The 48628-nt window shown below is 42.4% G+C and carries 42 protein-coding genes and 3 pseudogenes (1 of these 45 cut by a window edge); 14 read left to right on the top strand and 31 right to left on the bottom strand.

Features of this window, described 5'->3' with window-relative positions; genetic code table 11:
- Positions 1-89: 89 nt before the first annotated feature.
- From M1F74_RS08360 to M1F74_RS08350, 3 genes are all read right to left on the bottom strand, one after another.
- On the bottom strand, positions 90-653 hold the full coding sequence (locus M1F74_RS08360) for a sugar O-acetyltransferase (RefSeq protein ID WP_247946825.1): 564 nt from the start codon (positions 651-653) through the stop codon (positions 90-92).
- Positions 654-908: 255 nt separating this feature from the next.
- Complete coding sequence (locus M1F74_RS08355) at positions 909-3809, bottom strand: type III restriction-modification system endonuclease (RefSeq protein ID WP_247946824.1); 2901 nt, start codon at positions 3807-3809, stop codon at positions 909-911.
- A 9-nt stretch (positions 3810-3818) separates the two neighbouring features.
- On the bottom strand, positions 3819-5852 hold the full coding sequence (locus tag M1F74_RS08350) for a site-specific DNA-methyltransferase (protein WP_247946823.1): 2034 nt from the start codon (positions 5850-5852) through the stop codon (positions 3819-3821).
- A gap of 349 nt (positions 5853-6201) precedes the next feature.
- Here M1F74_RS08350 and M1F74_RS08345 point away from each other — a divergent pair, with 349 nt between their 5' ends.
- From M1F74_RS08345 to M1F74_RS08335, 3 genes are read left to right on the top strand one after another with little or no spacing between them, the layout of a single operon-like run.
- Positions 6202-6510 carry a rhodanese-like domain-containing protein gene (locus M1F74_RS08345; protein WP_247946822.1) on the top strand — a complete coding sequence of 103 codons (309 nt, stop codon included), beginning with the start codon at positions 6202-6204 and terminating at the stop codon, positions 6508-6510.
- Positions 6511-6530: 20 nt separating this feature from the next.
- Positions 6531-8186 carry an FAD-dependent oxidoreductase gene (locus tag M1F74_RS08340; RefSeq protein ID WP_247946821.1) on the top strand — a complete coding sequence of 552 codons (1656 nt, stop codon included), beginning with the start codon at positions 6531-6533 and terminating at the stop codon, positions 8184-8186.
- On the top strand, positions 8176-8472 hold the full coding sequence (locus M1F74_RS08335; RefSeq protein ID WP_247946820.1) for a rhodanese-like domain-containing protein: 297 nt from the start codon (positions 8176-8178) through the stop codon (positions 8470-8472). Before M1F74_RS08340 ends, M1F74_RS08335 begins: the two co-directional genes overlap by 11 nt.
- 313 nt (positions 8473-8785) lie before the next feature.
- Here M1F74_RS08335 and M1F74_RS08330 read toward each other — a convergent pair whose 3' ends face one another.
- Entirely contained in the window at positions 8786-9043 is a 258-nt protein-coding gene (locus M1F74_RS08330) for a metal-sensitive transcriptional regulator (protein WP_000185161.1), read from the bottom strand.
- Between the two features lie 148 nt (positions 9044-9191).
- On the opposite strand from M1F74_RS08330, the gene M1F74_RS08325 reads away from it, so the two are divergent.
- From M1F74_RS08325 to M1F74_RS08315, 3 genes are read left to right on the top strand one after another with little or no spacing between them, the layout of a single operon-like run.
- The gene (locus M1F74_RS08325) at positions 9192-9812 is read left to right on the top strand and encodes a GTP pyrophosphokinase (protein ID WP_009729517.1); all 621 of its coding nucleotides are present in this window, start codon (positions 9192-9194) and stop codon (positions 9810-9812) included.
- Between the two features lie 9 nt (positions 9813-9821).
- A complete protein-coding gene (locus M1F74_RS08320; protein ID WP_247946819.1) occupies positions 9822-10496 on the top strand; it encodes a response regulator transcription factor in 675 nt (224 codons plus the stop codon).
- Positions 10497-11729 (top strand): sensor histidine kinase, encoded by a 1233-nt coding sequence (locus M1F74_RS08315; RefSeq protein ID WP_247946818.1) that lies wholly within the window; start codon positions 10497-10499, stop codon positions 11727-11729.
- Between the two features lie 116 nt (positions 11730-11845).
- On the opposite strand, the pseudogene M1F74_RS08310 reads toward M1F74_RS08315, so the two are convergent.
- Together M1F74_RS08310 and M1F74_RS08305 are read right to left on the bottom strand one after the other, a co-directional pair.
- A pseudogene (locus M1F74_RS08310) lies at positions 11846-12695 on the bottom strand (VOC family protein).
- Between the two features lie 210 nt (positions 12696-12905).
- Positions 12906-13130: pseudogene (locus tag M1F74_RS08305) on the bottom strand (transposase); the annotation flags it as partial.
- Positions 13131-13309: 179 nt separating this feature from the next.
- On the opposite strand from M1F74_RS08305, the gene M1F74_RS08300 reads away from it, so the two are divergent.
- From M1F74_RS08300 to M1F74_RS08285, 4 genes are read left to right on the top strand one after another with little or no spacing between them, the layout of a single operon-like run.
- On the top strand, positions 13310-13495 hold the full coding sequence (locus M1F74_RS08300) for a hypothetical protein (RefSeq protein WP_000477157.1): 186 nt from the start codon (positions 13310-13312) through the stop codon (positions 13493-13495).
- Between the two features lies 1 nt (position 13496).
- The gene (locus M1F74_RS08295) at positions 13497-14066 is read left to right on the top strand and encodes a hypothetical protein (RefSeq protein ID WP_084852972.1); all 570 of its coding nucleotides are present in this window, start codon (positions 13497-13499) and stop codon (positions 14064-14066) included.
- 2 nt (positions 14067-14068) lie between these two features.
- Positions 14069-14278 carry a helix-turn-helix transcriptional regulator gene (locus M1F74_RS08290; RefSeq protein WP_000516405.1) on the top strand — a complete coding sequence of 70 codons (210 nt, stop codon included), beginning with the start codon at positions 14069-14071 and terminating at the stop codon, positions 14276-14278.
- 2 nt (positions 14279-14280) lie between these two features.
- Entirely contained in the window at positions 14281-14469 is a 189-nt protein-coding gene (locus tag M1F74_RS08285; RefSeq protein ID WP_012000320.1) for a hypothetical protein, read from the top strand.
- 60 nt (positions 14470-14529) lie between these two features.
- On the opposite strand, the pseudogene M1F74_RS08280 reads toward M1F74_RS08285, so the two are convergent.
- The 9 genes and pseudogenes from M1F74_RS08280 to M1F74_RS08240 all read right to left on the bottom strand — a co-directional run bounded on the left by M1F74_RS08280 (position 14530) and on the right by M1F74_RS08240 (position 23833).
- Positions 14530-15550 (bottom strand): annotated as a pseudogene (locus tag M1F74_RS08280) (IS30 family transposase).
- A 137-nt stretch (positions 15551-15687) separates the two neighbouring features.
- Positions 15688-16725, bottom strand: coding sequence for an aldose epimerase family protein (locus M1F74_RS08275; protein ID WP_247946817.1), 1038 nt, complete (start codon positions 16723-16725; stop codon positions 15688-15690).
- A 146-nt stretch (positions 16726-16871) separates the two neighbouring features.
- On the bottom strand, positions 16872-17867 hold the full coding sequence (gene lacD, locus M1F74_RS08270; RefSeq protein WP_247946816.1) for a tagatose-bisphosphate aldolase: 996 nt from the start codon (positions 17865-17867) through the stop codon (positions 16872-16874).
- A 10-nt stretch (positions 17868-17877) separates the two neighbouring features.
- Positions 17878-19044, bottom strand: a complete 1167-nt coding sequence (locus M1F74_RS08265) for an SIS domain-containing protein (protein WP_247946815.1) — start codon at positions 19042-19044, stop codon at positions 17878-17880.
- A 380-nt stretch (positions 19045-19424) separates the two neighbouring features.
- The gene (locus tag M1F74_RS08260; RefSeq protein WP_002875700.1) at positions 19425-19829 is read right to left on the bottom strand and encodes a PTS sugar transporter subunit IIA; all 405 of its coding nucleotides are present in this window, start codon (positions 19827-19829) and stop codon (positions 19425-19427) included.
- A gap of 3 nt (positions 19830-19832) precedes the next feature.
- The gene (locus tag M1F74_RS08255) at positions 19833-20654 is read right to left on the bottom strand and encodes a PTS system mannose/fructose/sorbose family transporter subunit IID (RefSeq protein WP_000185284.1); all 822 of its coding nucleotides are present in this window, start codon (positions 20652-20654) and stop codon (positions 19833-19835) included.
- On the bottom strand, positions 20641-21546 hold the full coding sequence (locus M1F74_RS08250) for a PTS mannose/fructose/sorbose/N-acetylgalactosamine transporter subunit IIC (RefSeq protein ID WP_000616992.1): 906 nt from the start codon (positions 21544-21546) through the stop codon (positions 20641-20643). Before M1F74_RS08250 ends, M1F74_RS08255 begins: the two co-directional genes overlap by 14 nt.
- A gap of 26 nt (positions 21547-21572) precedes the next feature.
- Entirely contained in the window at positions 21573-22049 is a 477-nt protein-coding gene (locus M1F74_RS08245; protein WP_000156967.1) for a PTS sugar transporter subunit IIB, read from the bottom strand.
- Positions 22046-23833 carry a glycoside hydrolase family 35 protein gene (locus M1F74_RS08240; RefSeq protein ID WP_084852969.1) on the bottom strand — a complete coding sequence of 596 codons (1788 nt, stop codon included), beginning with the start codon at positions 23831-23833 and terminating at the stop codon, positions 22046-22048. The genes M1F74_RS08245 and M1F74_RS08240 overlap by 4 nt, the downstream gene beginning before the upstream one ends.
- 279 nt (positions 23834-24112) lie before the next feature.
- Here M1F74_RS08240 and M1F74_RS08235 point away from each other — a divergent pair, with 279 nt between their 5' ends.
- Complete coding sequence (locus M1F74_RS08235) at positions 24113-24871, top strand: GntR family transcriptional regulator (RefSeq protein ID WP_162281877.1); 759 nt, start codon at positions 24113-24115, stop codon at positions 24869-24871.
- Between the two features lie 294 nt (positions 24872-25165).
- Positions 25166-29197 (top strand): LPXTG-anchored beta-N-acetylhexosaminidase StrH, encoded by a 4032-nt coding sequence (gene strH / locus M1F74_RS08230; protein ID WP_084852968.1) that lies wholly within the window; start codon positions 25166-25168, stop codon positions 29195-29197.
- Between the two features lie 57 nt (positions 29198-29254).
- Here the strand turns inward: strH and purB are convergent, their stop codons facing one another.
- The 6 genes from purB to M1F74_RS08200 all read right to left on the bottom strand — a co-directional run bounded on the left by purB (position 29255) and on the right by M1F74_RS08200 (position 34791).
- On the bottom strand, positions 29255-30553 hold the full coding sequence (gene purB / locus M1F74_RS08225; protein WP_247946814.1) for an adenylosuccinate lyase: 1299 nt from the start codon (positions 30551-30553) through the stop codon (positions 29255-29257).
- A 50-nt stretch (positions 30554-30603) separates the two neighbouring features.
- A complete protein-coding gene (locus M1F74_RS08220) occupies positions 30604-31347 on the bottom strand; it encodes a DNA/RNA non-specific endonuclease (RefSeq protein WP_247946813.1) in 744 nt (247 codons plus the stop codon).
- 161 nt (positions 31348-31508) lie between these two features.
- Entirely contained in the window at positions 31509-32600 is a 1092-nt protein-coding gene (purK, locus tag M1F74_RS08215; RefSeq protein WP_247946812.1) for a 5-(carboxyamino)imidazole ribonucleotide synthase, read from the bottom strand.
- Positions 32587-33075: a 5-(carboxyamino)imidazole ribonucleotide mutase gene (purE, locus tag M1F74_RS08210; RefSeq protein WP_247946811.1), complete on the bottom strand. Its 489-nt coding sequence runs from the start codon at positions 33073-33075 to the stop codon at positions 32587-32589. Before purE ends, purK begins: the two co-directional genes overlap by 14 nt.
- 191 nt (positions 33076-33266) lie before the next feature.
- On the bottom strand, positions 33267-34532 hold the full coding sequence (gene purD, locus M1F74_RS08205) for a phosphoribosylamine--glycine ligase (protein WP_247946810.1): 1266 nt from the start codon (positions 34530-34532) through the stop codon (positions 33267-33269).
- A 121-nt stretch (positions 34533-34653) separates the two neighbouring features.
- Complete coding sequence (locus tag M1F74_RS08200) at positions 34654-34791, bottom strand: hypothetical protein (RefSeq protein ID WP_247946809.1); 138 nt, start codon at positions 34789-34791, stop codon at positions 34654-34656.
- A 188-nt stretch (positions 34792-34979) separates the two neighbouring features.
- Between M1F74_RS08200 and M1F74_RS08195 the strand changes: the two genes are divergently transcribed.
- Positions 34980-35513, top strand: coding sequence for a hypothetical protein (locus M1F74_RS08195; RefSeq protein ID WP_247946808.1), 534 nt, complete (start codon positions 34980-34982; stop codon positions 35511-35513).
- Positions 35514-35528: 15 nt separating this feature from the next.
- Entirely contained in the window at positions 35529-36083 is a 555-nt protein-coding gene (locus tag M1F74_RS08190) for a hypothetical protein (RefSeq protein ID WP_247946807.1), read from the top strand.
- Here the strand turns inward: M1F74_RS08190 and M1F74_RS08185 are convergent.
- The 10 genes from M1F74_RS08185 to comA all read right to left on the bottom strand — a co-directional run.
- On the bottom strand, positions 36064-36294 hold the full coding sequence (locus M1F74_RS08185) for a hypothetical protein (protein ID WP_247946806.1): 231 nt from the start codon (positions 36292-36294) through the stop codon (positions 36064-36066). The two genes, M1F74_RS08190 and M1F74_RS08185, sit on opposite strands and share 20 nt — an antisense overlap.
- A 209-nt stretch (positions 36295-36503) precedes the next feature.
- Positions 36504-38051 carry a bifunctional phosphoribosylaminoimidazolecarboxamide formyltransferase/IMP cyclohydrolase gene (gene purH, locus M1F74_RS08180; RefSeq protein ID WP_247946805.1) on the bottom strand — a complete coding sequence of 516 codons (1548 nt, stop codon included), beginning with the start codon at positions 38049-38051 and terminating at the stop codon, positions 36504-36506.
- Positions 38052-38069: 18 nt separating this feature from the next.
- Complete coding sequence (locus M1F74_RS08175) at positions 38070-38693, bottom strand: hypothetical protein (RefSeq protein WP_247946804.1); 624 nt, start codon at positions 38691-38693, stop codon at positions 38070-38072.
- A 37-nt stretch (positions 38694-38730) separates the two neighbouring features.
- On the bottom strand, positions 38731-39285 hold the full coding sequence (gene purN, locus M1F74_RS08170) for a phosphoribosylglycinamide formyltransferase (protein ID WP_247946803.1): 555 nt from the start codon (positions 39283-39285) through the stop codon (positions 38731-38733).
- Positions 39282-40304, bottom strand: a complete 1023-nt coding sequence (purM, locus tag M1F74_RS08165; RefSeq protein WP_247946802.1) for a phosphoribosylformylglycinamidine cyclo-ligase — start codon at positions 40302-40304, stop codon at positions 39282-39284. Before purM ends, purN begins: the two co-directional genes overlap by 4 nt.
- A 44-nt stretch (positions 40305-40348) precedes the next feature.
- Positions 40349-41791, bottom strand: a complete 1443-nt coding sequence (gene purF / locus M1F74_RS08160) for an amidophosphoribosyltransferase (protein ID WP_247946801.1) — start codon at positions 41789-41791, stop codon at positions 40349-40351.
- A gap of 12 nt (positions 41792-41803) precedes the next feature.
- Positions 41804-45529, bottom strand: coding sequence for a phosphoribosylformylglycinamidine synthase (locus M1F74_RS08155; RefSeq protein ID WP_247946800.1), 3726 nt, complete (start codon positions 45527-45529; stop codon positions 41804-41806).
- Between the two features lie 67 nt (positions 45530-45596).
- Positions 45597-46304 carry a phosphoribosylaminoimidazolesuccinocarboxamide synthase gene (purC, locus tag M1F74_RS08150; RefSeq protein ID WP_162281842.1) on the bottom strand — a complete coding sequence of 236 codons (708 nt, stop codon included), beginning with the start codon at positions 46302-46304 and terminating at the stop codon, positions 45597-45599.
- A gap of 167 nt (positions 46305-46471) precedes the next feature.
- Positions 46472-47821 (bottom strand): HlyD family secretion protein, encoded by a 1350-nt coding sequence (comB, locus tag M1F74_RS08145; RefSeq protein ID WP_247946799.1) that lies wholly within the window; start codon positions 47819-47821, stop codon positions 46472-46474.
- Between the two features lie 12 nt (positions 47822-47833).
- A protein-coding gene (comA, locus tag M1F74_RS08140; RefSeq protein WP_247946798.1) for a peptide cleavage/export ABC transporter crosses the window boundary here: on the bottom strand, positions 47834-48628 show its 3' portion. Its footprint extends 1359 nt past the window's final position; only the last 795 of its 2154 coding nucleotides appear in the window; the start codon falls outside the window, past its right edge; it ends in the stop codon at positions 47834-47836.

Below are 48628 nucleotides of genomic sequence, written 5' to 3'. Positions count from 1 at the left end.
ATCTTCATAACTCAATTTCATAATAAAACACCCCAAAAGTTAGATTCTTTCTGTCTAACTTTTGGGGTGCAGTTCACTAGCTGTTCTTTTTAGTTTTCTTTCACAGGGATTTCCTTGATAACACGCGCAGGATTGCCACCTAGGACGACATTGTCTCCAAAGGACTTGGTGATCACGGCCCCTGCTCCAGCGACGACATTATTGCCCAGTGTCACTCCAGGAAGGACAATGACGCCACCTCCAGCCCAGAAATTATCTCCGATAGTGATGGGCTTGCCATATTCGACTCCTGAATTGCGTTCATGTGGATCCAGTGGGTGGAGTGGGGTTAAAAACTGACAGTTGGGGCCAAGCATAGCGTTGTTCCCGATGCGAATCGGACAAACATCCAGCATGGTCAAGTTCCAATTAGAATAAAAATTTTCCCCTAGATGGATATTAACACCATAATCGACCACCAGATGTGGATTGACATAGAGATTTTGCCCAGTTGAGCCAAACCAAGTCTTAATAATCTCTGCCCCTTTCAAGGGATCTTCTTCCCGGTTAAAGGCAGCCTGTTTTTGGCGAGAAGCCTGAGCCAAGGCCCGTAATTCTGGGTCCGACGGACGGTAAGGCTCCCCTGCTATCATTTTCTGGTATTCGCTAGCCATCTTATCACCTCATACTTACTTTGGACCCATCATATCAAAAAGCCTTTGAAAGGTCAAGAATACTATAATATCAAATTTTCGGACACTATCAACGCTCACTTATTCTTGCAATTTATCGATTAGAAATCGTTCACTTTGTCTATATCAATCACAATGTATTGTTTACATGATGTTGTAAAAAAGTGATTCCCAAAATGGAAATCACTTTTTATTCAGCAAGGAAATTGTTCCTGAACATCGAAACCATAATAAAAATCATTGTTTCGTACCAAGTTCTCGCAATTTCTGATAAACTTGCTCTTCATCCGTCGCCACCTGATAAACAATATTTTGATTTCCCAAGGAATTAAAAAAATACTCTTGAATAGCAATAGCTAATTTATCAGTGTCTCGCATATTATCTGCCTTAGTTTCTACAAAAAGATAAATAATCTTATTTTGAGCACCTTCAATTACAAAAACAAAATCAGGACTAGTTGTTCCACCCATATATTTTGGAATACGAATAGCCGATTTAGGTAATTTCCCAAATACTGTTACTGCCTTATCATAGTGGTGCTGAAGAAGTTTTTTCTCTGGGTTCTCACTATCATAGTAAACTGGTGGACGGTCGTAAAGATATCGTTCTTCCCTCCCAACCTCAGTCAACTCTTTTGTACCTAAATTTCCAATAATAATCTCATTTACAAAACTATCCGTTGTAGCATCATAAAGTGTTGTAGTAGCTTGAAAATCCAAACTTTCATAGCGATAAGCTGTGCTATAACTCTTCTCAAAAGCACATTTAAAGGCTTTAACCAAATTTTTCAAGGTCTCATTATTTAGAATATTATCATTTCTAATTTTTTTCAATACTTTTAAGAGCCGCCTATGTAATGCTTTAATAGGTAAATTCGTTTCCTGTACCAGCTTTTTGAGGAAGTCTCCATACGCCATACCAGCTCTCGTATGGCTATAACGAGCTGTCTCCGTTGAACTAGCAACTTCACTACCCCCTGCTACTAGACTTTCCCTTATCATACCAAAATATTCAACAACATAGTGCGTCTCATCTAAAAATATCTGATCCATAAGTTGTGATAGGTCAACAGCTCCATCATCAAAAACTATCATACGTCGCTTCGAAAAATCTCTCCAAAGTTCTTTTACCTGTTTCCAGTTGTCTTGATTTAATTTAACATGCGTAACAGGCCTTGTTTCATTACTATTACGAACCTTATCGCCTCTCAGTTGCTGTTCTGTCAGGATAGGATACAACTGGCATAATTTCTCCCATCCTCCCTCTTGATAAGTCATAGAAAAATCAATAATTCCCTTCTGTCCCAACTGATTTTTGAGGGTATCCTCCGTCAAATCCGAATAATGGCTAAGAATCAACCGAATCGTTTGCTCATCTAATCTTTCTCTATTAAATTCAATTGGAGCGTCGTTGTTGATTTCTCCAATTAATTTTTGAGCAAAATCTCTCTCATCATATCCAATGAGGAAATCCAACCGAGAGACAAATTCGTCTTGTGTGACACGGCGTCCCTTCTCATCAACTGGAAGACGAAGTCCTCGACCTACTTCTTGAATCTTCGAATTTTCAGATCCGGAAGTGCGAAGTTTGCAAATAACAAAAACATTGGGGTTATCCCATCCTTCACGAAGTGTCCACTTTGAAAAGAGGAAGCGTCTAGTTAGCCAATTCCCTTCACCATCTTTAAAAGACAATAGCTTGGTTTTATTATGAAGAATATCATCAACTTCTGCTTGGATATCATCGGCACTTGACCCACGATCTTCTCCGAAATAGCCTGCATGAATGGACTGAGTATCAGCCTGCAAGTCACATAGGCTTGCTTTAAGGTAGCCTAAATAATCTTTACTGATAGCATCTGACATTTTTTCCATGTCTGCTATCCTGCTTTGCAATTTCGCCAAAAGCAGACGCTCAAAAGTCAAACGCAACCAGCCATCCTTCTTTCGATAAGAGGCAATAGAGTCAATGAAAAAAAGGGTTAGAGCCTTAATCTTAGGTTGATTATTCGGACGACTAAAAAGTTCCCATTCCTTTATAAAGTGCTTATCAATAGCATCTTCTATCATAAGTTCCTGATAAGAGTTAGCAAAGGTGTGAGGCATGAGCATCATCCCAACAGCCAATTCTAATCCATTACTGAGCACTTTGGAACCTGCATAAAAAACATCCCCCTCAAAAGCAGAATCAACATCAGCAAGATTATCTCCGACCGCTAGCGTCCTTGTCAAATTGCCTTTTTTCAGCGTCAACTCCTTCGCTTTTACGCCTACTACCTTCCATATATTTTGGCTTTCCTCTTTAGTCAATTTAGGATAAGCAATATCAATCCCCTTTACAAGCCCTTGATTAAAGGACTTGACAGCAGTCAAGTTATAGACTGGTTGGTCTTGATAATAGTGTTTCTTTAAATGTCCTACCCGACCATTTTTTACCATCACCTCAGGAAATGTAGCCCCAAAGCGAACAATCATTTGAGGCTTGAGACTGGTTACCGCTTGATAATTTTTGCCGTCAATGGGAAAACGATGCGGTTCATCTATAATAACAACTGGACGCGTCCTTTCAAGGGCTGCAATGGGCTGTGTGATGTTAGACAAAAGAGTCTGATCGTATTTGTCACTCGTCATAGAAGACGATCGTAGCATATCTGCATTGACTAGAAGAACTTGAATCGTATTGCTATTGAGCCTTGAGCCTTCGATAAAACTTGTCAGTTGAGCTGGAAAGTTTTTGCGACCACTTTTCACTTTAAAGTCTCCTGCATTGATGACATTGAGATCAATACGAACGCTACCATAATGTTGAGAAAAGTGCTGTTTAGCATAATCCGACTGTATAAAGTGCCTAGTTCCTTCTTTGATAGCGGGACTCGGAACGACAATAATAAATTTAAAAAGTCCTCTCTCCTTGTGAAGCTCATAGAGAAGTCTGGTGTATACATATGTCTTACCAGTTCCTGTCTCCATCTTGACATCTAAAAATTTCATCTCATTATAACGTCCTTGGAGAAGAGGATTGGCGTAGGCATAGTTGATATCTAGATCCATACTACAATCATCAACCTTTGGGAAAGCATCCATAATGGCTTTTAAAGCTTCTTCTTGATGAGGTAGTTCTTCTAAAAATAGTTTCATGATGACCTCCTAATAACTCTTTATCAGCTTGACTACCTTGTCCAGACTGGACAAGGCCAACTCAAGCTCACGCAGGGCTGTCATCTCAAAGCTATAGCCGTATAGAATAATGGTCTGTACTTCTAGTTCACGCCTACCAAGAAGATTGACTAATATTTTTGTTTGTTCTTCTGTCCAGCCCTGTTCAATCAAATATAGTCGATTATCCAGTTGGATAGCAGGGTAACCAGCAAGATCAAGATACTTTTCCTTCTTATCAACTGCATAACCATCAGACAACTTCCAAGTTGTCAGAATGGTTTCGTGCGCTAAAGCTCCCCCCTCAACTCCCAGATAATCTGCTGAAAAAGGTGTCAACATGTCGTCAAAATAATCTTCGCCAATCAAGTTAATCTGTCCAGATCCATCCATAAAAGTTCCTGTCTCAATATCATACGTATCCAAGTCTTCCAACAATTTTTGATCAGGCTTGACTACTTGATAATGCTTAAATCCACCATCAAAGTTAGGAAAACTAGGATTTCTCTCAAGAATTTTAGCCCTCGCGCGCTTAATCCGCTCACGAGAAATTTGATCAATATAGCGATAGCCGTCCTTATAGGCAGCTTCTGCTCCTTTTGCAGGGCTTTCTGTGCCATCAGAGTTTGTCGTAAAAGTCGGCTGATCTAACTGTACCATGATATAGCAACGATTTCCTCCATCCTCTGCATTTAACTGCATGACTGCATCAGCTGTTGTCGCAGATCCAGCGAAAAAGTCTAGAACAGTAGCGGAGTTGTTCCCAAACATCTTTAATAACATTTTAATAAAAGCTGGATTTTTTGGCATTGAAAACAGTTTCTTTGAATCAAATTCTCCGTAAACAAAACCAGCAGTCTCTGTTTTAAAATCCCACTCATCAGATGATTTGATTAAACTTTTCTGTTGTTTGTAAACATTTCTATCCTTTTCATAAATACTCTTTTCTTTAAATAACAACGATTTTGTATTAAATAATTCTAGAAACTTACTCTTAGAGTATGTATTTTCAAGAAGTTCCCCATCTTTTATTGATTTATAAACTTTATATCCTTTATCTAACAAATCACTTCTAACTTCATCGATCTTCTCAGTTACTAGCTCAATCGTTTCTCCATTATAATAAACTGAGTAATTCTTATTATCATCAGCAGCTAGTTTATTTGTGCTTTCACCAACTAAAACACGCTTCCCATGGGAATAATACCCATATTCATCTTTTAATAATTTGTTTTTTCTTACAACATTTTCAAACGGAAGGGCTTTGTCAAAATCTCTTGCATAAACTAACAGTGTCTCATGACTGACAGCTACAAATTTCCCATTTTTTCTTCCCTTAGGATTATTTTCAATAGCTAGATTAGCCACAAACTGTCCTTCTCCAAATATCTCGTCCATAAGTAACTTTAGATTAGCTTGTTCATTATCGTCGATAGAGACAAAAATAACACCCGTATCCTTGAGAAGACGTTTTGCCAGCCAGAGTCTAGGATACATAAAGGTTAACCAAGCTGAGTGTGTAGCACGGCCCTGAATAGACTTAAGCCGAGAAAGCCCCTCCTCATCCAGACCAAACATAGCTTTGAGTTTCTCATCGCTGTGAGAAAAGCTATCAGGATAGACAAAACCGTCCGATCCTGTATTATAGGGCGGGTCAATATAGATGACATCGATGCTATTTTCATAACCAGCTTGCAGGTGACGTAGAACTTCCAAATTATCTCCCGTAAAAAAGAGATTGCGGCTGTTCTGATGAATCATCTCTTCATTATGCTTGATATTAGGAACAACCACCGTTTCTGAAAGCTCTCCTGTTTGTTTTTTTGCATAGTTCTTTCCAACAAAATCTAGTTGGTACCCAGAAGATAACTCCGTTTGAACACTCTCCTTAGCTAGACCTCTCTTAAATTTGTCCATATCAAAGCTTTCGCCTACAAAGAAATCTGGAAGTTTACTCTTCAACTCCTTGAGAAAGGCTGATTTAGATGTGATAGCTTGATTTTCCATCCGAATATCCTTAAGCATGAGCCACCTCTTTCATACTTATGGTACGCAAAAAGCCTGTCACAAAAGTAACAGGTATACGTATAAATAAAACATTAAAAAACTTAGCTATTCGCGAAATTATATATATATATATATATATATATGTGTGTGTGTGTGTGGTTTTTTATGCATATTTCTCCTCGCATCTTCGGTTCATAGAGTTTTCTTAAGTATCAACCAAAGTTCTTTTGATGTTTTTTTTATTATATCATAATTTAAGCGATTAAATCCTAAAAACATCGAATATACCCAAGTCAAAACAACTTGCTTGACAAAAGCTTGACTTCATGGTTTAATATACCCCATAAGGGTATATTTGGAGGTGCCTATGTTTCACTTATTATTTACAAAAATTGACAGTATTTCTACCAGCGAGTTAGAAGTTAAACTCAAGGAACCGATTCAACTACTGGATGTTCGGACGCCTACGGAATTCCGTAGAGGTCATATCAAAAACGCCAAGAATGTTCCTTTAACAGAAATCGGTTCTTACACACCTGCAACAAAAGAAACACTTTATGTCATTTGTCATTCTGGTGTACGAAGCAAACTAGCCGCTAAAAAGCTAAAGAAAAAAGGTTACGATGTCGTTAATGTTCGAGGCGGTATGAGCGCTTGGACAGGTAAGGTCATCTAGAAGCATAAAGGAGAAAATCAATGAAAATTATCATTGTCGGGGGAGTTGCAGGCGGTATGTCAGCAGCAACCCGCCTCAGACGTCTCATGGAAGACGCTGAAATCACTATTTTTGAGAAAGGTCCCTTTGTTTCCTTTGCAAACTGCGGACTTCCTTACTATGTTTCAGGAGAGATTGCAAACCGTGATAGTTTATTAGTCCAAACTCCTGAAAGTCTCAAAGCACGCTTTAATCTCGATGTGCGACCATTTCACGAGGTTATCCAGATTTCGCCAGAAGAACACACTGTGACCGTACGCCATGATGGACAGGAATTCACAGAAAGCTACGACAAGTTGATCCTCTCCCCAGGAGCTAAACCATTTGTTCCTACCATTGAAGGTTTGGCAGAAGCTAAGAATGCCTACACGCTCCGCAATGTTCCCGATCTTGATGAAATTATGGCGGCCTTGGACAATCATCCAAAAGAAGCTGTCGTCATCGGTGCAGGCTTTATCGGGCTTGAAATGGCTGAAAACCTGGCGAAACGTGGATTACAAGTTACCATCGTTGAGAAAGCACCCCATGTCTTGCCACCATTAGATCAGGAAATGGCGGCCTTTGTCCAAGCAGAATTGCTGGCAAATGGTGTCCGCGTTATCACTTCCCAGTCTGCAACTCGATTTGAAGACCAAGGAAAAGTCATCGCTCTCGAAAACGGTCAAAAGATCACTTCTGACCTCACCATCCTTTCTGTCGGTGTTGAACCTGAAAATGGACTAGCTAAGGCTGCAGGGATTGAACTGGGACTTCGTAGTGGGATCCTGGTCGATGAACATTATGAAACCAGTCAAAAAGATATTTTTGCAGTTGGGGATGCCATCGTCGTCAAGCAAGAGATTACGGGCCAAGACGCTCTCATCTCTCTTGCTTCTCCTGCCAATCGTCAGGGACGCCAAGTGGCGGACGTCATCGCAGGACTCGGTCGTACAAACAAGGGCAGCATCGGCACTGCTATCGTTCGTGCCTTTGATATGACAGCCGCTTCGACTGGTCTCAGCGAACGTACCCTTCGCATGAATCAACTCCCTTACAAGGTACTTCATGTCAGTGGAAAAGATCACGCTGGTTATTATCCAGGCGCTACTGATATGACCTTAAAACTCCTCTTTGACCCAACCACTGGAAAAATCTACGGTGCCCAAGGTGTTGGGAAGAAAGGTGTTGACAAGCGAATCGATATCCTGGCAACTGCTATCAAGGGAAATCTCACCGTCTTTGACTTACCAGAATTGGAGTTCACCTATGCGCCACCATTTGGCTCTGCTAAGGATCCCGTCAACATGCTGGGCTACGCGGCCTTGAACCTTATCGAAGGTCTCAGCGACAATATTCAATGGTACCAGCTCGAAGACGAACTGGCTGCTGGTAAGAAATTCTTAGATGTACGGACAAGTGGCGAATTCCAGAGTGGTCGACTCAAAGTCGATACCATTCATATCCCCCTAAACGAACTACGGGAACGCTTGGATGAACTGGATAAGAACCAAGCCTACATCGTTAGCTGCCACAGTGGTTTGCGCAGCTATATCGCAGAGCGTATCCTCAAACAAGCAGGATTTACCGTCCAAAACCTTGACGGCGCTTATTCACTATACAAAATGGCGAAACCAGAAGGAGTCGAATATGGAAACTAGTATCAGCATGGCTGACTTTTATGAAAAATATCAACATGAAAATCTAGATCTTATCGATGTACGTGAAATACATGAATTCCAAGCAGGACATGCGCCAGGTGCAAAAAATCTTCCGTTAAGTAGCTTGGAGCAAGGCTACAAAGAACTCAATCCTGACCATGCATACCATGTTATCTGTCAAGGTGGAGTACGTTCTGCATCTGCCTGTCAATTTCTTAGAGCTCAAGGCCTCACCGTTACCAATGTAGAAGGTGGTATGAATGCTTGGCCTGGGCAAGTAGAATAAGCAAATGAAACTGGGAAGCAACTCAATTTCTGGAGAAAATGAAGTAATACTCAATGAAAATCAAAGTGCAAACTAGGAAGCTAGCCGCAGGCTGTACTTGAGTACGGCAAGGTGAAGCTGACGTGGTTTGAATTTGATTTTCGAAGAGTATAAATCTCCCCACAATAAAACGCATACTATCAAGGCTTTTCAACACCTGATAGTATGCGTTTTTTAATTTTAAAGACTTTTTACCCAGCCTCTTTTGATTCAAATTAAACTATTCTATTAATAGTTAGATATGCCTTTGCAACTATCGTCTCAAAAAATTAGTTCATTTCCGTTTAATCAGGTATCGGATGGCCTTTTCTAGGCGTTCCTTTTGAGCCTCGGGATCATCTAGTGGTTGGTTAATGCAGGCGGTGAGATTTTCCGTAATCATCATCTCAATCACGCGCTCAACACTCGATTTCACTGCTGTCAACTGCGTCACAATATCAGCGCAGTCACGATCTTCTTCAATCATCTTTTGAATCCCACGCAACTGGCCCTCTGAACGTTTCAAGCGTGTTATATACTTTGAGTTTGTCATTTCTTTTTCCTTGCTCGATTTTTCTTCATTATATCTCGAATAAGGGGCTTTGTCAAAATTCTCATCCCGTCTGTCTTTGTAGGAACTTATCTCATATCTGCGTTTTCATGATATAATAGTAACAAAACTGTTCAGAATGGACGTTCTTATGAATTCTATCTATGATAGCTGTGAAGCCTATTTACCCATCATCTTGCAAACCTTTATTCAAGACATAGAAGAGGCCGCAGCCAATTACAAAAAAGAAACCAACCTCAAACTATATGAGCATTTGCATGCGCGCATCAAAACAGAAAAAAGCATGCGTGAAAAATGCCAACGCAAGGGCCTTCCTCAGACAAGTCAATCTGCTCTTAAAGAAATACGAGATGCTATTGGCGTTCGAATTATCACAGGCTTTACAGATGATATCTACCGCATCGTAGAGTATATTCGCCAGATGCCAAGCATCCATATTTTCAAAGAGAAAGACTATATCCGTCAGGTCAAACCCAACGGCTACCGTTCCTATCATCTGATTCTAGAGGTGACCACTCCCTACCCAGACTGTCTGGGAAATGACCAGGGTACCTATTTTATCGAGATTCAACTGCGCACAATTGCCATGGACTCCTGGGCTAGCCTCGAACACCAGATGAAATACAAGAAAAACATCCAAAATCCTGAGCGAATCACGCGCGAGCTCAAACGTTGTGCCGATGAGCTTGCTTCTTGTGACTTGACCATGCAGACCATCCGTGATTTGATTCAGCGCTCTGATCAAGACTAAGGAGAACCTATGAAAATCCTACTTGCCGAAGATGAAACCCAACTAAACCGTGTTATCACTGTTGCTTTAGAACGCGAAGGCTACAGCGTTGATTCTGTTTTTAACGGACAAGACGCTGTCGAAAAGGCTGAATCTAACCACTATCACCTCATGATTTTTGACATCATGATGCCAATTAAAACTGGAATCGAAGCCCTCAAAGAAATTCGCCAGGCAGGCAATACGACCCACGTTATCATGCTGACAGCCATGGCTGAAGTAGATGACCGTGTAACCGGACTCGATGCAGGTGCTGACGACTACTTGACTAAACCTTTCTCGCTCAAGGAGCTCTTGGCTAGACTCCGTTCTACTGCACGCCGCCTGGAAGACTATACCCCGGATACAGTCCAATTAGGAAATACCCGCTTGGATATTGATGAACAAGAATTGGCTGCTACAAACAGCATTCGTTTGGGGAAAAAGGAGACCCAACTCTTGACTCTCCTCATCCAGCACGCTAACCAACCCCTCAGTTGTCAACAACTACTAGAGCAGGTCTGGCCAGACGAGCTGGAAGAACAGGATCACGAGCTCGTCTTTCTCTATATCTCCTACCTACGCCAAAAACTCCAAAGTGTCCAGTCTAGCTTACAAATACTTGGGGCTGCAGAAGGGCCCTTCCAATTGACAGGAGGTGACTAGATGTTTCGAAAACTTCGTATCAAATTTATCGCAACGGCTACTCTTGCCATTGCTCTGATTCTAACCTTCTTTCTAGTCTTGATGAATAGTATCGTCTACACTCAGACGGAGGGTAACATCCACACCGTCCTCTCTATCTTAACCAAGAATGAGGGCGAACTTCCTATTACAGACGAAATCAAAGAAAGTCTGACTGAGAAAAATATCCAAGAAGGGATTGTCTATAATTTTCAATACTTCTCCGTCAGAGAAAAGGAAAATGACTACGCCATCTCCCTTACAAATGTCCAGTCCTTAACTGAGACTGAAGTCAAAAGTTTTCTCCCAAACATCCTCAAAAGGCAAGAAACTTATGGTTCTATTACTCATAAGGGACGCTATTTTACCTACCAAGTGAGCCAATCTACGACTGGGAAACTACTGGTCTTCTTTGAGACGACTAACTATATCCGAGAACGAGATACCTTACTTCAGGTCTCTATCTGGCTGGCCTTGGCTAGCTTACTCCTCCTCATACTGCTCTTCACCTTGATTTCAGGGATTGTCATTCGTCCTTTTATCAAAAACTATGAAAAACAACGGATGTTTATCACCAATGCAGGACACGAACTCAAAACGCCTCTAGCCATCATTTCGGCCAATACCGAGCTACAGGAGTTAATGGAGGGAGAGACTGAGTGGAGTATCAGCACTAAAGAACAGACGGAACGACTCAACCACCTGATTGGAAGACTCATCCGACTTGCTCGGCTCGAGGAGCAAGAGGATATCAAATTAGCTCCTCAAAATATCTCGCTTATTGCTGAGAAAGTTGCGACAGATTTTGCTCCCCTCTTTAAAAAGGAATATAAAAACTTTGAAAGCCTGATTGAAGCAGATATCATAGAAAAAGTTTCTCAGGAGGAATTTTACGAATTACTCAGTATTTTGCTCGATAATGCCCGCAAATACTGTGATCCAGCAGGAACGATTCGCTTGACACTCCAACGCAAAAATTACCTACTACGCAAACGAACTTGCATCACTATTTCTAATGATTACAAGGATGGACAAGCAGCTAATATTAAGCGTTTCTTTGATCGCTTTTATCGTGCGGAGACCTCTCACAACAACCAAACCACCTCTGGGTATGGCATTGGTCTCTCCATGGCCCAACACCTTGTCAGCCTGTTTAGAGGGAAAATCTTTGTCACCTATAAAAAGCAGGTGATTACTTTTACAGTCTGGTTATAGCTATAGCTCTTTTACCCTTTATCATTTCATAAAAAGCGAACAAGTTCGCATTCTAAAAACAGAATACGAGCTTGTCCGCCTTTTTCTATGTCTCTAAAATAAATGACGTCTCTTTCTCATCGTGCCAAGCGAATACGGGTCACAATACCATCTGGATCTACCAAATCCAACTCACTCGAATTTAACCACTTGATCGGTGCTTCTAGCTCTTGTGCTTGCTTAACGATGTTCAAAAGTTCCTCCTTGCTTTCGACCTCAAGGACATAGTAGGCCAAGCCCGGCAAGCCTTGCTCACGCGGAGCCAGACCTTTTCCAGCCCATTCATTGACAGCCAGGTGGTGATGGTACTGACCAGCCGCTATCCAACTAGCACTAGGAATAGTAAATTTATCCTCTAGCCCCAACACCTTTTGATAAAACTGACTCGCCGCGTGACTATCCTTCACTGATAGGTGGATATGCCCCATTCTCGTCCCTTCAGCTAGGACAAAGGGATCCACCTTTTCCCCTAACTCATAGATATCCTGTGCCGCAAGGGCTTCGGTCACACCGATAATGCGGCCGTCTTCTCGAATATCCCATGAAGACACTGGCTTATCACGGTAGAGTTCAATGCCATTTCCTTCTAAATCCTCTAGATAAATGGCCTCGCTGTATCCATGATCCGCACCCCCGACCAGAGGAATCTGCAAGTCACTTAGGTGTTTCAAGACATCTGCCAAGGCTTTTCGTGTTGGCAACAAAATCGCCAGATGGTAGAGCCCATAATGTTCCCTTACTTCGCCAACCTTTTCTGCCTGAATCAAATGAACCAAGGCTTTTCGACCAAGTCCCAGCTTCTGTCTCTGTTTGGGATAAAATCTCCAAGCCAATAATCTGGTGATAAAAAGCCGTTTGACTCGTCAAATCCTTGACATTTAAAACCACCTCGGCTAGATAAATGTGGCTCTGGTATGCATAAGTCATAGGGTGTCTCCTTTTTGTTGTAACTTTATATATTACATCAATTATACACTATTAAGATAAAATGTCAACGAAGACAACTCAAAGAGTCTGGGACAAAAGTCTAACCTTAAATATAAAAAGCGAACAAAACAAGTTATCTGACACTCAGAATTCTGTCTTGTTCGCTTTTTTGTCTAATCTATCGATTTTAAAAATTGCTAGATTGTCAAATTAAGTTAGACTTTTCAAGTAACTCAGAAAAACTTGGTAGGGTGATTGATAATTCAATGATTTCTTAGGAATTTTATTTCTTTTATCAGCTATAGCTGATAAATAATTTTGAGAAATATTCGTAAAATCCATTTGTTTCGGTAATCCATTTCGTCTTAATAAGCCATTAGAATGTTCATTGAGACCTCGTTGACCAGGACATCCTGGATCCGCAAAGAACATATCTTTTGATTTAATACTTGTATTCTCTTTTTTAATGTGATATAATTATAACGTAGAGGTGAGATATTTATAACAAATGCTACGGTCACCAATCCTTTCTTACAAGAAAATCTGCCATTAGGCACAAGCCTAAAAATTTTACTGTTCAATGTGAACTATTTCTAACAAAGGAGGAACACATCATGTTTAAATCACAAAAAATAGGGCTCATCATTTCGACACTGATGACTAATCTTTTCATTATTAGCTACGTTTTTCTAGCTACAAACCTCAGTCTTTTGGCTAAAATATTGATTAGCCTTACACCAATTATCGGTAGTGCCATTGGATTTTCTGCCTTCTACTTTAAAGACAGGAAAGAAGAATAAGATGAAACACATCAAAAAATGGTTAATTTGGACTTGGTTGCCTGTTATGCTACTACTGTGGCTATTAACTCCGCCAAGTAATTCCCCCTGGATAAAACACACTATTTTTCTAGTCACGATTACCATGCAAGGACTTATTTTCTGGCTTGTTTCCAAGGCACAATCTCAAGAAGACGAGGAAAAGTATTTTGGACTGACAGAGAAGTTATATGGTATGACCTTATTTACCGCTATGGCCATTTACACTAAAGGTATCTGGATAATCACACCAGCTACTAGTCCTATCTGGCTGAAACACCTTTTTCTGGGTTCTGGCTTGTTTGTCCTCATTCTTTGCTTTCTCTATTTTGCATTAAAAAAAGTTGATGAACAAGCAGACGAGCGTTTCTATATGAACTTGGCAAAGGCAGCCTGCACAACCCTGGTACTGATAGTTCTATCTCTGATAGTGTTGAGCATAGTAACATTTTTCCTTCCCTTCACCCTAAGAACAGGCATGGTTTTGATTTTTACTGCATCCATGATTGTGTTTTTTGACCTGTTTTTCCTCATATTTGAAAAGAGGGGGTAGATATGGGAAAAATTCTAACAAACTTAAAAGCCATCCGAGAAGACGCCCGCATGACCCAGCAAGAATTGGCGGATAAGATTGGTGTACGACGGGAAACTATTCTCCACTTGGAGAATAATCGATATAACCCTTCACTTGAAATGGCGCTTAAAATCGCACGTGTCTTTGGCATGTCCGTTGAAGATATTTTCCGCTTAAATGAAGAGGTCTAGTCATGAAAAATCAAATTTGTACCCACTGCGGTGCTGACCAATTTGTCGTAAAAAAACAACTGAAAGGTTATGCAGGATTAGTCAGTGAAGAGGCTAAATTCGTTTCAGGAGGTATTGCCCTCTATCATGAAATTTGTCAAAATTGTGGTACTGTTCATAGAAGTTTTGTGAAGGATGTTGAGAAATTATAAGCGACCCTAATTGTCAAGTCAAGTGCAACAAAGTTGTTCCTCTGATTAAATGAGGATCTTTCAAGCTGTTTGAGCTAACTCAAACAGCTTTTTTGCGGACTGATAGCCATGGATTCGTCTAGGTCTTTCATTGATAGCCTTTGTATAGTCCTCTAAAAGTGTCGGCTTTAGTTCTTTTAGTGAGGATCCCTTTGGAATGAACTCTCTTAATAATCCATTGAAATTCTCATTTGTACCTCGTTCATAAGATGAATAGGCATGTGCAAAATAAACATCTAATCCCTCTGTCTTACTCAATGATGAAAATTCGTTTCCATTATCTGCAGTTATGGACTTAATGGGATAAAATTTCATACACTCTAAGACTGCTTGATTGACATACTCTGCTTTCTTTTCCACAAGTTTCTTGGTGACGGCATAGCGTGTTTGTCGTTCTACCAAGGTCAGAATAGAAGGTTCTCCTATTGTCTTTTCACCCAGAACAGAATCGATTTCCCAATCTCCAAAACGGGAACGATTATTGATTTCTTCTGGTCTTTCTTCAATTGACTTTCCTAGATGTTTCTTGGTAGAGGGGCGCTTGGTAAATTTCTTACGGATCCGCACTGCTCTTGGCAAATCAATGACCTTAATCTCTAACAATCCTTGATGGATATAGTTATAGAGCGTCTTGGTTGAAGGAACAACTGCATCTACATGTTGGAGTCTATAGGTATGAACAAAGGTATCCACGCTATGCACCCCTTGGTTTCTCTCTCATTGCTTCTGTAAATTCTCTCAGAAAGTCATCCGATACACAATCCAGTTTTAGATAATAGCTGGCTTCTCTAGCATGACGATAACGGTTATGAGCAGCATCTGCATAATAGTGTTGGTAATAGACCTTCTGCCCATTTACTTTTTTCACTTGTGTTATGGAACCACGATTAATTTCACGAGTAATAGTAGAGCGATTTCTCCCTAGTCTACGAGCAATCTCAGCAGGTTTGAGTCCTACGCTTAAATAAGCTTCAATTTCCCCTCGCTCAGCTTCAGATAAGTGCTTGTATGATTGATTTGTGGTAGAATAATTAGTGGACATGTTCATCTTCCTTTATACTGTTTTTCGCAACTCTAGTATATCAGATGAACATGTCTTTTTTGTTGCACTTCATTTTACAACAGGGCTTCATAATAAAGAATTCCTAAAATTAAAATCTTTTTTCCCAGACTCTCTTTTTATTTAACAACAAGCTCGTAACGAGTTTTGCTGGTGAAGGTTTCCCCTGCTTTGAGAATGACTTGGTCTTTGAGGTCGCTATGAATAGCATCTGGTAAAGCCTGCGCTTCAAGGGCAATCCCATTGTGCTGTACCATTGGCTGACCAGCTATGAGCACACTCTCATCCACAAAGTTTGCTGTGTAGACCACAAGGCAAGGGGCCTCTGTCTTGAAAAGCAGGAAACGACCTGAGTTTTGATCATAAAGGAAACCAGCATTGTCATGACCTGCAGGAAGGGCAAATGGGTGATCCAAACCAGATACCAGCTGGATTTGCTCATCGTCCTCTGCAAAGATATCCTTGAGCAAAGCACCATTGTAGATGTGTTTCACTACATCACGATCAGCATCTGGAGTCTTAGCTGGAACACCGTCTGGAGCGATTGGGTAAATGCCCTCCGTATTTAGCTGAAAGACATGGCGGTCAACTGTCTGCGTGAAATCACCAGATAAGTTGAAATAGCTATGATTAGTTGGATTGACAAGCGTGTCCTGATCAGTCGTCACCTTATAGCTGACTTCGTAGGCACCAGTTTCTTCCAAGTGATAGCTAATCCAAATCTTAAGATTACCAGGAAATCCTCCTGTCCCGTCTGTACGCTCTGTGTAGAGAGTCAAGCCATGGTCGCTCACCTCAACCAATTCAAACAAGCTCGAATCCCAACCTGTTGAACCACTGTGGTTACAGTTGCTAGCGTTGTTGACTTCAAGGTCATAGGTCTGACCATTGAGCTCAAATGTTGCACCTGCAATACGGCCCGCTACAGGACCTACACTTGCTCCATGCTTGGGACTATTGCCTACATAGCTAGCAAAATCATCAAAACCCAAGATCACATTGGCAAAATTCCCAGCCTTGTCAGGTGTGACATAGCGCAAAATGGTAGCACCATAAGTCATAACTTCAAGCTGGTAACCACCATCAGTCTCAAAGCGATAGGCCAAAACATCCTTGCCCTCATGATTTCCAAATACACGCTCTGTGTATGCTCTCATTCTTCTCTCCTTTGATCTATTTCTCTTAAGTAAACAAACCATAGAGAGTGTATTCACCATCTATGGTTGTAGTTTCTATTTTCAGAATCCTTTGTCAGAAAACCTTAAGCAGCTTCTTAACAAAAGGGGATTCTTCTATACTTGTTTTATGCTTCTACACGTTCAGTCCATGAAGTCGCTGTTGTTTGAAGAACCTTGTTGAGTTCGTCAATGTTCTCAAAACCTGTTGTGCGAAGCCATTCACGAGCTGCTGCCTCACCGTCTTTGATGTAGGCTTCAACTGATCCAGCCCAAGTTGCACGGCCGCAAAGAACGCCATTGAAGTTTGCACCTGATTCGTGGGCAAAGACAAGGGTTTCTTGGAAGAGTTTGGCTGAAACTCCCGCACTCAAGTAGATGTAAGGAAGGTTAGTCGCTTCGTCTTGCGCTTTGAAGAAGGCTGCCGCTTCTTCGCGTGTATGCACGATTTCACCATCGCCAAAGCCTTCAACATATTTGACGTTGACTGGAACTTCCACTTTCAAGACATCGATGTTGAAGCGTGGGTCTGAGAAGACCTTCATAGCACCGATAACCTTGTGTGGTTTTACTTTGGCGTATTCTGCAGAACCTGCGTCAGCGATTTTTTCATCGTAAGCGAGGATTTCAAGGAAGAATGGAATGTCTTCCGCCACACACTCAGAACCGATGCGTTCGATGTAGGCTTGTTTTTGTTGATTGAGTTCGTCAGAGCTGTCTACATCGTAGTAAAGCAAGAATTTGACTGCATCCGCACCTTGTTCTTTGATGCGTTTTGCAGACCAAACATCCAAGCAGTCAGGCAAGCGTTTAGTGCTAGTTGTGTCATAACCTGTTTTCTCATAAGCAAGGAGAAGACCAGCATTGGCATCAAGCGCTTTTGTAGCTGGAAGTCCATACTCAGGGTCGAGAAGCATAGAGGATGCATATTTTGTCAATTCATCTGCTACCAAGACTTTGAGTTCTTCCATTTGAGCAACTGTTGGCTCTTCTGTTTGGTATTGAGCCATGAGGCGTTTCAAAGCACCACGTTGGTCAAAGGCAAGAGCTGAGATAATGCCATTTTCATCTGAAAGTTTTTGCAAGCGGGCTACTTTATTGGAACTTAATTGTAATTTACTCATAGATACTTCCTTATTTTTGATAGTCATGAATGATCACACCTTGTACCACACGGTTTACGGTGCCTGTAGGAGACGGTGTATCTGGTTTGTTTTCCACTTTAAGCGAAGTCAAAAGGGCAAAGAGTTGGGCATAAACGATGTAAGGGAAGACACGGTAAATATCGTTCAAGACACCGCCACAACCAAGGGCTACTTCTTTGACATTTTCAAGACCAAAGGCTTGATCACTTAAGAGCACAACACGACGAGCAATCTGGTCACCAGCCACTTCACGAACCAAGTCCAAGTCATACTTGCGAGTGTAGTCTGTCGTTGTGCCAAAGATCAAAACAACGGTGTCTTCGTTAATCAATGATTTTGGACCGTGACGGAAGCCAACTGGGCTTTCATACATGGTCGCCACTTGACCAGCAGTCAATTCCAAAATCTTGAGCTGAGCTTCATGAGCAAGTCCAAAGAAAGGACCAGCACCTAGGTAGATGACACGATTAAAGTCGAGATCTACAAGCTCTTTGACATCTGCTGCATTGTCTAGAATCTTACGAGCAAGGCTAGTCACAACTTCAAAACGTTCAGCTTTCACAGCAAATTCTGTAGGATCAAAAACCAAGAGAGCTGTTAGCATCATGGACGTAAAACTAGAAGTCATGGCAAATCCAGCGTCATTGGAAGCAGCTGGTTGCAAGAGCAAAAGATTGCGCTCATCGCCATGAGCTTGAAGAGCCAATTTACCATCTGCTGCACAAGTAATGGTCACTTGGTAAAGGTCGTCCACTAAGGCTTTAGCCAAATCAACCGTCGCCACACTTTCAGGCGAATTCCCACTACGAGCAAAGGATACAAGGACAGTCGCCACATCTTTTTTCAGATAAGTTTCTGGATTGGCTACGATATCTGTTGTCGCAATGGCATTGAAATTCCATTTGCGTTCGTCATAGACTTCCTTAAAGTATGGCACCAAGGTATCTCCCACATAAGCAGAAGTACCAGCACCCGTCAAGATAACCTTGATATAGTCATGTTTATCAGCAATTCCTTTCAGAAAGGCTGCAATTTCTTCCCGTTTCGCTTGATAGGTTTCAAAAGCCTCTTTCCATACATCAGGCTGTTGGTAGATCTCACGAGTCGTGACTTCTGCACCCAGTTCAAGTAATTCTTCTTTTGTGTAATTTAGCATAGAGTTCCTCTAATCTATTGTTGTTTCATTCCTATTGAAAATATGGGAATGGATTGACTCCCATTCCCATGTATATTCTATACAAGCTGTTCTAACGATTTAGCCGTTGTCACATCGTATTGAATTGAGTTCCAACTAAAATCTTGGGGAAAAAGACCGATTATCGTCGGAGCATCGCTCCATCCTCCAATCGCCTATTTTCCCTGTGATTTTCACGTTGTCACATCGTATACTCAATGAAAATCAAAGAGCAAACTAGGAAGCTAGCCGCAGGTTGCTCAAAGCACTGCTTTGAGGTTGCCGGATAAGATTGACGAAGTCAGTAACATATATACGGCAAGGCGACGCTGACGCGGTTTGAATTTGATTTTCGAAGAGTATTATTCATCTTCGTCATCATCGAAGCCCGCTAACAGGTCATTGACTTTTACGATGCTTTCTGCAGCACGGCTCTTGTAGTCCGCATCTGCACCTGTAAGGCTGGCATTGATAAATTCAATCACCATCGGAAGATTCATCCCTGCGTAGAGTTCAATGTCGCGACCTTCCATGATCAAACGGCTTACCACGTTACATGGTGTACCACCGAGAAGGTCCGCAAAGACTAGGAAATCATCCAATCCTTCGATAGCAGCTTCAAATTTTGCAGTAAATTCTTCTGGGCCATCTTCTGGAAGAAGAGCCACTGCATGAATGTTGTCTTGTGGACCCATGATCATTTCCGTGCTACCTTTCAGTTCTTCACAGAAACGACCATGACTCACCAAAATTAACGATTTCACCATAAATTATGCGCCCATTCCAAGCAAGAATTTACCGATGAATGAAAGACCTACTGCAAGAACGATAATGATACCGATCGCTTTAGTAGAGTTCATACCTTTCTTACCAAGCAACCAGAAGATAAAGGCAGTAAAGATTGCTGGAAGCAAGCGTGGGAAGATTGAGTTCAAGATGTCTTGGAAGTCAATCATCTTTTCACCGATTGGCAATTTGTAAGAAATGTCAAAGTTGATCATTGTTGCTACAAGAGCACCCATCATGAAGACACCAAGTACAGATGCAGCGTCAATCAAAGCTGTCAAGGTACTTTGCATGTTGTTGATAAGGTTAACCCCTTCCTTGTAGGCAAATTCCAATTGTTTCCAACGGAAGATGTCATAAGCAACTGCAACTGCGATCCAAAGGAAGATACCCCATGGTTGGCCGGCGATAGCCATAGTTGCTGCGATAGATCCCATGATGGCAGGTACAAGTGAACCAAAGATTGTGTCTCCAAGAGGAGCGAATGGTCCCATCAAACCTGTCTTGATACCGTTAACGGCATCTTTTGAACCTACACCATCTTTTTCTTCCATGGCAAGGTCAAAACCAGCGATAATTGTGTGGAAGAATGGTGAAGTATTGAAGAATTGAGTATGAACTTTCATCATTTCTTTCAATTCAGGAGTTCCATCCCCATACATTTTACGCAATTGAGGCAAGATCATGTAAAGGTAACCAGAAGCTTGCATACGTTCGTAGTTCCAACCTAATTGGAAAGTAAACAAGCTACGTTTGTTGATTTGATTAAAATCTTCTTTTGTAAGTTTGTAATTAGAATTCGTCATCTTCGATTTCCCCACTTTCTGATGGTGTAGAAGGTGCTGCTACAGCTACTTTTTGGCTGTTCTTAAAGTGAACAACTGCAAGGAAGATACCTACGATAGAAACACCGATCATAGACAAACCTTTGAAGTTGTTAGCAAAGCCAATCTTTTCAGCAACATCAGCAGGAAGAGTACCAAGGATACCCGCAACAGCTCCACCAAGACCTGTTACATATGAGTAAAGAACAGTCAACATAGCTGTCAAACCAAATCCCATTGCAAGGTAGTGAAGGTTACGTTTAACTGGAAGGTAACGAAGCAAGATTGCAAATCCAAGACCTGGAAGCATACGTCCTGCAAGTGTCAAACCATCTGCAATCCATTGATATTCTTTAACAAGGTCTACTACTGATTGTACAAAAGCACCACCAAAAGCAAGAGCGAAGAATACTGGAAGGGCACGAGAAAGAGCCCAAGGCACTGCACCAAGTAGGTAGTTGCGTTCGATACCTTTGTAGTCAAAGCGTTCGATCGCAGCATCAATACGGTGTGCAAAGAAAGTAGTTGTCATACGTCCAAGAACGTCGAAGTATGTCAAAAGTGCTGCTACTGGTACAGCGATTGTTGTGATTGCAAGATCTGTATCAATACCTTGAGAGATAGAGAATGCTGTTGCAAGAACCGCACCAGAAGTTGCGTCGATACGAGAAGCACCACCGAAGGTACCAACCCCGAGAACGAACAACTGCAAGCTACCACCGATAAACAAACCAGTTGTCACATCTCCCATGATCAAACCAGTAATAAAACCAGCGAATACAGGAGAACCTGCAGATGAAACGATTGTCAACTCATCACAGATTTGATAAGCTGAGTACAAAGTGAGAAGTAAAATTTGCCACCATTGTATCATAACAATGACCTCCTAAAAATTTTTTCCTATTTTAACAAGCTCAAAAAGTCTGAAATTGGATCATTTGGAACCATTTGAGCAGTGAGTTTCACACCTTTTTCTGCTAGTTTGTGGAAATCTTCCACATCCTTGTCTACCACGTTGATAGAACGTGTGATAGAGCGAGTTTCTGGTGTTTGAGACATATTGCCGACGTTGAGTGTTTCAAGCGGAACACCTGCTTCAACCAAACCAAGGAAACGGTCTGGTTTACGTGCAACGATAAAGAGACGTTGGCTATCGTATTTACCAGCAAGGATATTTGCTGCTGCTTTCTCAACTGGCAAGATACTGAGTTTCACACCTGGTGGTGTCGCAAGTTTCAAACCACTCTTTTCAATATCGTTGTTAACAACTTCGTCGTCTACAACCATAATGCGTGAAACATTTAGTTTTCCAGCCCAAAGATTGGCTACTTGACCGTGGATCAAACGTCCATCGATACGGCATCCTACAATTGTCATAAGTTTTCCCCCTTTATGTGTTTTAGTGTAGGTTTACGAGTTAAATGAATCTCTTCTTTATATTCTCCCTCAGTTTCAAAGATGATAATGCGGTTAGCACCTTCCTTAAGATAGCTATGAGGGATATAAAGTGAGAGGGTCGGGCCGACGTTCCAGAAACGCCCTAGGTGACGCCCATTGACAAAGGCAACTCCCTTACCAAACTCAGACAAGTCTAAGTAGGTATCTTTTGGCTCTTCGACCGTAAAGTCGAAAGCGTAAAAGGCTGGTTGTCCTTCTGTCCATCCTTTTGAAAAATCAATTTTCTCAGGATTATCCAGTGGCAGTGGATATTGTTTCCAATTCAGTAAGAAATGTAGATCCTTGCAGACACCTGTACGAATTCCTTTATGTTGCGTATCTGCTAAGAACTTGTGTCCATAGTTAACACGCCCCATATTTTCGATCAGGATATCAATCTCTGAACAGCCTTCTCGGTTGCCCTGACAGTAGATGTCTTCACCAATCTCTGTCTGGTATTGAGTAGCAATCCATTGACCATCTACAAAGAGTTGAGCTCGGTCACGTCCATCGATGATACGGAGACGTTCCTCTTCTGCATCCCAACTTGCCTCAGTGTGGTAGAGAAGGTAGCCATAACTTTGACCAAGTTCTTCCATCGCTTTTGGATAGAGGCTTTCAGTTGGACTAGAGAGACTATCCAGGGTTTCAAACAGGGAAACTTTTTCGGTCAATGGAACGGCCCCTATCTCCATGCTTTCCTTATAGAGTGGTTCCAACTGTGAATACTCTGGGAAGTGTGTTGCCATCATCTTCTTGACTGCTAAGTATTTAGCAGTTGGATTTCCTTCTTCATCGAGAAGGGCATCATAGTCATAAGATGTGACTTGTGGCAAATCCAGAGTTCCTCGAGCCGAGCAACCATTCATGAAACCAAAGTTTGTACCACCATGGAACATGTAAAGGTTGATAGAGCCTTGTTCCAATACCTCTCGAACAGCTTCTGCCAATTCTTTAGGATCCCGTGTGATGATGGGTTCTTTCCAACGATTAAACCAACCATCCCAGAATTCCATACACATGAGAGGCCATTTCTTGCCATGCTCATCAAAGAATTCTTGCATTTGTGAAAAGTTGTACGGAGCTTTAGAACCGAAGTTTCCTGTCACAAAGAGGTCATCTTCGATCAAGGTTCCGGCTTTCAGAGTAGCCCTCCATGGACCATCTGAAGTAAAGAGTGGGCAATCAATCCCTCGTTCTTCCATCAATTTTCGAATTGCTCGTAGATAAGACTTATCTTCTCCATAGGAGCCATATTCATTTTCGACTTGCATCATGAGAATATTCCCGCCATTATCCAACAAACGAGGCACAAGCCTTGGCAATAATTGGTCATAATAGCGAGCAACCGCCTCGATGTAGGCCGGGTCGGACGAGCGGATTCGCATGTCCTTTGTCAAGAGCCAAGCCGGCAAGCCACCAAATTCCCATTCCGCACAGATAAATGGAGACGGGCGTACAATGGCATAGAGACCCAAATCTTGTGCTATTTGAAGAAACCTCTCCAAATTTCTGGCACCTTCAAAATCAAATTCCCCTTCAACGGGTTCATGTAAATTCCAAGCCACATAGGTCTCGACCGTATTAAAGCCAAGCGCCTTTAAGTTATAGAGAGAATGATACCAATCCTCTGCTGGAATCCTAAAATAATGAATGGCGCCAGACAAAATCTTGAACGGCTTCCCATCTAAATAGAAATCGTCCTCAATTTTAAATCTTGTCATGTTACCACCTCTGACGAATTAAGTTTGCGCTTTCATTTATTATAATATTAAATATAATCAAATCTTTTGCATTTGTCAATAGGTTTTAGAAAATTCTTTAAAATTTTTCTATTTTTTTACTTACCATTTACCAAAATTATCTAAAAATAGCATGAAAGCGATATTTTAATGTATGATAATTCACAAGGTTATAAAATGGAATTTTTTACATGTAACATAACATTTTTAGTCTATTATTTTAATTTTTTTTACCTAAATACTACTATTTTGTCTGTATTTATGGTAGAATCAAAATTGGAGAAAGAGAATCGAGGTGAAATTATGGCTATTCCAAAATACCAATATATTAAAGATGAATTAAAAAACAAAATCATCTCTGGTCAATTTGCAAGTGGAGATAAATTTTATACAGAAGCAGAATTGATCGCGATGTATGATGTTAGTTCAATCACTGTTGTGCGTGCTTTGAATGACCTTGCAAAAGACGGCTATATTGTCCGCCAACAAGGGAAAGGGACTTTTGTTTCTCGTGCCCGCAAGCACAAACTCGTTGAATTTTCAGATGTCGAAATCTTTGAAACAAAAGATGATAAAGTTACTGTCCTTTCTATCGAGCGCGGAAACAAGCTTGAATACCTAGAGAAGCTTGGATTACGTGGAGATCAGTTCTACTACAAAATTGAACGTACCCGTCAAACAAATGGCGTAACTTACATCTACCACACATCTTATATTCCTGAACAATACATCAATGCCAACTATCCAAATCTTGACTATTATAGTTCTATCTATAAACGCTTCAAATTGGATTACCGCATTCACATGAACGATGAACATTTTGAGGAAATCAATGAAATCGCATTTCCAACACCAGAGCATGTTGCTTCTGTACTTGGAATCGATACGCAATTTCCAACTGTCTTCCAAACGAAGACTACTAAACTTGAGGCTACTGGCCAAGTCCTTGCCTATAGTGAAACGTATAAGCGAGCAGACTACTACAAAATTAAATTCCTCTCATGTAATCGAGGTCATTAAGAGAAAGCTTGAGCCCAGCTCAGGCTTTTTCTATATTCATTATAGCACGAGAAAGAGGTTGTGAAAACGCTGTGGAGGACTCTTATTTAATTAGTAGCGTTTTTACTAAAAACAAGTTAAATATTCGCTTTCTCTTTCTTATTTCTGGAAATAATTTTCTTCTAAATCTTATGATTTCCTCTATTTATTATAGTTCTTATATAAACCCACTTGACATTTTACTCCTTAGATAATAAAATAAAATCGGTTTTATGTAAACGCTATCATACATAATAATAACAAGGAGGTTTTGTCATGAAACTAGAAAAGAAACAGCGCTTCTCCATCCGTAAATACGCGGCTGGGGCAGCTTCTGTACTGATAGGATTTGCTTTTAGCGCACAAGTCGTATCTGCCGACGGGATTACTCCAGCTCCAACAGCTGAGGAAACTGTTCAAACTATTCAGGAGAGTCCTCAAGCAGTCAAGGAAGCTGTAGACTCCAAGGTTCCAGAAAAACTGGAAGAAAAGGCTGACAAGCCTGTAAAAGAGGAGGTCAAAGAAGACAAGGAGGCTCCTCGAACAGTTGCTCCAAAAACAGAAGAGTCAAGCGCACCAGTTGTGACAGAAAATGCTACTCCAACTCCTACTGCCGAGAAAGAGAGTCCTGCCCCAACTGAAACTCCTGCCGAAAGTACTCCTTCAGAAAAGAAAAATGAAGCCGTCACACCTGCAGTGGCCACTCCTAGCACTGAACGTGTATCTCAAGTAAATGAAAAACTGGCAAAAAGAAAAATGATCTCAATCGACGCTGGACGCAAGTATTTCTCTCCAGACCAACTCAAAGAAATCATCGACAAAGCCAAACACTACGGTTATACTGATCTTCATCTACTAGTTGGAAATGACGGCATGCGTTTTATGTTGGACGACATGACGATCAAAGCCAATGGCAAAACCTATGCAAGCGACGATGTCAAACGTGCACTCGAAAACGGAACCGATGCCTACTACAAGGATCCAAACGGCAACCATTTGACAGAAAGTCAGATGACGGACTTGATCAACTATGCTAAAAACAAAGGCATTGGTCTCATCCCAACTGTAAACAGCCCTGGTCACATGGATGCGATTTTGCATGCCATGAAAGAACTAGGCATCCAAAAGCCGAACTTCAACTACTTTGGTAAGGAATCTGCTCGTACCGTTGACCTTGATAACAAAGAAGCTGTTGCATTTACCAAAGCCCTGATCGACAAGTATGCTGCTTACTTCGCTGGAAAAACTGATATTTTCAATATCGGGCTAGACGAATATGCCAACGACGCTACAGATGCCAAAGGATGGAGCGTTCTCCAGGCTGATAAATACTATCCAAATGAAGGCTACCCTGTAGGAGGATATGAGAAATTTATCGCCTACGCCAATGACCTTGCTCGCATCGTCAAATCTCACGGTCTCAAACCAATGGCCTTTAACGATGGTATCTACTATAATAGCGACACTAGCTTTGGAACTTTTGACAAAGACATCATCGTTTCTATGTGGACTGGTGGATGGGGCGGATACGACGTCGCTTCTTCTAAATTTCTAGTTGAAAAAGGCCACCAAATCCTTAATACCAACGATGCTTGGTACTACGTTCTCGGACGAAATGCCGATGGCCAAGGCTGGTACAACCTCGACCAAGGACTCAATGGTATCAAGAACACTCCAATCACTTCTGTACCAAAATCTGATGGGGCTACTATCCCATTCATCGGTGGTATGGTAGCTGCTTGGGCGGATACCCCATCTGCACGCTATTCACCATCACGCCTCTTCAAACTCATGCGCAGCTTCGCAAATGCCAATGCTGAATACTTCGCAGCTGACTATGAGTCTGCTGAACAAGCTCTGAAAGAAGTACCAACAGACCTTAACCGCTATACTGCAGAAAGTGTCGCAGCTGTAAAAGAAGCTGAAAAAGCTATTCGCTCACTCGATAGCAACCTCAGCCGTGCTCAACAAGACACCATTGATCAAGCAATCGCAAAACTCCAAGAAGCTGTAAGCAATTTGACCTTCACACCAGAAGCTCAAAAAGAAGAAGACGCGAAACGCGAAGTTGAAAAACTTGCCAAGAACAAGGTAATTTCCATCGATGCCGGACGTAAGTATTTCACGCTCGACCAACTCAAACGCATCGTAGACAAGGCGAGCGAACTCGGCTACTCTGATGTCCATCTCCTTCTTGGAAATGACGGACTTCGCTTCCTCCTTGATGACATGACCATCACAGCTAACGGCAAAACTTATGCAAGTGACGATGTCAAGAAGGCCATTATCGAAGGAACAAAAGCTTACTACGATGATCCAAACGGAACCACTCTTAGTCAAGCTGAAATCACTGAATTGATCGAGTACGCAAAATCAAAAGGCCTCGGACTCGTCCCAGCAATCAACAGCCCAGGTCACATGGATGCCATGCTCGTCGCTATGGAAAAACTTGGAATCAAGAATCCTCAAGCCAACTTTGACAAGGTCTCCAAAACAACTATGGACCTCGAAAACGAAGAGGCCATGAACTTTGTCAAAGCCCTCATTGGCAAGTACATGGACTTCTTTGCAGGCAAGACTAAGATTTTCAACTACGGTACAGACGAATATGCCAATGATGCTACCAACGCCCAAGGCTGGTACTACCTCAAATGGTATGGACTCTATGGCAAGTTTGCTGAGTACTCTAACACCCTTGCTGCCATGGCCAAAGAAAGAGGCCTTCAACCAATGGCCTTCAACGATGGTTTCTACTATGAAGACAAGGATGATGTTGAGTTTGACAAGGATGTCATCATCTCTTACTGGTCTAAAGGATGGTGGGGCTACAACCTTGCATCTCCTCAGTATCTTGCAAGCAAAGGCTATAAATTCCTTAATACTAACGGAGACTGGTACTACATTCTCGGGCAAAAACCTGAAGATGGTGGCGGTTTCCTCAAAAAAGCAATTGAAAACACTAAAAAAACACCATTTAACCAGCTTGCATCTACCAAATATCCTGAGGTAGACCTTCCAACAGTTGGAAGCATGCTTGCCATCTGGGCAGATAGACCAAGCGCTGAGTACAAGGAAGAAGAAATTTTTGAACTCATGACTGCCTTTGCAGACAATAACAAAGACTACTTCCGCGCTAACTACAATGCCCTCCGTGAGGAGCTTGCTCAAATCCCTGCAAGCTTGGAAGGATACAGCAAAGAAAGTCTCGATGCCCTAAATGCAGCTAAAGAGGCTCTCAACTACAACCTCAATCGCAGCAAGCAAGCTGAGTTAGACGCTCTCGTAGCCAAGCTCAAAGCAGCCCGCCTAGGCCTCAAACCAGCGGAAACTCACTCAGGAAGCCTCGATGAAAACGAACTAGCTGCCAATGTTGAAACCAAACCGGAACTCATCACAAGAGCAGAAAAGATTCCATTTGAAGTTATCAAGAAGGAAAATCCAAATCTCCCAGCCGATCAGGAAAAGATCATCACACCAGGTGTAGAGGGCGAACGCACTCATTACATATCTGTCCTTACTGAAAATGGGAAACAAACAGAAACGGTTCTAGATAGCCAAGTGACCAAAGAACCTGTGACACAAGTGGTTGAAATCGGTGCCCCTATTACTCACAAAGGAGATGAACACGGTCTTGCTCCAGCCGCAGAAGCAAAACCTAGACTGGACATCCAAGAGGAAGAGATTCCGTTCACTACCGTGACACGTGAAAATCCACTCTTGCTCAAAGGGAAGACTCAAGTCCTTACCAAAGGTGTTAACGGTCGTCGCAGTCATTACTACTCTGTAAGCACTACTGCTGATGGCAAAGAAGTGAAGACTCTTGTCGATAGCCTTGTAACGCAAGAAGCAGTGACACAAGTCATTGAAGTCGGAACCCTTGTTACCCATGTAGGGGATGAACACGGTCTTGCCCCAGCCGCAGAAGCAAAACCTAGACTAGACATCCAAGAAGAAGAGATTCCGTTCACTACCGTGACACGTGAAAATCCGCAATTGCCAAAAGGACAAAGTCAAGTCGTCGTTACTGGTGTAAATGGTCGTCGTACGATTTTCTACTCTGTCAGCACTACTGCTGACGGCAAGGAAGAAAGAACTCTTGTCAATAGTGCGGTATCGCAGGAAGCGGTCGCTCAGGTTGTCGAAGTCGGAACTGCCGTTGAGAAAGCTGAGCAAGCTGAAGCAACTACTAGCAAAGCAGATGAAAAACAACTCCCTGCAACAGGAAGTCAAGACTCTGTAGGCTTGGTCGCAGCAGGACTCATGGCCACACTAGCAGCTTACGGACTCACTAAGAAAAAAGAAGATTAACACCCTTCGATAAGCATATAAAAAAGCGAGATTGAATCTCGCTTTTTATTGTTAGGATTAATCACCCAGTCCGATACGTTCAAAGATATCATCCACTCGTTTGGTGTAGTATGCAGGGTTGAAGATTTCATCAATTTCATCTTGAGTGAGGCGTGATGATACTTCTGGATCTGCTTCGAGAAGCGGTTTGAAATCTACTTGGTTATCCCAAGAGTAGGCTGTTTTTGGTTGCACCAAGTCATAGGCTTGCTCACGGGTCATACCTTTTTCAATCAAGGTCAACATGGCACGTTGGCTAAAGATCAGACCAAACGTAGAGTTCATGTTGCGAATCATGTTTTCTGGGAAGACTGTCAAATTCTTGACAATATTTCCAAAACGGTTGAGCATGTAGTCAATCAAAATGGTCGTGTCTGGTGTGATGATACGCTCAGCTGATGAGTGAGAAATATCACGTTCGTGCCAGAGAGCGACGTTCTCATAGGCTGTCACCATATGACCACGGATAACACGCGCCAGACCTGTCATGTTTTCAGAACCGATAGGGTTGCGTTTGTGAGGCATAGCAGATGAACCTTTTTGACCTTTAGCAAAGAACTCTTCCACTTCACGTTGTTCAGATTTTTGCAAACCACGAATCTCCGTTGCCATACGCTCGATGGAAGTTGCGATGCTGGCAAGAACTGCAAAGTACTCAGCGTGAAGGTCACGAGGAAGGACTTGTGTAGAGATTTCTTGAGCACGGATACCCAGCTTGTCGCAGACGTATTTTTCAACGAATGGTGGGATGTTGGCAAAGTTACCAACCGCACCAGAAATCTTACCAGCTTCCACACCAGCAGCCGCATGTTCGAAACGCTCGATGTTGCGCTTCATTTCGCTGTACCATGTTGCCAATTTAAGACCAAAAGTCGTCGGTTCCGCATGCACACCGTGGGTACGCCCCATCATGATGGTGAACTTGTGCTCCTTGGCCTTGTCAGCGATGATGTTGGTGAAGTTTTCAAGGTCACGACGGATAATGTCGTTGGCCTGCTTGTAGAGGTAACCGTAGGCCGTATCCACCACGTCAGTAGAAGTCAATCCATAGTGAACCCACTTGCGCTCTTCACCAAGAGTCTCAGAAACCGCACGCGTGAAAGCCACCACATCGTGGCGAGTCTCTTGCTCAATTTCTAAAATACGGTCGATGTCAAAGTCCGCTTTCTCGCGAATCAAAGCTACATCTTCCTTAGGAATTTCCCCCAACTCAGCCCATGCCTCGTCAGCCAAGATTTCCACCTCAAGCCAAGCACGGTATTTATTTTCTTCACTCCAAATGTTCGCCATCTCAGGGCGAGAGTAACGGTTGATCATTGTTTGTTTTTCCTTTCTTTTTCTACTTCACTTTATTGATAATGAACTATCTAGGCTCTGTTCACCTCACTATTCCAAAAACTATAGTCTAATTCAGTGATCTCATTGTATCTTATATTAGGAATAAATATATTCAATGATACACTATTTTCATTAAGTTTTGTATTGCCATCGCTAGGAATAGCCTGAATATGGATCCCTCTTGGAACTTCCTCAGTCTCATTATATATTAAATCAACTTGATAATACACCTGAAGTTCTTCATTACCTTTTTTATTTATCTTATTCCAGACACGTCTCTCATAAGTCAGCTGAGAATTACCCCTATAAGAATTTAATGTAAAGGAGTCAAAATCTCTACCACCTCCATTAGACCAACTTGTCTGTGGAAATATATTTTCATAATTACCTTTTCTTGAATTAAAATTATCGATATTACCAACTAACATATGGCCCAATATATGCCCCGTATGAAATACAGAACCAGAGAATTGCGAATTCCCCTTAGAAGCTCCTCCTTTAGATTGAATAATAGTTTTTCTAGATAATAAGGCAACTCCTCTTTTGACTCTACCTTTTTCATCTCTAAAGTTTTTTGCGAATTCATGAATATCTTGATCTGTTTTAAAAAAGTCTTTATTAAATTCAATAAACTCTTTCATAATGAAACTTCCGTATCCATTATAGTACTCAGCTAATTCATCTACACTGCTATATCCTAGCTGATTTGCAATATCATTAGTGATATAATGAAGCGCTTCACTTTTGTTTGGGTATTTTATAGTCTTAATCATAAATATATAAAACCTCTTTTCAATCTATTCACTAGTTAAGCCAAATCTGATGATAGGTGTAACAATAAACTTTCACTATACTAATAGAGGTAACTCTGTTACTTCTAACAAGAATCTAGCTTTATACATCAGATGCACATTGACTTCCTTGCTTCAATTATTTAAAAATCAATCCCTTTCCCAAACTCAACCACGCCATCCGGCACTTCACTAAACAAAGTCACGTGTCCCATTTTGCGGTTGTGCTTCGCTTCTATTTTACCATACATGTGGAGGTGGGCGCTTGGATTTTCTGTGACATATTTTTCAGCAGCCCCGACATGCTGGCCGAGCACGTTGAGCATGACGGCTGGCGCATGCAGGTGGATAGCTGGCAATGGTGCTCCCAGAACGCCGAGAATATGGGTATCAAACTGCGAGAAGTCGCAGGCTTCGATAGAATAGTGTCCAGAGTTGTGTGGGCGCGGAGCAATTTCATTGACAATGATGTCATCAGCGGTCGCAAACATTTCCACGCAAAGAGTTCCAGACAAGTTCAGCTGTTCAGCGATGCGCACCGCCATTGCTTTTGCTTTGTCAGCTAGACTAGCTGAAATGCGAGCAGGCACAATTGTTTTAGATAGGATGTTGTTACGGTGGATATTTTCCTGAACTGGGAAAACCGTCACGTCCTTGCCGTTACCAGACGCGATAACAGAAATTTCAAGGTCAAAGTTGACAAATTCTTCCAAGACACAGTCAGCTGAATCTGCTAGTTCATAGGCTTCTTCCAAATCTTCTACTGAGCGAATGACCTTCTGACCATGCCCATCGTAGCCACCAGTCGCCGTCTTGAGGACATAATTTTTAGAAAGGTCAATATCTGCCAAATCTTGGCTTGAAGTCACAACCTTGTAGGGTGCCACAGTGACTTGTGCCTTGTTTGAGAGGAAGTCCTTTTCAAAAATGCGATTTTGAGAGATGCGGAGCAGGTCTGTTCCTTGAGGAAGTTGTCCTTCCTTGATAACCGCATCCAGACCGTCAGCATCGACATTTTCAAACTCATAGGTGAGGACATCGCATCGCTCAGCTAACTGACGAAGGGCATCCACATCGTTATAAGGAGCCACGATGATTTCCGCCACTCGAGAAGCCGGGCAATCCGCCGCAGGATCCAGCGCGATAACCTTGTGCCCCATGTAGATAGCAGAAATGGCCATCATCTGACCAAGTTGCCCACCACCGATGATTCCGATTGTTTTAGATGAGCTCATTTGTAGACTCCTCTGCGATTTTTCCTTGCTCTTCTGCGAAATCTGCCAAAGCTGTCGCGATAGCCTGATCCTCTACTGACAGGAGACGAAGAGCGAAGAGGGCTGCGTTTGTCGCTCCTGCTTCACCGATAGCCATGGTTGCAACAGGCACGCCACCCGGCATCTGTACGATAGAGTAGAGCGAGTCGACGCCACTAAGGGCACGTGATTTGACAGGTACCCCGATGACAGGAAGGGTTGTTTTGGCAGCAACCATACCTGGTAAATGGGCTGCTCCACCTGCCCCTGCGATGATGACCCTGATGCCACGGCTACGGGCTTCTTCGGCATGTCTGAACATGAGGTCAGGTGTACGGTGGGCAGAGACAACTTTCTTTTCGTAAGCAACGCCGAAGCGGTCTAGGACTTCGGCTGTTTTTTGCATGGTAGCCCAGTCGGATTTTGAACCCATGATGATGGAAATTACTGGTTTCATTTCTTCTCCTTTTTTAATAATCGTCTAATGTAGTGCGGACGTAAGCGACCGCCTATGGCGTTCCATTACTAAAACTGGAGCCTAGGTCTCCAGTTTTCCGCTCCTAGTAGCAAAGCTACTAGGAGTTCCACTACTGCGACGATTATCCTATAGTGGCTCGCTTTCGCTCACCATGATAATTTTTGTGTCTGTTAATCTTTTATGGCCTTGCTTCCGATATCTGTTCGGTAGAAGAGGCCTTCTGTGTTTTGTTTGTCGAGTTCCTTGTAGATGGTATCTTGGGCTTCTTTAACGGTATCGGCTGTAGTGACGAGCATATAAACACGTCCACCGTTTGATAGCAGTGCTCTGCTATTTTCCGCAAACTTAGCCCCTGCATAGTAGGTGATGATGTCGTCTTCTGTCTTAGTTGGCAACTCGACACCCTTTGCATAATCTAGCGGGTAGCCGTTCGAAGCGACAACCACACCAAGAGTCACACCCTTGTCCGTCCACGTGATCTTTGGCTCCTTACCATCGAGAATATCCGTGATATTTTGTGCAAAGTCAGACGTCAATCGTGGCAAGATAATCTGAGTTTCGGGATCTCCGAAGCGAGCGTTAAACTCTATAACCTTTGGACCGTCAGCAGTCAAAATAAGCCCTGCGTAAATGACACCAAGATACGGACGACCTTCTTTGATCATTCCTTCAAGGACTGGCTTGACAATAGTCTCAACCGCTGTGTCAACCACGCTCTGTGGCAAGTGAGGAACTGGCGCATAGGCACCCATCCCACCAGTGTTAGGTCCCTTGTCGCCATCGTAAGCACGTTTGTGGTCCTGAGCCGTCGGCATGATGTAGAACTTGTCCCCATCGACAAAGGCAAAGAGAGAGAACTCTTCTCCATCAAGGAATTCCTCGATGACCACACGCGCACCCGAGTCACCGAATTTATTGTCCAAAAGCATCTCGTGGGTGGCTTCGACCGCTTGCTCAACTGTCTCAGCAACGACGACACCTTTCCCAAGGGCTAAACCGTCTGCCTTGACGACGATTGGAGCTCCTTTTTCTTCGATGTAAGCCTTAGCTGCCTCGAAATCTGAAAATGTGCCATAAGCTGCTGTCGGAACGTCATATTTGACCATGATTTCCTTAGCAAAATCCTTGGACCACTCCAGCTCCGCTGCAGCTCTAGTCGGGCCAAAGGCCTTAAGCCCAGCTTGGTTAAAATCATCCACAATCCCAGCTGCAAGGGCATCATCTGGTCCAATGAAGGTCCAAGCAACATCGTTGGCCTTTGCGAAGTCAATCAACTTAGAATGTTCGGAAATAGAGATATTTACCAATTCCAGACCATCCAGAGTCATTCCGTCATTTCCAGGAGCTACAAAAACTTGCTCAACGTCTTTAGATTCCAACAACTTCTTAGCAATCGCATGTTCACGACCGCCCGAACCGACAACTAATAGCTTCATCTCTCAACCTCTTTTGCGAATTATTTACTAACATTATATCATAAACGTTCGTTTTGATCTTGTTTTACTTAGCATTTTAAGCCAAAAAAGGAAAGAAACTGTTTTCTTCCCTTTTGTTTTCTTAATGTCTAAAATGTCTTACTCCTGTGAAGACCATAGTCAAGCCGTATTTGTCTGCTGCTTCAATAGATTCTTGGTCACGGACAGATCCATCTGGTTGGATGATGGCTTTGATACCGGCTTTGGCGATTTCTTCCACGTTATCCGCGAATGGCAAGAAGGCGTCTGATAAAAATTAGTATGTCTAAAACTATTTAATATGATTTTACAGTATATTTTGTTAAAAGCTTAGTCAAATTGATTTACACTCGCTATCAATCTCAACAGTTCCTATTTTTGTCTTTTTATGGTATAATCTCTACATCAAGCTAACAAAGAGGACAAATTTTGCAGCAGAAAGAATTTAATCTCTCTATAGATCAATATTTATCTAAACTCATTGATTTTATTCAGGTCAGACTCTCTTCACCAGAGTGGGAAGATTGCGTTGAAATAATAATTTCAACTAAAAATGAACAAAAATATGTTAAGGCCGTGAATGTTAAAATTCAAGATAGACGATTTAAATACTATGAAGATAGTGAATACACAATAAAAATAGTTGAAAACCCTATTCCAAAAACTAAAAATACCATTGCTGTTAATAAATACAGTTATGAAATTAAAAGTGTGACTAATCCCGATGACTTTGTTCGATTTGATTATTACCCATATTCCGATTTCCCACATTTTCATATAAATGCAGATGAAAAAACTTGGGGCAATCATTTAACTTATCCAGATAAAACAAATATTAATTTGGAGATGTTAGATTGTTTTATTGCGCTAGAAATATTTAATGCTTTTGTAGCACACCCTAAAGAGCATATATTAGATATGGATAACAATCAAAGATATATACAAAAATTAAAAAAATCCTAACTGGAGAATAATATTATGACAAACTATAACGTAAAAAATATTAATGAGTTATTTCATATTAGCAAAAAATATGCTATAGATAATAACATTTCAAATATTCTTGTCTTTGCCAAAAAAATTGAAAATGTATTAAACCTGTCCCGACTTCTTTCGGATACTGATATAAAATTAATAGTTACAACATTCCCTAGCAATCAAATACTTTATATAGAAAATGAAACAGGAGAAGTTGAAGAAATTATCCCTGAAATTCTAAGTCAAGAAAGTAGGGAAATTTTAAACAAAAATAACATCCCACTTATTTCTTCTACTTTACCCTTAGACCCTGTAGTTATTCCTGGCACTAATTACAGTCCTTATACTGTTCTTTCTCAAACTCTAAATTTATTTGGCGAAGGAACTAATATAGCGGTACAGTCGGCGCTAATGGCTGTTGACAACGGATTCTTAAATCCATCTGAACGTGTATTAAGTTTGACAGCAAGTCTCGCTGTTGATTTATATACAACTAATACTCGATTTATTTTCCACCCAGAAAAAGGGTTAGAAATTAATGAAATATTAAAATAAAAAAGCTGTAACTCAGCTCATAATGAGTTACAGCTTTTTTATTTTCAACAATTTGGACTGTTCTTGCAGTAGTATTTCGTGAAGGAGAAATAAAATCATTCAAAATATTTTCCACAGACTGTTGTTCTTCAGTTATTTTTAACTTACTTACATCAATTCCTTTTTTTGAAAGATTTGCTAACAAATCATCCAATAACACTTCATAGCTCATTTATATTCCTCCAAAATTATTACACTATGCACTCATTGTACCTTTTCTTTTAAAAATTTTCAACTATTTTTAATATAATAGTAAAATATATCCTATAAATTATCACAAAAAGTACACTTTTACTTCACAATTCTTAGAACCTCCCCGTCAAAAATATATCTACCTTACCTAATTATTCGAAATAATTACTTAAAAATTTATTCATCTTCTTAATGTCTAAAATGTCTCACGCCTGTGAAGACCATAGTCAAGCCATATTTGTCCGCTGCTTCGATAGACTCTTGGTCACGAACTGAGCCACCTGGTTGGATGATGGCTTTAATGCCTGCTTTAGCAATTTCTTCCACGTTATCTGCAAATGGGAAGAAGGCATCAGAAGCAAGCACAGCGCCGTCAAGGCGGTCTTTAGCTTGGTCAATCGCAATACGAACAGAAGCCACACGGTTGGTTTGTCCTGGTCCAACACCGAGTGTCATGTGGTCATTGGTCACGATGATACCGTTTGATTTGACGTACTTAATTGCTTTCCAAGCGAACTCAAGAGCAGTCGCCTCTGTCTCGGTTGGCTGGCGTTTGGTCACCACTTGCCAGTCAGCTGGGCTTTCCTTGACCACGTCTTGATTTTGAACGAGGAGCCCACCGACAACACCTGTGTATTCTGCTTCCACTTCACTGGCATCTTGAGCATCAAATGGCAAGGCAAGGATGCGCAAGTTTTTCTTTTTATTGGTTAAAATGGCTAGCGCTTCATCCGTATAGCTCGGTGCGATGATGATCTCGAGGAAAACGCCGTGCATCTTCTCAGCTGTCGCAGCATCCACCTCACGGTTAAGGACGACAATTCCACCAAAGATAGACACTGGGTCAGACTCATAAGCATAATCCCAAGCAGTTTCGATGTCATCAGCTTGACCAATTCCACATGGGTTCATGTGTTTGAGAGCCACAACGGTTGGACGGTCTTTGAAATCACGAATGATACGAATCGCCGCATCAGCGTCACGAATATTGTTGAATGACAATTCCTTACCGTTAAGCTGTTTAGCGGATGCAATGGAGTATTCCGTAGTAAGAGCTTTTTGGTAGAAGTCTGCATCTTGTTGAGGGTTTTCACCGTAACGCATGGGTTGCTTGAGGTCATAGGTCAAAGTGAGTTTTTCAGGTTTGCTTTCACCCACTTGAGCTGTGAAATACTCTGCAATCAAGGCGTCATAAGCTGCTGTGTGGCGGAAAACCTTAGCCGCCAAACGTTGGCGAGTTTCATAACTTGTTTCACCGTTTGCTGACAATTCGTCAAGAACAACAGCATAATCAGCAGGGTCTACTACAACCGTTACGCTAGCGTGGTTTTTCGCTGCTGAACGAAGCATGGATGGCCCACCGATATCAATATTTTCAACTGCGTCAGCGTACGTCACATCTGGTTTGAGAATCGTTTCCTTGAATGGGTAAAGGTTTACCACCACAAGGTCAATCAATTCGATATTATTGTCCTTAGCCGCTTGAAGATGGCTATCCAAATCACGACGAGCAAGGAGACCACCATGGATATTCGGGTGCAGGGTCTTGACACGACCGTCCATCATTTCTGGGAACCCAGTCACATCATCAATCGCAATGGTCTCCACCCCAGCATTGTCAAGGACAACTTTGGTCCCACCTGTTGAGATAATATCCCAACCAATTTTTTTGAGTTCTTGGGCAAATTCAACAATGCCCGCTTTGTCTGAGACGCTGATTAAGGCGCGTTTAGTCATGTTTTTTCCTTTCATCAATTATATTTTCGTTCCAGCTGGATCTACATACCAAAAATGCTCACTATTTCTTTTACATTCTAAAGCTGGCACTGTCCTAGTAATTTTTCTTTTTTTAAAATTTCCATTCTCGTCATAATGATCAACCCATTCATATGGCTTATTGTAGTATTTCAATTTTCCACCACACTTTGGACAAGAGTCTATATGTAACCTTTCGATATTCAATCTCTTATTTACACCACTAATAGCATAATTAAATCTTAAAGGATAACGGGTTTGATTTTTAGTAATTCTTCGCAAAGAAAAAATGAAAACTGAAAAAATAAATAAACCTAAAAAAATAAATAAATAAATTTGCTTCCCTTGAACATTAGGAATATTCCCATTAAAAGAATTTTTAGCCCATTTTACAATCGGTTCAAAAAAGTTGTAAAGTGGTAATAAACTTCCTATTGAAGTGAAGAAACCAATCCAACTCAATACTGCCATTGTAATTGGACTTCTCCAAATAGGTTCAATCTCGTATTCAGCAACTGATTGCTTGTCTTGAGGATTAATAATAGTAATTGTTTGATTGCCACCTGCTAAATTTCCTGAACCAATATTATGCCCCCCATTAAAACTGCTACTATTATTTGTCATATTTTTCTCTATTTCCTCCATTCAATAAATCCAAGTTTTACTGCCTTCTCTCCACTCCCAAGCTATCCAGCACCTCTGGATACAACTTGTACTCAGCCTCATGAATACGAGCTTCAAAGCTTTCGATGGTATCATCAGCTAGCCGTGGCACACGGACTTGTTTGATGACCTTGCCTGTATCCACACCTGAGTCCACCCAGTGAATGGTCACGCCGCTCTCAGTAACTCCAGCATTCCAAGCGTCCTCAATCCCATGAGCTCCTGGAAATTCTGGCAGGTAGGCCGGATGAATGTTGATAATTCGACCTTCATAAGCCGCCAATAAGGTTGGGCCGACGATTTTCATATAACCCGCCAAACAAACCAAGTCAATCTGGTGTTCTTCCAAGAGTTCGGCAAGAGCTGCTTCGTAGTCCGCCTTGTTCTCAAACTCCTTGAGTTCAAAAGCATAGGACAGGACGCCGAGCTTGTCTGCACGTTCCAGCACATAGGCGTCACGATGGTCTGAAAAAACAAATTCCACCGGAAATTCTTCGGCAATCACCTGAAAGTTTGAGCCATTACCAGAGGCAAAAACCGCTATTTTTTTCATTTGATGATGACACTTTCGTTTTCTTTCTTGACGATGCGACCAATTTCATAAACTGGTTCATCCAACAATTCCTTGACACGACCTACATTTTCAGGACTAACTGCCAACATGAGTCCCACACCCATATTGAAGATTTCAAACATTTCTTCATGCTTGATTTCACCGTATTTTTCAAGAGCTTTGAAAATAGGAAGGACTGGAACCTTGTCTTCTTCAATTTCCGCAGCTAGGTCAGCCGCAAACATACGAGGGACATTCTCGATGAAACCACCACCTGTGATGTGGGCAATCCCGTTTACCAAGCCTTCCTTGATGAGTGGCAAGACAGCCTTGACATAGATACGAGTCGGCTCAAGAAGGACTTCCTTGAGTTTCTTGCCTTCCAATTCTGGCAAGACTTCTTCACCTGTGTAGTCCGCAAAAACACGACGCACGAGTGAGTAACCATTGGAGTGAATCCCACTTGAAGCAAGTCCGAGAAGAACATCACCTTCAGCTACTTTTGAACCGTCTATGATTTGAGATTTTTCAGCTACGCCGACCGCAAATCCAGCCAGATCGTAATCATCTACGCCATACATACCAGGCATTTCAGCCGTTTCCCCACCGATGAGAGCAGCGCCTGCCTGCACACAACCTTCTGCCACACCAGCAACGACTTGTTCTAGTTTAGCTGGTTCATTCTTGCCGGTCGCGACGTAGTCAAGGAAGTAAAGAGGCTCCGCACCTGCAGCGATGATGTCATTAACACACATGGCCACACAGTCCTGACCGATGGTATCATGCTTGTCGTATTTGATGGCCAACATGAGCTTGGTTCCGACACCATCAGTCCCTGAGATCAAGACCGGCTCTTTGACACCTGTTTTTGAAAGGTCAAACATGCCACCGAAACCACCTAGAGCTCCCATAACACCTGCACGCTCCGTACGAGCTACATGCTTTTTAATCCGTTCAACAACTTCATAACCCGCTTCAACATCCACACCGGATTGCGCATAAGCATTTTTATTTGTCATCTTTGTCTCCTCTTCCTTTCCTTTAATGGGGAGTCTTTATCCGTCTATTTGTAAAAACTGGTCTTTTCATCCAAACTTCTACGATAGTCTTCTTCATAGTCGTAGAGAGGAGTTGGGTAGTCGCCGTCAAAGTAAGCGACACAGAGACCACCGTTTGGCGCATCTGTTTCGATGCCAATAGAATTAATCAAGCCATCAATCGAAAGATAGGTCAGGCTATCCGCACCAATGATTTGGCGAGTCTCTTCGACTGTATGATTGGCCGCAATCAGCTCCTGACGCGTCTGGATATCAATCCCGTAAAAACATGGATAAGCTAGCGCTGGACTACCAATGGCAACGTGAACCTCAGACGCACCTGCTTCTTTCAAAAGCTGAACGATACGGCGAGAGGTCGTCCCACGAACAATGGAATCATCAATCATCACCACACGTTTACCTTTGACAACACCCGAAACAGCAGACAGTTTCATCCGCACCCCTTGCTCCCGCAATTCTTGAGTCGGTTGAATAAAGGTACGTTGCGTGTATTGATTCTTGATAAGACCCATTTCATTTGGCAGACCAGATTCTTCTGCAAATCCCATGGCTGCACTGAGTGATGAATTTGGTACACCGACCACAATATCCGCTTCGTGCTTGAACTCACGCGCCAATTGAGCCCCCATACGTTTGCGAGCTGTATGGACATTAATACCATGAATGTTAGAGTCAGGGCGGGCAAAGTAGATATACTCCATAGAGCAAATCGCCAACTGGGTATCATTCGTATAGCTATCGTACTGGATGCCACTGTCATCCACGATTACAATCTCCCCTGGTTTTACATCGCGAATCCACTCGGCACCAATGACTTCAAAAGCACAGGTTTCTGACGAAACCACCACCGCTCCATTGGCCATTTTTCCGATAGAAAGCGGACGGAAACCATTAGGATCAAGCGCAGCAATCAACTTGTCCTCAAATAGCAAGATATAAGCAAAGCCACCTTTGACAAGGCTGAGCGCCTCCTTGATTTTGCCCATCAAGTTCGGATTGTGACTTCGACGAATGAGGTGGGCCAAGATTTCCGAGTCCGAAGTTGAACTGAAAATAGCTCCTCTTTGTTCCAATTCTTTCTTGAGCGATTCGGCATTGGTCAAGTTTCCGTTGTGAGCAAGTCCAAACTGCATATCATGAAAGCGAAAGAGGAAGGGCTGGATATTATCTACAGAAGCTTCGCCAGCAGTCGCATAACGAACATGCCCAATCGCGCTCGCTCCAGTTAGTTTATCCAAATTAGCTGGATTTCTGAACACTTCTGATAAAAGCCCCATATCACGATGACGCTTCAATTGCCCCTGGTCATTAGAAAGGATTCCCGCCCCCTCCTGACCACGGTGCTGAAGACTATGGAGCCCAAAATAGGTCAATTTAGCAGCATCTGGATGCCCCCAGATACCGAAAACACCACATTCTTCATTAAGAGATTTTACTTCGTATGTCATTTTTTATACCTTTTATTTCCCTGTGAAATAACGCACAGCTGACGCAAACAGGTGCTGGTCTTTATTTCCTGGGATGTTTTGGAAGAGACCGTCTTCATAACGTTCTGAGTGTCCCATTTTACCGATGATTTGACCATTCTTGCTGGTAATTCCTTCGATGGCATTTACAGAACCATTCGGATTGTACTTGGAATCCATACTTGGTTTGCCGTCAAAATCAACGTATTGGCTGAAAATTTGGCCATTGTCACGGAGCTCTGCAAATTCCTCAGCTGTCACAACAAACTTCCCTTCACCGTGCGAAACAGGAATAGCGTGGATATCGCCCACTTGCACTCCAGTCAACCACGGTGAGTTGGTATTGGCAATTCGAGTTTCCACCATCTTGGCCACGTGCTGGTTGGCATCATTGTAGAAGAGGGTTGGACTAGTGCTGCTTGCATCCTCGAAGTTACCGTATGGAAGAAGACCTGATTTGACGAGGGCTTGGAATCCATTACAGATACCAATAATTAAACCACCACGAGCGATAAAGCTATCAATAGCTACACGCACTTTTTCATTAAGCAGGATGTTGACAATAAACTTAGCTGATCCATCTGGCTCATCTGCAGCTGAGAAACCACCCGCGAAGAAAAGGATATTAGCCTTGCTAATGTTGTCAACCATGGTTTCAACTGACTTGACAATAGCTTCTTCATTCAAGGTCACAAATGGCACCAAGTTAACCTCTGCACCTTCTTTTTCGAAGGCCTTAGCTGAGTCATATTCCGAGTTGGTCCCTGGGAAGACTGGGATGTAAACCACTGGTTTTTCAATAGTTTCCTTGGTTTTGATGAGTTCATCAGAAGCGACAGCTGGCACTTCAGCCAATTCTTTAGATTGGGCAAATTCAGTTGGGTAAACCTCTTCCAGTTTTCCTTGGAAGGCACTGTCAAGTTTGTGTCCATCTAGCTTCACACCGTTGACAAGGAGTGTAAAGTCTGCTTTTGTTTGTCCAATTTTCTCTACTCCAGCAATCTCTTCAGGAGATGTGAAGACAAATCCGCCTAATTGAGCTGTCAAGGCTGTTTCAAGTTCAGGCAAGGTCACCTCTGCACCGATATGGTTCCCAAAGGTAGCAAGTGCCAAACTTTCAATAACACCACCATATTTGACAGCTGATGCAGATGTCACTTTGTAAACCTTTTGAAGGGCTTCAAATTGAGCAAAGTTAGACTTAATCAAGTCAAAATCAATCTCTGCGGAGAGGGCTTGACCTGGGATGTAGTAGATATTTTCACCAGCAGCTTTAAATTCTGGAGAAAGGACCTTACGGCTATCTGCCGTTGTCACCCCAAAGGCAACCAAGGTTGGCGGCACTGTCAATTCTTCAAAGGTACCAGACATAGAGTCCTTACCACCGATAGATGGCAAACCAAGCTGGATTTGTGCTTCGATAGAACCTAGGAGAGCTGCTACTGGCTGACCGAAACGCTCAGCTTGTTTGTCCATCCGCTCGAAATATTCTTGGTATGAGAAACGAGCCTTGGACCAGTTTGCACCAGCAGCCACCAAACGAGCGGTTGCTTCTATAACCGCATAGGCAGCGCCATGATATGGAGACCATTCTGCCACATATGGGTTGAATCCTTGAGCCATGACTGAGGCAGTGTGAGTTACACCATGTTGAACTGGCAATTTCTGTACAGAAGCCTCAGTTGGTGTGAGTTGGTAGCGACCACCAAGTGGGTGATTGACCGTTGAACGACCGACTGAGCAGTCAAAGATTGTCTGCAAGCCTTTTTGACTGGCATGGTTCAAATCAGACAGAACCACAAGGGTGTCTGCTTCAAGTGTGTCTGCAGATGTTTGACGTTCTTCTGGAAGCTTGACATCCTTGTCAACTACCTTAGCATCTACGACTACGCGCACACCGTTTGTATCAAGGAAACGACGTTCCAAGTCGACAATTGTTTCACCATTCCAGTGCATGACTAGATTTGGTTTTTCAGTCACTGTCGCAACCACAACCGCGTCAATATTTTCTTTGTTACATGCTACAACGAAGGCATCTACGCCTTCAGGACGCACCACAACTGCCATCCGTTCTTGTGATTCAGAGATGGCAATTTCTGTACCATTTAAGCCTTGGTATTTAAGAGGAACCTTATTAAGGTCGATTTCAAGACCATCTGCCAATTCACCGATGGCCACACAGACACCACCTGCTCCAAAGTCGTTGGATTTCTTGATGAGACGAGTGACATCGCCATTACGGAAGAGGCGCTGAATTTTGCGTTCTTCGATGGCATTCCCTTTTTGAACCTCAGCACCAGCAGTCTCTACAGACTCAACTGTTTGAACCTTAGAAGAACCTGTCGCGCCACCGACACCATCACGTCCAGTCTTACCACCGAGAAGGATAATGACATCCCCCGCTTCCGGTTTTTCACGGACTACATTTTCCTTAGGAGCAGCACCAACAACGGCACCTAGCTCCATACGTTTAGCTACAAAGCCTGGGTGGAAGTATTCACGAACATAGGTCGTCGCAAGCCCAATCTGATTCCCGTAAGAAGAATAACCATGAGCCGCTGTTTTAGAAATGACTTGTTGTGGCAATTTCCCAGCACGAGTTTCTGAAATCGGTGCTGTAATATCACCCGCACCAGAGATACGCATGGCTTGGTAAACGTAGGAACGGCCTGACAACGGGTCACGAATGGCTCCACCGATACAAGTAGCAGCCCCACCAAATGGTTCAATTTCCGTTGGGTGGTTGTGAGTTTCGTTTTTAAACATGAGGAGCCAAGGTTCCTTGACACCATCAACGTCCACTTCTATTTCGATCGAGCAGGCATTGATTTCGTCAGACACCTCCATATCGTCCAAACGACCATTAGCACGCTCATAACGACTAAAAATAGTCGCCATATCCATCAAGGTTTGTGGTTTCTCCGAACGCCCCAACTCATCACGCATGGCAATATACTTGTCATAAGTCGCTTGCAATTGCTTTTGGAATTTAGAAGCTGAGAAATCAATCTGTCTCAACTCTGTCTCAAAAGTCGTGTGACGGCAGTGGTCAGACCAATAAGTGTCCAAAACCTTGAGCTCCGTCTCAGTCGGCACGCGCCCGATTGATTTGAAATAGTCTTGGATAAAGAGCAAATCATCCACTTCCATGGCCATCCCTTGCTCTGCCTTGTAGCGAGCAAAGTCTTCTGCCGTATAGCTTTCAAAGAAAGTCAATTTAGGAATGGTCTTGTCTGACTCTGAAAATTCCTGCTTGGCAATTCCTGTCGTGATGTCCTTGAAACGAGAATCAACTGGGTTAAGCAGGTAGTTCTTGACAGCTTCCAACTCAGTCGCATCAATATCTTTATTGACCAAATAAAGTTGGGCTGTGTTGACCGTCACATCACTCGAACTTCCCAGCAAAAGCAAGGCTTCCTGTGACGAAGCTGCACGCTGGTCAAATTGCCCTGGCAGGCTTTCAATGGCAAAGAAAGCATAGTTAGCAAGATCCGCTTGCACAGCTGATTCATCCAAGACATGATCCGTCACCTGCTCAGAGAAGATGTGTTTTTCCGCAGGTGCAAACAAGTCCTCTGCCAAATCAAAGACATCATAAACCTGCACAATGCGAATACTTTTCAAAGTTGACAATCCCAAGTTGTGCTGGAGCTCCCTTACCAAACTCTCTGACTTGACCTGAAAATCAGCCTTTTTCTCAACAAAAATACGTTTATCCATCAATTCTTATTCCTTTATTTCAGCTCTTGCAATGTTCCCAAACGACCTTGAGAGTCTTGCAAACAGATTATTTCAAACCCTGCAACTTTTCCCAGACAATCTCATAAACGTCGGTTAGTTCTCCCAATCCTCTGCGGAAAACATCCTTGTCCATGTGGTTGCCATCTGCATCCCACAAACGGCAGTTATCTGGTGAAAACTCATCTGCCAAGATAATCTTGCCATCCTTGTCAAAACCAAACTCTAGCTTAAAGTCAATCAATTTAAGACCAATCTCAGCAAACCAAGCTTTCAAGAGCTCATTGATACGACGCGTTTCTTCCTTCAAGTAGGCAATCTGCTGATCATCTGCAATTTTAAGGAATTTCACATGCTCGTCATTGATAAAGGGATCATCCAAATCATCATTTTTATAGTAAAATTCGACAATTGGAGTTTCCAAAGCGATGCCTTCATCTACGCCAAAACGTTTTGAAAAGGAACCAGCCGTGTAGTTGCGGAGCACAACTTCCAAAGGAATGATCTCCACCTTTTTATTGAGCTGTTCCGTATCCGAAATTTTCTCCACAAAGTGAGTCGCCACACCAGCCGCATTTAATTTCTCAAAAATAAAAGATGAAATCTGATTATTCAACACTCCCTTGCCCGCAATCTGCTCCTTCTTGACACCGTTGAAGGCAGTTGCCTGGTCCTTGTAAGTTGAAATAATGAGATTTTCATCCTCAGTTGTATAGATATCCTTGGCTTTTCCCGAATAGATCAGTTGTTTTGACATTTTAAAGTTCGCCTTTCGTATTTCTTTACTTCATTTTACTACAATACAACAAAAATAGCAAGAATTCACGAACAGAGGCGAGTCTTTTATTCTAAAATATAAAGAAAAACTGTAAAATCAAAACATTTTACAGTTTTAAAAGTATAATATTGCGTTAAAAACAAACATTATTCTCTGTTCAAAAATTGATCTAAGTAGTATCGCAGATAACTTTTCTTTCCTGTGATTAGTGTCAAACGTCCTTCTGAACCGTAGCGAAGTTTTTCAGCCTGCTCAGAAGTCAGATGGGTCTCCGCCTCAATTTTAAAGAAATTTCCTTTTTCAGTCTTTGTAGCTGTCGCATCAATATTCGTAATCGCAGAAACAAGAACGAGCTCTTTGTTGGCATCCTTGGTTGTAGTGAAGCGAACAGAATCACCTACTTTTAGCCTTGCAACATCTTTTGAACTAAGATAAGCTGTGAGTTTGGTTTTTCCTTCCTTTTCCAAGGATGGATAGAGTTGAGCTAGCAGGGTTCCTTCTGCGACCATGGTAGAGTCACTGGTCTCAGGATTAAGGTGAAGCACCCCATCCTCGCTTGCTGTGATCTTCCCCTTCTCTAGGAGACCTCCTTGGACTTTCTTACCCGACTCTGCTTCTAAAATTTTCTGATCTAAAAGAGTTAATTCCTGGCCAACCTTAGCCAAGTGTTGTGATTTGAGGGATTCCAATTGACTGCTTAAACCAGACGCATAGGCTTGCTGGGTTCCGGAACCTGCATACTGGACACGGTAAGTAGCAAGACTGGATTCTAACTGAGAAAGCTGTGCTTCAACCTGTGCAACAGCCTGAGCCTTAGCTTGCGGATTTTCCTCCCTCTGAGACTTGTAGGACTGGTAGAGAGAGTAGGCTAGATTCTGACTGGTCAAGGAAGCACCTGTTTCAATAGCTGACTTAGCTGTCTGGTAATCGCGAATTTTAGCCTCTGTTTGACTGATGAGGTTCCCGATTTCAGCTTGGGTTCGACTTGCTGCTGCATTCTGGGACGCGATGGTCTCATTTTGCTGAGAAACATTGCTCCTAAGACCATTCGCTTGGCTGAGATAGTCTCGAAACATCTCCTGATATCCAAACTTATCCGCCTCTGGAAATTGATCACTCCCCTCTTTCAAACTGGATTGCAAATAACCCAACTGCTTTTTTTGATCCTTTAACATCTCCAATTGACTGGCATATGCTTCGACCTGGACAGCCTCCGCCCCTTGCTGGTACTCAACGAGTAGTTCGCCTTGCTTGACCAACTTGTTTTCTTCCAGATAGTTGGCCACAATGCGTTGATTGCTAGTCGACTGGATATTGGCAATGATCCGACTAGGTTCGACAGTCGCTCTGGTAGACAAACTAATCTCTTTCTCTGCAAAAACTGCAAAGCCAAGTAAAAACACGAGCAGAAGTGACATAGGTAAAATCACTCGACTGGAAAAATTATGGTAACGACGATGGTAAAACTCCGCACTTTCTAAGAATTCTGGTTGCATCTTCTCCTCTTTCTAGCTATTGACCAAATGGGCGTAAAATCCACCTCGAGCAAGTAAGTCCACATGATTTCCCTCTTCGACAATCTTGCCCTGATCCAAGACAACAACCTTCTCTGTTCGCTCAGCAATGGTCAAGCGGTGGGCGATGAAAATCAAGGTCTTGTCTAGTGCCATGAGATTATCCACAATCCGCTTCTCTGTCAAGATATCCAGACTGCTGGTCGCCTCGTCCAATATCAGAACAGGCGCATCCGTTAAAAGAGCACGCGCCAAAGCGATTCTCTGACGTTGCCCCCCAGAAATACCTGCCCCATCCGAAGTCAATTCTGTCTGATAATTCAGTGGCATGCGCTCGATATCCTCCCGAATCTCGGCCAACTCAACCGCTCGTAAGATATCTTCTTGCGTCGTCCCTTCCTTGGCTCCAAGGAGAAGATTCTCCAAAATCGTTCCGTTAAAAACATAGGGCTGTTGAGGTAGATAGTTGATATACTGGCGCAAGGCCTTTTTATCAATCTGATTGAGATTGACACCACCCAGACTAATCTCTCCCTGACTTGGATCGTAGAAATTAACCATCATCTTTGCCAAGGTGGTCTTTCCTGACCCCGAAATCCCCACAAAAGCCACCTTAGAGCCTTGCGGAATCGTCAGATTGATATCCGACAAGACGTCACGACCATAGCCATACTTATAGTGAACCTGCTTAAAGGTCATATCTCCCTTCATCATGCTCAAATCTTCGACCGTTTTCTTCTCCTCAAACTCCGAAGCGACCAGATAGACCTCGTTCAGACGATTATTGGC

It is taken from the genome of Streptococcus oralis (assembly GCF_023109315.1).
GTDB lineage: Bacteria > Bacillota > Bacilli > Lactobacillales > Streptococcaceae > Streptococcus > Streptococcus oralis_BS.
The sequence above is the reverse complement of the archived record's forward strand: the minus strand, read 5'-3'. Positions and strand labels throughout refer to the sequence as shown.

What these genes read in the sequence shown, in the direction of transcription:
- M1F74_RS08360 (WP_247946825.1), bottom strand. Translation starts at nt 653, where the DNA reads ATGGCTAGCGAATACCAGAAAATGATAGCAGGGGAGCCTTACCGTCCG.
- M1F74_RS08355 (WP_247946824.1), bottom strand. Translation starts at nt 3,809, where the DNA reads ATGAAACTATTTTTAGAAGAACTACCTCATCAAGAAGAAGCTTTAAAA.
- M1F74_RS08350 (WP_247946823.1), bottom strand. Translation starts at nt 5,852, where the DNA reads ATGCTTAAGGATATTCGGATGGAAAATCAAGCTATCACATCTAAATCA.
- M1F74_RS08345 (WP_247946822.1), top strand. Translation starts at nt 6,202, where the DNA reads ATGTTTCACTTATTATTTACAAAAATTGACAGTATTTCTACCAGCGAG.
- M1F74_RS08340 (WP_247946821.1), top strand. Translation starts at nt 6,531, where the DNA reads ATGAAAATTATCATTGTCGGGGGAGTTGCAGGCGGTATGTCAGCAGCA.
- M1F74_RS08335 (WP_247946820.1), top strand. Translation starts at nt 8,176, where the DNA reads ATGGAAACTAGTATCAGCATGGCTGACTTTTATGAAAAATATCAACAT.
- M1F74_RS08330 (WP_000185161.1), bottom strand. Translation starts at nt 9,043, where the DNA reads ATGACAAACTCAAAGTATATAACACGCTTGAAACGTTCAGAGGGCCAG.
- M1F74_RS08325 (WP_009729517.1), top strand. Translation starts at nt 9,192, where the DNA reads ATGAATTCTATCTATGATAGCTGTGAAGCCTATTTACCCATCATCTTG.
- M1F74_RS08320 (WP_247946819.1), top strand. Translation starts at nt 9,822, where the DNA reads ATGAAAATCCTACTTGCCGAAGATGAAACCCAACTAAACCGTGTTATC.
- M1F74_RS08315 (WP_247946818.1), top strand. Translation starts at nt 10,497, where the DNA reads ATGTTTCGAAAACTTCGTATCAAATTTATCGCAACGGCTACTCTTGCC.
- M1F74_RS08300 (WP_000477157.1), top strand. Translation starts at nt 13,310, where the DNA reads ATGTTTAAATCACAAAAAATAGGGCTCATCATTTCGACACTGATGACT.
- M1F74_RS08295 (WP_084852972.1), top strand. Translation starts at nt 13,497, where the DNA reads ATGAAACACATCAAAAAATGGTTAATTTGGACTTGGTTGCCTGTTATG.
- M1F74_RS08290 (WP_000516405.1), top strand. Translation starts at nt 14,069, where the DNA reads ATGGGAAAAATTCTAACAAACTTAAAAGCCATCCGAGAAGACGCCCGC.
- M1F74_RS08285 (WP_012000320.1), top strand. Translation starts at nt 14,281, where the DNA reads ATGAAAAATCAAATTTGTACCCACTGCGGTGCTGACCAATTTGTCGTA.
- M1F74_RS08275 (WP_247946817.1), bottom strand. Translation starts at nt 16,725, where the DNA reads ATGAGAGCATACACAGAGCGTGTATTTGGAAATCATGAGGGCAAGGAT.
- lacD (WP_247946816.1), bottom strand. Translation starts at nt 17,867, where the DNA reads ATGAGTAAATTACAATTAAGTTCCAATAAAGTAGCCCGCTTGCAAAAA.
- M1F74_RS08265 (WP_247946815.1), bottom strand. Translation starts at nt 19,044, where the DNA reads ATGCTAAATTACACAAAAGAAGAATTACTTGAACTGGGTGCAGAAGTC.
- M1F74_RS08260 (WP_002875700.1), bottom strand. Translation starts at nt 19,829, where the DNA reads ATGGTGAAATCGTTAATTTTGGTGAGTCATGGTCGTTTCTGTGAAGAA.
- M1F74_RS08255 (WP_000185284.1), bottom strand. Translation starts at nt 20,654, where the DNA reads ATGACGAATTCTAATTACAAACTTACAAAAGAAGATTTTAATCAAATC.
- M1F74_RS08250 (WP_000616992.1), bottom strand. Translation starts at nt 21,546, where the DNA reads ATGATACAATGGTGGCAAATTTTACTTCTCACTTTGTACTCAGCTTAT.
- M1F74_RS08245 (WP_000156967.1), bottom strand. Translation starts at nt 22,049, where the DNA reads ATGACAATTGTAGGATGCCGTATCGATGGACGTTTGATCCACGGTCAA.
- M1F74_RS08240 (WP_084852969.1), bottom strand. Translation starts at nt 23,833, where the DNA reads ATGACAAGATTTAAAATTGAGGACGATTTCTATTTAGATGGGAAGCCG.
- M1F74_RS08235 (WP_162281877.1), top strand. Translation starts at nt 24,113, where the DNA reads ATGGTAGAATCAAAATTGGAGAAAGAGAATCGAGGTGAAATTATGGCT.
- strH (WP_084852968.1), top strand. Translation starts at nt 25,166, where the DNA reads ATGAAACTAGAAAAGAAACAGCGCTTCTCCATCCGTAAATACGCGGCT.
- purB (WP_247946814.1), bottom strand. Translation starts at nt 30,553, where the DNA reads ATGATCAACCGTTACTCTCGCCCTGAGATGGCGAACATTTGGAGTGAA.
- M1F74_RS08220 (WP_247946813.1), bottom strand. Translation starts at nt 31,347, where the DNA reads ATGATTAAGACTATAAAATACCCAAACAAAAGTGAAGCGCTTCATTAT.
- purK (WP_247946812.1), bottom strand. Translation starts at nt 32,600, where the DNA reads ATGAGCTCATCTAAAACAATCGGAATCATCGGTGGTGGGCAACTTGGT.
- purE (WP_247946811.1), bottom strand. Translation starts at nt 33,075, where the DNA reads ATGAAACCAGTAATTTCCATCATCATGGGTTCAAAATCCGACTGGGCT.
- purD (WP_247946810.1), bottom strand. Translation starts at nt 34,532, where the DNA reads ATGAAGCTATTAGTTGTCGGTTCGGGCGGTCGTGAACATGCGATTGCT.
- M1F74_RS08190 (WP_247946807.1), top strand. Translation starts at nt 35,529, where the DNA reads ATGACAAACTATAACGTAAAAAATATTAATGAGTTATTTCATATTAGC.
- M1F74_RS08185 (WP_247946806.1), bottom strand. Translation starts at nt 36,294, where the DNA reads ATGAGCTATGAAGTGTTATTGGATGATTTGTTAGCAAATCTTTCAAAA.
- purH (WP_247946805.1), bottom strand. Translation starts at nt 38,051, where the DNA reads ATGACTAAACGCGCCTTAATCAGCGTCTCAGACAAAGCGGGCATTGTT.
- M1F74_RS08175 (WP_247946804.1), bottom strand. Translation starts at nt 38,693, where the DNA reads ATGACAAATAATAGTAGCAGTTTTAATGGGGGGCATAATATTGGTTCA.
- purN (WP_247946803.1), bottom strand. Translation starts at nt 39,285, where the DNA reads ATGAAAAAAATAGCGGTTTTTGCCTCTGGTAATGGCTCAAACTTTCAG.
- purM (WP_247946802.1), bottom strand. Translation starts at nt 40,304, where the DNA reads ATGACAAATAAAAATGCTTATGCGCAATCCGGTGTGGATGTTGAAGCG.
- purF (WP_247946801.1), bottom strand. Translation starts at nt 41,791, where the DNA reads ATGACATACGAAGTAAAATCTCTTAATGAAGAATGTGGTGTTTTCGGT.
- M1F74_RS08155 (WP_247946800.1), bottom strand. Translation starts at nt 45,529, where the DNA reads ATGGATAAACGTATTTTTGTTGAGAAAAAGGCTGATTTTCAGGTCAAG.
- purC (WP_162281842.1), bottom strand. Translation starts at nt 46,304, where the DNA reads ATGTCAAAACAACTGATCTATTCGGGAAAAGCCAAGGATATCTATACA.
- comB (WP_247946799.1), bottom strand. Translation starts at nt 47,821, where the DNA reads ATGCAACCAGAATTCTTAGAAAGTGCGGAGTTTTACCATCGTCGTTAC.